Raw genomic sequence first — 56,636 nt, 5'->3', positions numbered from 1 at the left:
GGAAGAGCACTGTGACCGACCAGAGACTCCACACCGAGAAGCCGACGTGCTCCGCGAAGATCGAGACCCAGAGGTTGCGTCGGGCGATCGGCGCGCCGGTGGCCTGCCAGAAGTCCGGGTCCTCGGGGCGCCAGTCGTGCAGCGGTTGCCGGCGACCGGTGACGGCAGGCGGCTCGGCGGTGACTACGGTGCTGGTGAGCGTGCTCACGGCGGCTCCTCCTCGTCGATGTGACGAGGGGAAACGCTAGGAACGCCCGGTTACCTGGCAGTGCCCGTCGCGGGTCGGGCCGGAAACGGCTATCGCACCACGGGCCGGCGGCGATGGTGAGCACGCCACCAGAGCGCTGCTTCCGTGGTCGGTCGCTGCTTCCGGTCAGAGCTGTTGGAGTATGCGCAGCGCGCGGCCGACCCGGAGCATGGTGTCGGTGTCGGCGACGTCCACGCACGAGGTGAACCACTTCTTCATGGGCGAGGAGATCCGGTCGGGCATGACCACGTACCGGCCCATCGACACGGCGAGCGGCGAGTCCCGCAGGAGCGACTCCTCGACCACCTCGACCACGATCACGATGGGCACGTCGGTGGAGTTGTAGACGTCCGAGCTGATCACGAGGCCGAGGCGTTCCCGGGCGCCCTCGATGCGCCAGATCTCACCCCTACGCAGCACGCGGCCGTCCGCCGGAGAACAGGTCGTTGACCATGCCCACCTCGCGGGCGTCGGCGAGCGCGGCGGACTCGAGATCAAGGCTGGCGCGGCCCACGGCGGCGGCGTGCGCGGTGAAGACCTCGCGCAGCGCCTTCTCCCGGGCGGCCTGGTCCATCCACGCGGAGAGCGACAGCCCCTCGCGCTTGGCGAACCTCCGCGCCTCCTCGATCGTCTCGTCCGTGAACGAGAGAGTCACCTTGGCAGTCATGCCGAGCAGATTACCCAGCGGTGTGACCAACAGTCATCCCCGCGCTCACCGGCTCGCCCCCGGGCGGCGAAACGTACATTCCGTCGGGCTCATCCGACCCGGCCGCCGAACACCGCGAAGCGCCACTCCTTGAAGTAGCAGTCGACGTCGACCAGGCCCGCCTCGGCGAGCCACCGGCACTGGTCGGCCACCGTGGCCGGGCGGTCGTGGCGCATCCGCTCCTGGGAAGCCGCGATCTCGTCGGGGGACGCACCCAGCTCGGTGATCCGCTCCAGCCACACCTCGTCGTAGCGCCGGTCCAGCTCCGGGGTCGGGCCGGCGACCTGCTCGGCGTTGACGAACACCCCGCCCGGTCCCAGCACGGCGGCGGCCCGCCGGTAGAGCGCGCGCTTGCCGGCGTCGTCCAGGTGGTGGATCGCCAGCGCGCTGACCACCGCGTCGTACCGGCCCCGCGGCAGCTCGTCAGCCAGGTCGGCGTGGATCGTCCGGTGCGGCACGGACCGCGCGTCCAACTGGTCGGTGGCGCGGGCGAGCATCGCCGGCGCTCCGTCCACCAGGGTCAGCCGGACTCCGGGCACCGCTGCGGACAGCAGCAGGGAGAGCAGGCCGGTGCCGGCGCCCAGATCCAACACCTCCGGGGTACGCCCGGCGGCGAGCGCGGCCCGCAACGGCGGCGCGGCCACCTGGACGGCGGTGCCGTAGAAGGCGTCGAAGCACGGAATCAACCGCCTGCGCGCCTCGTCGTACGTGCCGGCCACCGCGTCGAAGACGTCCGTCACGCTCATCGCGGACTCCCATACACTGAGACAGATTTCCCACATTATAAGCACCGCCGGACGCTGATGTCGTCAGCGATTCAGCTCCAAAGGCTTCGGTCAACACCACCCGTCGCACGCGAAGTCACCGCGGAGTCACCGCTCGGCGCACGGCCGCCCACGGATCATCGACGTCACCCCTGGGCGACTCAAGGGCACGCTCGACGAGGGGTAAGTGACCACCAAGCCCTCGCCGATCTTGCACTTTCGGTCGCCGTTTTGTCGTACTCATCCTTTATGCCGCCTCAGAAACTGCAAGATCGCCGCAGAGAGAGGGCGGCGCGCGGGGAGGCGCGGGGGCGGGGTGGGTTCGATGGGATGTTGTCCGGGCGCTGATCCGCCGCGCCAAAGCCAGCCCCGCGCCGCCGGTCCGCGCGCGCGAAGAGGCGTACGAACTGCGCCGCGCCGACGAACAGTGACCGCCGATCAGCCGGTGGCGGCGGTCCCCGTCTCGCGCCGGATTCCTGACCCCGACATGCGAAGGCCCCCGGCGCTCTAGGAGCCGGGGGCTGTCGTGCTGCGTTGGTCAGCCGACGGGGCCGATCGCCTTCGCCAGGTCGACGAAGCCGGCCCACGCCGCCGGCCCGAAGGTCAGCGTCCCGCCGTCGCGATCTTTGGTGTCGCGGACGAGGACGACGCCGGGGAGGTTGTCGGCAACCTCGACACACGAGCCCCCGTTGTTTCCGCTCTTGGTGCTCTTGCGCCACTGCGCGCCGGTCAAGTCCATGATCCCGCTGCTTTCCTGATCAGGTCGAGGGACTGTTGACGGGAAAAAGCTTCACTTCTGATGCGTTCCCACCTGCGATTAAGCGTAGCAACGTCCGCAGCTCCATTTAGGATCTGCGCCCGCACCTGGCTGTCGATATGGGCGACCTGCCCGCCGTCGGGTAGCTCGGCCACGATGAAGCCGCCGCCAAGGCCCGGATACATCCCGACTTCTTGCGGCACTACGAGCACCTGCACAGCGGGTAGTGCCGCGCACTGCGCAAGATGGGCGACCTGCTCACGCATCAATGATCTGTCGAACGTCCCTCCCGAGGAGCGCGGCCAGCTTTGCGCGCCGACGGGGCTGCGGCACGCGTCCCGGGCTTATCCACCGCGCTGCCGTTTTCGGATCTACCCCCGTTTGAGCTGCCAGGCTCTCGGCTGTCTCGCCAGCTTCGGCCATGGCCGTTTGAAGTGCGTGATTCATCCTGCCTCCAAGATGAACGTCCCGAACGTCCCGGGGAATAGAGCTACGTCGTGTACTGATCCCATCGCTCTCGGCAATGTAACCGGCAGACGGCGCGGCCGGTAGGGACCCGAGACCCGGCGGACGCGTTCGTGCTGGGGCCGCCCCTGACCTGCCGCAGATCTTGGACAGTTTCCGTTACGCGAGAACGGAAACTGTCCAAGATCTCCACTGGTGAGCAGCACGGGGCGGCCCCTTCCCAAAGTGACGACCAAGGGAGAGCACCGTGCCCGACGAGCCGACCGATCGGACACCCAAGCCCGAGCCCACACCGCGGAGGCCGCACACGGGTGAGGTCTTACACCTGACCCGCACCGCGAGTGTGCAGTTCATGCGCCCGATCTTCGTTCGCGTGATTCGCGTTCTCGACTGGCCGACGTACGACGGGTGGCTGTGGATTGACGGTTACGAGCTGGCCACGAATGGCGATGCGATCGCGCGCCGGTCCCTGTTCGTGATGCCCGCAGGCCTGATCTGGCCGAACCCGCCCGCCCCGGCGGCCCGTCGCCCAACCACCCGCACGCCCGTCAGACGCGGTCCGGTGAGGGTCGGATGACCCGCCGCCCTCGCCCGCACCTTCCGATGCGCCCGGCGTGGCTCTGCCGTAACTGCGCTGCTCCCTGGCCGTGTGCGCCGGCTCAGCTTCACCTCGCGACCGAGTTCTACGGTCATTCGATCGCTCTGGCCTTCTATCTGGCGGCGAACATGCAAGACGCCGTTGACGACCTGTACGCCCTGGGCGTTCGCCCTGACCCGCGGGCACTCCACGCCCGGTTCCTGGGCTGGTTGTCCCTCACCCGCCGACCACACCGCGCCGACCTGCGCTGACCGCCCCCGCGAGGTGAAGTGCGCTGCCGCTTCGGAGCTGATGTCACAAACGAATCAACCGCCGATGTCGTCAGCGATTCAGCTCCACAGGCTCCGACTCGCACCCTCCAACACGCTCGCTGCCCCGGTGCGGTGTGAGCCCCACTTGACAGGACCGAAACAGAAGGGACCCGGACCGGAAACCGCCCGGCGGCACGCTTTCCCGACATGACAGACGGTGCACGGTCGGCGACTCCACTGGGGCTGACGCCCCGGGAAGTGGCGACGCACTGCCCGTACTGCGCCCTGCAGTGCGGGATGACGCTGCGCGCGGACGACGCCGGTGTGACGGTCCACCCGCGCGAGTTCCCCACCAACCGGGGCGGACTCTGCCAGAAGGGTTGGACCGCCGCCGAACTGCTCGACCACCCGGACCGGCTGACCACTCCGCTGGTGCGCGACGCGGCCACCGGCGAACTGCACCCAGCTAGCTGGGACGCCGCGCTCGACCGCGTGGTCGCCGGCATCCGCGCCGTCCAGGACGACGCCGGCCGGGACGCGGTCGCCGTCTTCGGCGGTGGTGGCCTGACCAACGAGAAGGCGTACGCGTTGGGGAAGTTCGCCCGGATCGGTCTGCGCACCAGGCACATCGACTACAACGGACGGTTCTGCATGTCCTCGGCGGCAGCCGCCGGGATGCGCGCCTTCGGCATCGACCGCGGGCTGCCGTTCCCCCTCGCCGACCTGGGCCGGGCCGACACCCTGCTGCTGGTCGGAGCGAACCCGGCGGAGACCATGCCGCCGCTGGTGCGCTGGCTCACCGAGCAGCGCCGCAACGGCGGAAAACTGATCGTCATCGACCCACGGGTCACCGCCACCGCCCGCCAGGCCGACCTGCACCTGCAACCGCTTCCCGGCACCGACCTGGCGGTGGCCAACGCGCTGCTGCACATCGCCCTCACCGAGGGTTGGGTCGACCGGGCCTACGTGGCCGACCGCACCACCGGGTTCGACGCGGTCCGCCGAGGCGTCGCCGCCTGGTGGCCGGCCCGCGCGGAACAGCTCTCCGGGGTGCCGGTGGCCGACCTGGAGGCGACCGCCCGAGCGCTGGGCACCGGCGGTCGCGTGATCATCCTGACCGCGCGCGGCGCCGAGCAGCACGCCAAGGGGGTGGACACCGTCACCGCGTACGTCAATCTCGCCCTCGCCCTCGGTCTGCCCGGCCGCGACGGTTCGGGGTACGGCTGCCTCACCGGCCAGGGCAACGGCCAGGGCGGCCGGGAGCACGGGCAGAAGGCCGACCAGCTCCCCGGCTACCGGAAGATCGACGACCCGGCGGCCCGGGAGCACGTGGCCGGGGTGTGGGGCGTACCGGCCGACGAACTGCCCGGCCCGGGAGTGCCCGCCTACCAACTGCTCGACTCGCTCGGCGCCCCGGGTGGCCCGCGCGCGTTGCTGGTGTTCGGGTCGAACCCGGTGGTCTCGGCGCCCCGGGCGGCCCGGATCGAGGGCCGGCTGCGCGACCTCGACCTGCTGGTCGTCGCGGACCTCCTGCTCTCCGAGACGGCCGCGCTGGCGGACGTGGTGCTACCCACCGCGCAGTGGGCCGAGGAGGACGGCACCATGACCAACCTGGAAGGTCGGGTGCTGCGTCGGCGCGCACTACGGCCGCCCCCGCCGGGCGTCCGGACCGACCTCGCCATCATCTCCGACCTGGCGGCACGGCTGGCCGAGGCCGACTCGGCGGACGTCGACCCGGCCGACGCCAACCCGGCCAGCGTGCGACCGGCCGCCGTCGCGGCGGCTCGGTTCCCGGCCGACCCGGCTGTCGTCTTCGCCGAGCTGCGCCGCGCCTCCGCCGGTGGTGCCGCCGACTACGCCGGCATCAGCTGGGACCGGATCGACGCCGACGACGGGGTCTACTGGCCCTGCCCGACCGAGGACGGGCCGGACACGCCCCGACTCTTCGCCGACCGGTTCGCCACCCCGGACGGCCGGGCGCGCTTCCACCCCGTCGACCATCGCCCGGCCGCGGAGGAGATCTGCGCCACGTACCCGCTGCACTTCACCACCGGTCGGGTGCTGGCGCAGTACCAGTCGGGCACCCAGACCCGACGGGTGGCCGCGCTGCGCCGCGCCGCCCCGGAGGCGTTCGTCGAACTGCACCCCGACCTGGCCACCCGGTTGGGCATCGACGACGGCGACCCGGTGCGGGTCACCTCCCGCCGAGGTGAGTTCCGCGCTCCGGCCCGGCTCAGCGCCGGGATCCGACCCGACACGGTGTTCGCCCCGTTCCACTACGCGGGGGCGGGACGCGCCAACTCGGTGACCAACGACGCGGTGGACCCGATCTCCGGGATGCCCGAATTCAAGATCTGCGCGGTCCGGGTGGAGAAGGCATGACCGCCCGGGTGGTCATCGTCGGCAACGGGATGGCGGGCGCGCGCCTCGCCGGTGAGCTGCACGCCCGGGAGGGAGACCGGAAGGTCACTGTGCTCGGGGCCGAGCCGCACCGCGCGTACAACCGGATCCTGCTCTCCACCCTGCTGGCCGGCCGGATCGACGAACCGGACGTGGAGCTGACCGAAGCCGCCGGGCACGGCGTCGACCTGCGCAGCGGCGTACCGGTGACCGCCGTCGACCGGGCCGCCCGGGAGGTCCGCACCGACGACGGCGAACGGATCGGATACGACCACCTGGTGCTCGCCACCGGCGCCCGCGCGGTGGTGCCGCCACTGCCCGGCCTCGACCCGGCGAACCTGCCGGAGCGGGTGGTCCCCTTCCGGACCCTCGACGACTGCCGGCGGATCCTCGCGGCGGCGGACGGCGCCCGCAGCGCGCTGGTGCTCGGCGGCGGGTTGCTCGGCCTGGAGGCCGCCCGAGGGCTGGCCACCCGGGGGCTGGCCACCACTGTGGTGCACCCGAGAGAGCACCTGATGGAACGTCAACTGGACCCGACTGCCGGCGCGGTGCTCGCGGGCACGCTCGCCGGTTTCGGCGTCACCGTCCAACTGGGGGTTTCGGCGACCGGCGTGGCAGCGGACGCCAACGGTGTCCGCCTCGACCTGGCCGACGGCCGGTCGCTCCGCGCCGACCTGCTGGTGCTCTCCTGTGGCGTACGCCCGGACACCGCCCTCGCGCAGGCCGCCGGCCTGACCGTGCGGCGCGGCGTGGTGGTGGACGACCGGCTGCGCACCAGCGACCGGTCCATCTCGGCGATCGGCGACTGCGCCGAGCACGACGGCGTGCTCACCGGGCTGGTCGCGCCCGCCTGGGCCCAGGCTCAGGTGCTCGCGGACGTGCTGACCGGGACGGACCCCCTGGCCCGGTACCGGCCCCGGCCGGTGGTGACCCGGCTGAAGGCCGCCGGGATCGACCTGGCCTCGATGGGTGACGCGGCCAGTGGCGGGCCGGGCGAGGAGTTGACCTTCGCCGACCCGACCCGGGGCACCTACGCCCGGTTGCGGATCCAGGACGAGCGGCTGATCGGAGCGATCCTGCTCGGCGACAACCCGGCGGTCGGCACTGTGATCCAACTCTTCGACCGTGGTCAGCCGGTGCCGAGTGACCGACGGGCGCTGCTGCTCGGCAGGGCACTCGGCGCGGTAGGCGCGACCCCGGCCGCCTCACCGGCACTGATGCCGGACGCGGCCACGGTCTGTCAGTGCAACACGGTGAGCAAGGGCGCACTGGTCAGAAGCTGGCGCTCCGGCGCCCGGACTGTCGATGCGGTGGTGGCCGCGACCCGGGCCGGCACCGGATGCGGCGGATGCCGGGACGCGGTGAGCGGCATCGTCGACTGGCTGAGCCAGGCGGAATCGGTGGAGGTGACGCGATGAACGGCGGCGAACTGGTCGTCATCGGCAACGGCATGGTCGGGCAGCGCTTCGTGGACGCGCTGCACGCCCGTGACCCCCAGGGCACCTGGCGGGTGACAGTGCTGGCCGAGGAGGGGCGCCCGGCGTACGACCGGGTGCGGCTCTCGGCGTACTTCGACGGGGTCAGTGAGAGCGAACTCAACCTGCACACCCCCCACGACGGGGTGCGGCTGCGACTCGGCGAGCCGGCCACCGCAGTCGACCGGGACCGCCAGGTGGTGACCACCGCCGTCGGCGAATACCGCTACGACGCGCTGGTGCTCGCCACCGGGTCGTACGCGTTCGTGCCACCGGTGGCCGGCACGGAACTGCCCGGGGTCTTCGTCTACCGGACCCTTGACGACCTGGCGGCGATCCGGGCGTACGCGCGGGGCCGGCGGGTCGGCGCGGTGATCGGTGGAGGGCTGCTCGGTCTGGAGGCCGCCAATGCCCTGCGACTGCTCGGCCTGAGCACCGACGTGGTCGAGTTCGCGCCCCGGCTGATGCCGGTGCAGGTGGACCAGGCCGGCGGCGCGATGCTCCGCCGCTACGTCGACGAGCTGGGCGTACGGACCCATCTCGGGGTGGCGACCACAGCGATCCGTCAGGGCCCGGACGGCGGCGTCGCGGCCCTGGAACTGTCCGACGGCACCGCCCTCGACGCCGAGCTGGTGGTGGTGGCCGCCGGCATCCGGCCCCGCGACCAGTTGGCCCGGGACGCCGGTCTGCCGCTGGGCCCGCGCGGCGGGGTGCTTGTCGACGCGACCTGTCGCACCGCCGACGAGCGGATCTGGGCCGTCGGAGAATGCGCGGCGGTCGACGGCACCTGCCACGGTCTGGTCGCGCCGGGGTACGCGACGGCCGAGGTGGTGGCCGATCGGCTGGTCGGCGGCGCGGCGACCTTCCCGGGCGCGGACACCGCCACCAAACTCAAGCTGCTCGGCGTCGACGTGGCCTCGTTCGGCGACGCCCACGGCACGACCGAGGGCTGCCTGGACGTCACGTTCACCGACCCGGCCACCCGGGTCTACGCGAAGCTGGTCCTCTCCGACGACGCGCACACACTGCTCGGCGGGGTGCTGGTGGGTGACGCCAGCGCGTACCCGACGTTGCGGGCCAGTGTGGGCGGCCCGCTGCCGGCCGCGCCGCTGGCGCTGCTCGCCCCCGACGGCGGCGGCGCGGACGCCGGTGCGCTGCCCGCCGCCGCGCAGGTCTGCTCCTGCAACGCGGTGACCCGGGGCGACGTGGACGCCGCCATCGCCGACGGTTGCGCGGACGTGCCGGCGTTGAAGGCGTGCACCCGGGCCGGCACGAGCTGCGGCTCCTGCGTGCCGATGCTGAAGCAGCTCCTGGACGCGGCCGGGGTGGCACAGTCCAGCGCGCTCTGCGAGCACTTCGACGTCAGCCGGCGGGAGCTGTTCGAGATCGTCCGCGTCCGCGGCATCCGCACCTTCTCCCGGCTGGTCGCCGAACACGGTCGGGGCCGCGGCTGCGACATCTGCAAGCCGGTGGTGGCGTCCATTCTCGCCTCGCTGGGCAGCGGGCACGTGCTCGACGGCGAACAGGCGTCGTTGCAGGACACCAACGACCACTTCCTGGCCAACCTGCAACGCGACGGCAGCTACTCGGTGGTGCCCCGGATCCCGGGCGGCGAGATCACCCCGGAGAAGCTGATCGTGATCGGCGAGGTCGCCCGGGACTTCCAGCTCTACACGAAAATCACCGGTGGGCAGCGGATCGACCTGTTCGGGGCGCGGGTGGAGCAGTTGCCGCAGATCTGGCGGCGGCTGGTCGACGCCGGCTTCGAGTCCGGGCACGCGTACGGCAAGGCGCTGCGCACTGTGAAGTCGTGCGTGGGCGAGACCTGGTGCCGGTACGGGGTGCAGGACTCGGTGGGACTGGCCGTGGCGCTGGAGCTGCGCTATCGCGGGCTGCGCGCGCCGCACAAGCTCAAGTCGGCGGTTTCCGGCTGCGCCCGGGAGTGCGCGGAGGCACGCAGCAAGGACTTCGGCATCATCGCCACCGAGACAGGTTGGAACCTCTACGTCGGCGGCAACGGCGGCTTCCGCCCCCGGCACGCCGACCTGTTCGCCACCGATCTGTCCACTGACGCGCTGATCAGGCTGATCGACAGGTTCCTCATCTACTACATCCGTACCGCCGACCGGCTGCAACGCACCGCCGGCTGGATCGAGGCGATGGACGGCGGCCTGGACCACCTGCGCTCGGTGATCGTGGACGACTCGCTCGGGCTCTGCGCCGACCTCGACGCGGCGATGGCCCGGCACGTGTCGTCGTACTCCGACGAGTGGCGCGACGTCCTGGACGACCCGGATCGGCTGCGCCGCTACACGTCCTTCGTCAACGCCCCCGACGTACCGGACCCGTCGATCACCTTCACCCGGGAACGCGGCCAGCCGGTCCCCGTACGCGACCAGTCCCCGACCGGATCCGAGCCGACGAACGGTCACCGTCGGCAACCGGTCACCCTCGGCCTACCGGAGGTACGGCGATGACACAGACCCTCACGCTGACCTGGACCACCGTCTGCCTGCTCGACCGGTTGGAGCCCGACCGGGGCGTCGCCGCCCTGGTCGACGGGGTGCAGATCGCGCTCTTCCGGACCGCCGACGAGCTGTTCGCGATCGACAACCGCGACCCGGTCTCCGGGGCGTACGTGCTGTCCCGGGGCATCGTCGGCAGCCGCAGCGGAGTGCCGACGGTCGCCTCACCGCTGCACAAGCAGGTGTACGACCTGCGCAGCGGGCACTGCCTCGACCTGCCCGGGGTGGCCGTGGCCCGACACGACGCACGTTGCCGCAACGGGCTGGTCGAGGTGCGGCTGCGACAGGAGGGTTGATGCGGGAAGAACTGGCGGGTTTCACCATCGGGGTGACCGCCGACCGGCGGCGCGACGAGTTGGCCGCGCTGCTCGAACGACGGGGCGCCCGGGTGGTGCTCGCCCCGGCGCTGCGGATCGTGCCGCTGTCCGACGACACCGAGCTGCGCGAGGCGACCCGCGCCTGCCTCGACCAGCCGCCGGACATCCTGATGGCCAACACCGGCATCGGGATGCGCGGCTGGTTGGAGGCGGCCGAGGGCTGGGGGCTGGCCGAGCCGCTGCGCTCCGTGCTGGCCAGCTCGTACGTGGTGGCGCGCGGCCCGAAGGCACGCGGCGCGATCCGGGCGGCCGGGCTGCACGACCAGTGGTCGCCCGCCTCGGAAAGCTGCGACGAGGTGGTCGACCATCTACGGAGGCGCGGCGTAGCCGGGCAGGTCATCGCCATGCAGCTGCACGGCGAGCGACAACCCGAGTGCACGCTCGCGCTGGAGGCGGCGGGCGCGACCGTCATCGAGGTGCCGGTCTACCGCTGGGCGCCGCCGACCGATCCGGCGCCGCTGCACCGGTTGATCGACCTGATCGCCGGCCGGCTGGTGGACGCGGTGACGTTCACCTCGGCCCCGGCGGTCGAGGCGTTGCTGCGGGCCGCCGGTGACCGCACCGACGCGGTGCTGTCCGCGTTACGCAGCGATGTGCTGGCCAGCTGTGTCGGCGCGGTGACCGCCGAGCCGTTGCTGCGGCGCGGGGTGCCGGTGAGCGCGCCGGGGCGGGCCCGGTTGGGCGCGCTGGTGCGGACCATCGTCGACGAGCTGCCCCGCCGGACCGTGACGTTCAAGGCCGCCGGGCACCTGCTCACGTTGCGCGGGCACGCCGCGGTGATCGACGGCGAGCTGCGGCCACTCGCGCCCGCGCCGATGGCCGTGCTGCGGGCGCTGGCCCAGTCCCCGGGTCGGGTGCTGTCGCGCACGGCGTTGCTGCGGACGCTGCCCCGGGGCGCGGACGAGCACGCCGTAGAGATGGCCGTCGCCCGGCTACGGGCCGGCCTGCGCGCGCCCCGCGTGGTGCAGACAGTGGTGAAGCGCGGCTACCGGCTCCGGGTCGACTGAGGGCGTCACGGCCGGCCGTCGCGAGCCGGCCGTGACGCGACAGTTCAGCCGACCGGCGTCGGGAAGCCCCGTCCGTGCTCGGACTGGAGCCGGAGCATGGCGTGCTCGACCACGGTCACCAGCACCTGCTTGACCGAGTCCCGCTGCCGGGCGTCGGTCATCACCAGCGGCACCTGCGGCGAGATGGCCAGCGCTTCGCGGACCTCCTCGGCCTCGTACTGCGGCGCGCCGTCGAACTTGTTCAGCGCCACCACGTACGGCAGGTTGCGGTTCTCGAAGTAGTCCAGCGGGGCGAAGGCGTCGGTGATCCGGCGAGTGTCCACCAGCACGGCGGCACCCACCGCCCCACGGATGATCTCGTCCCACATGAACCAGAACCGAGTCTGACCCGGTGTACCGAAGAGGTACAGGATCAGGTCCTGAGCCATGGTGATCCGGCCGAAGTCCATGGCGACCGTTGTGGTCTCCTTGCCCGGCACCTTTGACGGATCGTCGATGCCGACACCCGCCGCGGTCATCAACGCCTCTGTGGTCAGCGGTGTGATCTCGGAGATCGCCCCGACCAGTGTCGTCTTACCGACGCCGAAGCCGCCCGCGACGACGATCTTCGCGGATACGATTCCCCGGCCCGGCCGCCCCCCTGCGGGGTCATAGCCTGCGAAGTCCACTTAGCACCCTTCCAAGCAGTTCCATCCGCTCCTCGAACCCCTCGGCGGGAGCAGCAGTGTGTAACGTCAGCAGGCTCTCGGCCACCATGTCGGCGACCAACACCCGGGCGACGCCCAGCGGCATCCGGGTATACGCGGCGATCTCCGCCAGCGACTGTGCTCGGCCCTCACAGACCGTGGCGATGCGGTGCTTGTCGTGCCCGGCGAAGCGGGACTCGGCGACCTGGGTGGGAGAGGCGGTGAGGACGGCCTCGAGGGCGATGTCCTGCCGGGGCTCGGTACGACCACGGGTGACCGCGTACGGACGCACCAGCGCGCCACGCGGGTCAGCGCGTCGTTGGTCCATTCCCGATCACCTCCTCGTCCCCTGCGGAGCCGGACTGTGCCGCCTCTCATCCCTGGTCCGGCGCTCGGAACGAGCGCCGCCTTCCGGTGCTAAGAGCGCACCGCGTCGCGCGGCAGCGGCACCAGCGCCGCACCCACCCGCTCGACCAGCAGCGCCATCTCGTAGCCCACCTGGCCCACGTCGCAGCTCCGCGCGGCCAGCACGGCCATCGAGGAGCCGTCGCTGATCGACATCAGGAAGAGATACCCGCTGTCCATCTCGATGACTGTCTGCAACACCCCGCCCGCGCTGAACATCCGGGCCGCGCCCTCGGTCAGGCTCACCACCCCGGAGGTGATCGCGGCGAGCTGGTCCGCCCGGTCCCCCGGCAGATCCCGGGAGGACGCGAGCAGCAGCCCGTCTGCGGACACCGCCACCACGTGGGCGATGCCCGCCACGCTGTCGGCGAAGTTGGTGAGCAGCCAACCCATGTCCTGCATGGCAGCTGGCCTGTTCATCGGCTCTCCTTGGTCGAGGTGCTGTTCAGGTCCGTTCCGGCCGTCCGACCGCGCTGCACACCGCGGTGGTAGGCCGACAGCAGACCACGTACTTCATCCGGGGTCCGCCGGCTGCGGTCCCGGCCGCTCTTCGGTTCGATGCCACCCGGCACGAGCTGTTGCTGCGGCACCCGCTTGGGCAACCCGGAGCGGGTGGTCCCGGCGGGAGCCGGCTCGGCAGCCCGGCTGGCCCGGGACCAGCCTTCGTCCGCCGCCGTACGCCATGCACCCGGATCGGAGGCGGAGGCGGAGGCGGGCGCGGGCGCGGCCGGAGCCGGCCGGGCGGCCGGGGGCGGGGCGTACGTCGGCGGCGCCGACGGCCGTGCCCCGAACCCGTCCATTGTGGCGCCGAGCCCGTCGGCGCCCGGGGTGGCCGTGCCGTCGGTGCCGGAGCTGCCCGGTGTACGGGTCGGCAGTTTCGGTCGGGCCGGCGACGCGGCCGGCACCGCCCCGGCGCTCGGCTGGCCGCCGTTGCCGGTGCGCAGGCCGGCGTCAGCCGCCGCGGTGGTGGCGGGTGCTGGCGGCTCGTCGAAGTTGGGCCGGGTGAAGATCGCTGTGGCGTCGTCGCCGTGCGACCGGAACCAGACGGCTTCCATCTCCCGGAAGATCGGAGCCTCGGCCGGGAAGTCGGGCCGGGCGCTGACCGGTGCGGCGGGCACCGACGGAACGGCCGGTGGTGCCACAGCGCCCGGCCCGGCGACCGGCCCGACCGGGAGGCCCTGGGCGCCGCGCCTGTCAGCGGTGTCCGGGGCGTCCGGGGTGGAGCCGCGTCGGGGCAGCGGGTCGACGGTCGGGTACGCCACTGTCGGGCTGCCCAGCGAGGCGCCCGCGCCGTTGCTGTACGCAGGCCGGGCCGGCGGAAGCGGGGCGGCGGGTGCCGGCGCGGGGGCGGCGGGTGCCGGTGGCATCGTCGAGCGCGGACCGGTGTAGCCACCCGCCTGGACGGCCGGGGTGGTGTCGCGGGAGTCCAGCGGCGACTGCCACTGGGCGGGTGCCGGCGGGCTGGTCCGCCACTGGTCGGGCAGCGTCGCCGCCGTCGTCGCGGCACCGGCGAACTGCTCGGCGTGGCCGGCGGTGGTGAGCGGCGTCTGCTCCACGGCCATCGGCTGACGCGGCCGGGTGAGCACCTGCTCGCGGCCCCGGTTGCTGGGCAGCACCACTGTGGCGGCGGGCAACGTCACCTGGGCGACGGTGCCGCCCTCGACGTTGCGGCGCAACTCCACCCGGATGCCGTAGCGGGAGGCCAGTCGGCTCACCACGGCCAGACCCATCAGTCGGAACGCGGCGACGTCCACGCTCGGCGGGGCGGCCAGCCGCCGGTTGAGCGAGTCGAGCTGGTCGTCGGTGAGGCCGAGCCCGCGGTCCTCGATCTGGATCAGCACGTAGTCGCGGATCCGGCGGCCGTCGGCGACCACAGTGGTGTTCGGCGGCGAGAACCGGGTGGCGTTGTCGAGCAGCTCGGCGACGAGACGTACCACGTCGTTTACCGCGTGCGCGGCCACCTCGATGTCGGTGTCGACAGTGCCGAACTCGATGCGGTTGTAGAGCTCAACCTCGGACTGGGCGGCGCGCAGCACGTCCACCACCAGCGCGTTGTCGTGACGCGGTGCGGCGGAGTCGGCGCCGGCCAGGACCAGCAGGTTCTCGTCGTTGCGGCGCATTCGAGTGGCCAGGTGGTCCAGTTCGAAGAGCTGCGCGAGCCGCTTCGGGTCCTCCTCGGCGCGCTCGATCGCGTCCAGCTCGCCGATCATCCGGTCGACCAGGGTCTGACTACGGCGGGCCAGGTTGAGGAACATCGCCGAGACGCTGGTACGCAGAGCCGCCTGCTCGGCGGCGACCCGCACCGCCTCCCGGTGGACGACGTTGAAGGCCAACGCCACCTGACCGACCTCGTCGCGGGTGTTGAGCTGGATCGGGTCCCGGACCTGGCGGACGATCTCGTCCACCCCGCCGTCACCCACGCTGCCCATGTTCTGGAGCCGCTGCACGGCGTCGGGCAGGTCGTGGTTGGCCACCGAGAGGGCGCCCTCACGCAGTCGGCGCAGCGAGTGGTTGAGCGAGCGGGCCAGCACCACGGCCAGCGACACGGCGATGATCAGGGTCAACAGCACCAGGATCGACTCGACCACTGCCTGCCGGATGACGTCCGAGCGGGCCTGGTCGGCCTGCTGGAGCAGTCGGTCCTGCAGTTGGATCTCCGCCCAGCGCATCAGGTCGTTCACGGCGCCGATCGCCGCGGTGGCGTCCTGCGCGGTGACCAGCGGGCGTTGCCCGACCGAGCGGGTGATGTCGGTGGCCACCCGGTCGGCCAGGCCGACCGCGTCGCCGGAGACGGTGCTGTCGACCAGGGCGCGCTGCACCGGGTCGGCGGCCAGCGAGAAGGCGACCAGGGCCTCCTGCTGACCGGTCAACGTTGCCACGAAGGAGGAGAACTGCTCCGAGTCGAGCTGGCCGGCCGTCAGCGCGGTGAAGGCGACGGCCTCTTCCTCCGCGACGGAGGCCTTGGCGCGGGCGAAGGCGGCGACCGCGCGGCGGCTGTCCGCCAGGCTCTCGTCGCCGGGCAGCTGGGCCAGGCCGTCACCGTAGGAGACCAGGTCGGTGAGGATGACTCCGTAGCGGAGCACCGCCTCGGCGACAGCCATCTGCCGGCGGTCCAGCACCTCCTGGCGGGTGCCGTCCAGGGTGGCCAGGTGGTCGTCGATGGCGGCCAACCGGTCCCGCAGGGCGGCCGGCACGTCGCCGATCCGGCCCCGCTCGGCGCGGTACTCGTCCACCCGCTGCTGCGTCTGGCGGACCCGCAGGTTGTACGCGTCGGCCGGCTGCTGCGGAGCGGCCAGGTAGGCGGCCGCTGCCATTCGTTCGGACTGGAGGTCCTGGGTGAGGGCGCTGACGTCGACGGAGAGGGCCGTCAGTGACCGGGCCCGCGTGGCGTCGAACGCGCCCTCGCCGACGGAGATCAGGCGGACCGTGGCCAGCGCGATCACCGCCGCCACCGGGACGACCAGAATCAACGCCAACTTGGACCGGATCCGGGCGTCACGCAGTCTCGGCATCCGGCGGCGCGCAGGCCGACCGCTGTCGCCGAGCGCGGGCAGGGTCGTCGGTCCGGTGCTCACGACATCGCCTCCGTCGTTTCTTCCCCGCCTGAGCCGCCGAGCCATGCCGTAAGCGGAGGGGACCACGCGCGGCACGGCCGCGATTTCATCAGAGATGATCGTGTTTGGGAAGCCGCAGTGAGGTAGGAAACGGTCGGACGGAGCGCATCCCGTGATCCGGGCAACTGATACCTTCATTTCCGCAAGCCCCTGAACAGGGCATGTAACTCCAGAGTGGTCACGCGTGTATGCAAAGTGAGCTTTTGCAAACATTGCGTTACCCCAGCATGTGGGATGGCCGTCCCGAAAATGCTGCCGGGGTCCGCGCTTGACCACAGCGCCGGCCATTGGCAAGGTTTTGCAGGCTTCGCGCACACCGTACGGCAGAGGAGATCCCGTCCTCCACTGAGGACGGATTAGCGGCGGTGACCGGGCAGCGCCCGCGCCCGCACCTGGAGGACTGAGTTGAGCCCCATCCGCTCCGCGACCATCGCGGCGCTCGCATCGGCCGTAGTGGCCACCACGCTCACCGGCTGCCAGTTTGGCGAGGCGGAACAGGACACGAGTCCGATCGTGATCGCTGCCGATCTCGAACTCTCCGGCGCCGCAGCCACTGTTGGCCGGACATACCAGCGCGCCCTCGAACTCAAGGTCGATCAGTTGAACGCCTCCGGTGCACTGAACGGCCGGAAGATCGACCTGAAGGTGAAGGACAACCGTTCCGACTCGGCCGAGTCACTTCGCAACATCGTCGACTTCAGCAGCGATTCGAAGGTCAGCGCCATCATCATGGGCGGCTGCAACGAATGCGCGGTCGGAGCGGTCGGGACCATCAACGAGAAGCGGATTCCCACCATTGCGCTAGCCGCTTCCGGCGCGATCGCCGCGCCGGCCGCTGAACGGCGCTACGTGTTCAAGCTGGGCCCCAACGCCCCGGACAGCGCCGCCGCACTCACCGCCGAACTGCGCCGCAACAACATCCGCAAGGTGGGGATGCTGGTCAGCGACGACGACTACGGCCAGGAGGGCGCGACCGCGCTCAAGAGGGAGCTGGACAAGGCCAGGATCACGCTCCGACAGCAGCGGATCAAGACCACCGACACCGACGTCAGCCAGCAGGTCCAGCAGCTCGCATCGGGCAAGCCCGACGCGATGGTCTTCTGGACCCCGCCGGAGCAGGCGACGCTGGCCGCCACCAGCGTGCAGCAGACCATCTTCCGTGGGTCGATCTACTTCGACGCGGCAGCGGCCGGGGACCTCTTCCTCGGGGCGGCGGCCAAGGCGACCGAGAAGGCCACGCTGATCTTCACGCAGACCATGGTGATCGACGACGTGATCGCGACCACGCCTGCCAAGGCGGCACGCCGGCAATGGTTCCAGGACTACACGGCCCGCTTCGGTGGCTACAACGGGTCCTCGTCGTTCGCGGCGGACGCCGTCCAGCTGATCGCCGACGCCGAACTGCGCGCCGGCGGTGAGATCGGGAAGGTGGACCGCAACGGCATCCGGGACGTGCTGGAGACGTCCCAGATGGACGGCCTCTCCGGCCCGATCCGCATGACGCCGGACAACCACAGCGGCCTGATGCCGCAGGCGCTCACCACGCTGGTCGCCCGCAATGGTCGCTGGCGGTTGGCGGGGTAACGCTTCTGGGCCTCGTGTAGCCCGGCGGGTTCGTCGGGGTGCCGGGTGGGGGGTGTGGCCGACCGTGCCCGGCTCCGGGCGGTCAGGCTTGATCCCTCCGCCGGGCACGGTCGGCCACACCCTTCTCGCCTGCGGCTTTGACGGAACGGGCCGGCCTCCAAGTGGAGGCCGGCCCTTCGCGTTTCTTGGGTGTTGATCTTGGTGTTGATCTTGATGTGTGTCTTGGTGCTGGTCGTTGATCTCTTTTGTTCGGTTAGCGGCTGCTGGTGGTTTCTCTCACCCAGGGGAGGGCGATCCGCTCGATCAGCAGGAGCGCCGAGTAGAGCAGGATGCTCACCAGCGCCACCAGCATGATCGCCGCCCAGGCGGTGGCGGCGTCGCCGATGCCGGCGTACTGCGTGATGACGTAGCCGAGGCCGCTCTCGCCGGCCTGGAACTCACCGATCACCGCGCCGATCGCGGCCAGTGGCATGGCCACCTTGAGCCCGACGAAGATCTGCGGCAGCGCGGCCGGGAAGCGCACCTTACGGAACGCCTGCCAGCGGGAGGCGTTCCAGGAACGCACCAGTTCGGCCAGGTCGGCCGGCGTGGTGGTCAGCCCGGTCGCCGTGGAGAGCACGATCGGGAAGAAGCAGAGCAGGAACACCATGGTCAGGATCGGCTTCTGGCCCCAGCCGAGCGCCACCACCAGCAGCGGGCCCAGCGTGATCTTCGGCACCGCGTTCACAGCGACCAGCAGCGGCGTGAACATCCGCTCCACGGTGCGGGAACTGGCCAGGGAGAGCCCGATCAGCACACCGGCGGCCACCGAGAGGGCGAACCCGGTCAGGATCTCCAGCGTGGTGTCCCAGGTGTGCTCCAGCATCTGGGCGGGCTTGTCGACGAACGCGCTGAACACGTCGCCGGGCGGCGGCAGGGCGAAAGGGTGGACCAGTTCCAGTCGGGCGATCAGCCACCACGCCGCCAGCGCGACAAGGATGCCGACCGCGGGCAGCACCGCGTCGGCCCCGGCCCGGAGACCGGCACCTCGACCCGTGCGTCCCGCCTCGGGGCCGGCACCCGGGGGCGGGAGTTCCGCCACCGCCGGGTCCGCTGACCGGACGTCGGTCATCTCTGTCCTCCTCGAAATCCCACGGCCCGCCGGGGGCCGACGAGCGACGGGGGTACGTCCCACCGGGATCGGCGGGACGTACCCCCTGATGACGACCGGACGATCAGGCCTTCGGCGCGAGGCTGAAGTCGATGATCTGCTCGGGGGTGATGTTCTGCTTCAGCGCGCCCGCGCCCTGCAGGATGGCGATGCTCTTGGCTACCCGACCGCTGTCCAGGGTGCCGATCGCGGTGCCGGTGTTGCCGGAACGGACGTACGCGGCCATCAGCTCCAGCTCGGCGGCGGCGGAGACCGGGTTGGTGGCGTCGACGTTCTTCTTCAGGATGTCGGCGGCCTCCTTGGAGTTCGCCAGGCTGTACTCCAGGCCCTTGAGCAGCGCCGCGGTGAACTTCTTCACCATCTCGGGCTTCTCCTTGGCGGTCTTCGAGGAGGTGATCAGCACGTTGCCGTAGAGGTCCTGCATCACGTTGCTGTACGGCAGCATGACGGCCTTCTTCTTGGCCACCGCCTCGATGGTCGGCTGACCGACGACGAACTGACCGATGCCGTCCACCGAGCCGGAGGCCAGCGTGCCGATCAGGTTCTGCGCCTCACCGTTGACCCAGGTCACCTTGGTCGCGTCCACACCGGCGAGCCGGGCGTACGTCGGGAAGAGGTTGCGGACCACGGAGCCGGGGGTGTCGGCGAGCTTCTTGCCCTCCAGGTCCTTCGGCGAGCTGATGTTCTTGCCCTCGACGGTGGCGATACCCGCCATGGTGCGCTGCTGGATCGCGGCCACCGCGGTGAAGTCCTTGGCCTGGCCGTTGCCGAGCTGGAGCAGACCGCCGGTGAGGTCGATCGGGCCGAAGTCGGCCTGGCCGCCGACGACGGTCTGGATCACGCCACCGGTGCCCTGACCCGCCTTGATCTCGACGTCGAAGCCGGCTTCCTTGAAGAAGCCCTTGTCCTTCGCCACCCAGGCGTAGGAGTCACGGCCGAAGTTACCGAACGAGGTGAGGTAGGTCACCTTCTGCAGCGTCTTGCCGTCGCCGCCCTTGGCATCGTCGGCCGAATCCGACCCGCTGCTGCAGGCGGAGACAAGGGCGAGGGCGGTGGCCAGCGCGGCCGTAGCGACCGTACGGGTCAGCCTTCTCATCAGTGCACCATGTCCTTTCCGACCGGGGCCGACAGGCCACCGGAGGGGGTTGTCGTGACGGGCCGGCGGGAGGGGTGGAAGCCGGGCGCCGCCGTCGTGGGGGGACTCTTCGCGGGCACAGCGTACGAGAAACCCACAGTTGCGACGCCAGGCGTATCGGGTTGCGGAACGGATACAACCTGACGACCACCCCAGCCGGTGTCATACCTCGACAGGGCAGTTAGCCTTTGTCGGATTCCTGACCGTCCACTCAGCGGAGGTACGCCGGAGATGATCCGACTGTCCGGGGTGTCCCGTACCTTCGAGGGCCGATCCGGCCGGGTGGAGGCGCTGCGCGGCATCGACCTCGACGTCGCCGAGGGCGAGTTCGTCGCCGTGCTCGGCCGCTCCGGCTGCGGCAAGTCCACACTGCTGCGTCTGATCGCCGGGCTGCTCCCACTGAGCGCCGGTGAGATCACCGTCGCCGGTACGCCGATCACCCGCCCCCGCCAGGACATCGCCATGCTGTTCCAGAAGCCGGCGCTGTTGCCCTGGCGCACAGTGCTGGACAACGTCCTGCTGCCGGTGGAGATCTTCGGCTGGAGCCGCGCCAAGCACCGGGAGCGGGCCCAGCAACTGCTCGACGTCGCCGGGTTGGCCGGTTTCGAGAAGCGGCTGCCGCACGAACTCTCCGGCGGCATGCAGCAACGGGTGTCGCTGTGCCGGTCGTTGATCGGTGAGCCCCGGGTGATGCTGATGGACGAGCCGTTCTCCGCATTGGACGCGCTCACCCGCGAGGAACTCTCCGGCGAACTCCAGCGGGTGCACATGGAGAACAAGCCGACCATCGTCTTCGTCACCCACTCGATCGACGAGGCGGTGCTGCTCGCCGACCGGGTGGTCGTGCTGAGCCCCCGCCCCGGCCGGATCCGCAAGGTCGTCGACGTGGCCATCCCCCGGCCCCGCACCCTGGGCCGCAACGCCCACCTGGCCGACGTCGCCCAGGTCAGCGCCGACCTGCACGAACTGCTGATGGAACGCGAACAGCCGGCCACCGCCGGCGCGGAAGGACACTGACCATGCGGGTGTCGGTCTTCACCGAGCCGAACCGTGGCGCCAGCTACGACACCCAGCTCCGGTTCGCCCGGCTGGTCGAGGCCTGCGGCTACGAGGGCTTCCTCCGCGCCGACCACTACCAGTCGATGGGCGCCGACCCGGGCCTGCCCGGCCCCACTGACGCCTGGCTGACCCTCGCCGCGCTGGCCCGGGAAACCGAGCGGATCCGACTCGGCACCCTGGTGACGTCGGCCACGTTCCGCCTGCCCGGCCCCCTCGCGGTGATGGTCGCCCAGGTCGACCAGATGAGCGGTGGCCGGGTCGACCTCGGCATCGGCGCCGGCTGGTACGAGCGCGAGCACACCTCGTACGGAATCCCGTTCCCGGCGGTCGGCGAGCGCTTCGACAGGCTGGCCGAGCAGCTCGAGGTGATCACCGGGTTGTGGGCCACCCCGCCCGGCGAGACGTACAGCTTCACCGGCGACCACTACCGACTGGTGGACGCTCCCGCCCTGCCCAAGCCGGTGCAGGTGCCCGGCCCGCCGATCATCGTGGGCGGGCGTGGCCCCAAGCGCACACCCGAACTGGCCGCCCGGTACGCCGACGAGTTCAACATGCCGTTCAAGTCCGTGCCCGCCACCGCCGAGGCGTACGACCGGGTGCGCGAGACGTGTGAGCGCACCGGACGGACGGAGTCCGGGCGCGCCCCGTTGGTGCTGTCCGCCGGGATCGTCGTCGCCATCGGCCGGACCGACGCGGAGGCCCAGCGTCGGGCCGCGCCCCTGCACGAGAAGAGCGCGCTGCCACCGGAGGACCCGGTGGTCGGCTCCCCCGCGCAGCTCGTGCAGCGACTCGGTGAGTTCGCCGCGATCGGCACCACCCGGGTCCACCTGCGCCTGATCGACTTCGATGATCTCGACCACCTCGAGCTGATCGCCGCCGAGGTGCTGCCCCAACTGGACGGAGCACGATGACCGACGTGATCGACGGAACCGAACTCGGACCGGTGGGTCAGGAGATCGTGTACGAGAACGACCGGGTCCGGGTCTGGCACATCCGCCTCGAGCCGGGCGAGCGGCAACCGCTGCACCGGCACGACCACCCCTACCTGGTGGTGGCGATCGAGGGCGCCAAGAACGTCGTACAGACCATCGACGGCACCCTGATCGACGCCGACGAGCCCACCGGCGGAGTGGTCTACCGGGACCCGGGCGCGGTGCACATGTTGACCAATGTCGGGGATACGACTTACCTGGCCCGGCTGGTCGAACTCAAGTAGACCCGCCGATGGCCACCGGCGTGCCGCGCGGCGCGCCGGTGGCGATCGGGTGTACCAGGTGCGTAACGTGCCGGACATGGCCTTTCGGACCTGGGGCAGACTGCTGCTCACGGCGCTCGGGGTGAGCGTGCTGGCCGGAGCCGGCCAGCTCGGCGTCGCGTACGGTTTCGGCATCGTCCGCCTGACCGGCGCATTCACCGGCACGACAGTCAACCAGTGGCCGGCCCAGCTCGTCTGGGTGGGCTGGTTCGCCGCGAACGCAGCCGTCGCCGGTGCCGTCCTGACCGGACGCCTCGCTCACCGCGACGCCCCGGCGGCCAGCACCGGCCGGCAGTTGGCGGTCGGCGGCGCGGCAGCGCTCGGCGCCACGGTCATCGCCCCGCTCTGCATGCAGCCCGCCCGCGCCGCGGAGCTGATCTCCGTCGACCCGGTCTGGGCGGTGGGCATCTGCGCCATGGTCGGTGCGGTGATCGGGGCGGGCGCGGCGATCGCCGTCCTGTTCCGGCCCGAGCTGGGGTGGAACATGGCGGTCGTGGCCGGCGTGGTCTGGCTGCTCGCGCTGATCTCCGTCCTACCGTCGCTCGGCACGGCCGGCCCACTGCCGACCGTCCGGCTCGGCGTACTGGAGCCGAGCTGGCTCGACGACGCCGCCGCACAGCGGCTGGCGCTGCTCCTGCTGCCCATCGTGGCGCTGCTGGCCGGCGCGGCGACCGCCGGGCTGGCTCGCTCGCGGGGCCAGGCTCCACTGGTCAGCGGGGCCACCGGGGTGGCCGGTCCGGTGCTGGTGGCGTTCGCCTACCTGACCGCCGGTCCGGGCGACGCGGTGGACCGCTACCAGACCGCCCCCTACTACGGCTCGTTGATCGCGATCCTCGCCGGAGCGCTCGGCGCGGCCGCCGCCGCGCTGCTGCGCTGGCCGACGGGCACCCGTACCGCCGATCCGCAGGCGATCGAGCCCACCGCCATCCTGCGCCCGCTGCCCGCCGGCCCGGCACTGCCCGGCGCGGCGAACGACCGGGACAGCGCGGCGAACGACCGGGACGGTGCCGAGCGCACCGACACGGAGACGACAAACGCCGAGCTGGCCACCGGCACGAAGCCCGCCGGCGTCGTTGCCGGTCCGTGGGCGACGGGCGACCCCGATGCCGTACGCACCGTCCCGGCCCACTGGGACTGGCCGGAGACGACCGCGAGCGGACAACACGGTCCGGCTCCCACGACTGCGACTCCCGCCGCCCCGAACCCCGCCGCCCCGACACAGCCCGCAGCCTGGCTGACCGCGCCGACAGGTGAGTTCACCGCCGCAGGGCAGACGCCCCCGCGTCAGGATGATGTCCTGACCACTACCGAGCCCTCGACCGGCACCAACGTCAGCAACGCCAGCGACGCCACCGCGACCGGCACCACGGCCGGACGCGCCGACGCCGCGACCCCGACGGGCGGCCGAGCAGTCGACGAGCCGACAGGCAGCACCGCGACGGACACGAGCGGCAGCATGGCGACCAGTGGCAGGCCGACCGGTGGGCGCACCACCCGCAAGTCCGCCGCCACTCCGAGCGGCACGGGTGCACCCGGTTCCGGCACGACCAGCGCGGCCGCAACCAGCGCGGACGCAACCAGCGCGCCGACCACCTCGGACGCGACCGGCAGCACGGCCCGGAGCAGCGCCGCCGCGACCAGCGCCGCCGCGACCAGCGCGACTCCGACCAGCGCGGCTCCGACCAGCACGGGCAATGGCACCGAGGCGGCCAGCGCAGCCCCGACCGGCTCGGACGCTCCCAGTCCCGCCGCCACGGCCTCGACGGGTACGGGGTCAGGCACGGGCACGGAGGCGAGCAGCGCGGGCAATGCCGACCACGGCACGCCCGAGGCGCCGCTGACGATCAAGCCGCGACGCGGCCGTAAGTCGAAAGCCAACCCGGACGCCACCGCCTCCGACGTGGCTGACGACACGTCCCCTACCGGTTCGGCAACCATCAGCGAGACGACCGCCAGCGCAACGACCACTCGCGCAACGACCACCCGCGAGACGGCCACCGAAGCAACGACCACCAGCGGGACGACCACTGGCCGAGCCACGAAGGGCACCCGGCCGGGCAGGTCCGCCGCCAGCACCGCCTCCGACGCGGCCACCGACACTCCGGCGCCCAGCCCGGGAAGCCTGAGTGAGCTGTCGAGTTCGACCGCCGAGGTCGCCTCGGCTGCTGCCTCCGACACGGCAGCAACCCGGATCACCGCTACCGGCGCCAAGCGAGCACCTGCCACCCCCGCCACCGGCTCGAAGCGAGCACCGGCTGCCTCGACGACCGCCGGAAACGGCACGTCGCAGGTGCCGGCCAACCCGGAGCCTGCGACCACGGCAACCGACGCCACACCGATCCCGAGCACCGGGACCGGGACCGGGACGACACCAGCAGCAACCACCGTGGGTGGGTCGGCACCAGCACCGGCCACCGAAACCGGCGCGACGCGAGCAGCGGCGGCGCCGAGCACCGCGGCCGGCCAGGGTGGCGCGGAAGCCATCCCGCTCGCCCCGAAGGCCGGCACGGGCAGCAAGGCAGCACGGGCCGACACGACCTCCCCGACCAGCGATTCCGCAATAGCCGGGGCTCGTGACACCGACAGCGCGCGGCCCGCCGCCGGGGACGTTCCCGCCGCCGGGTTGTTCGGGGCCACCGCCGCCAATGACCCGGACGCGGACCGGTGGACACCCGCGCCGTCGGCCTGGCCGGTCACCTCGACGTGGACGGTGCCACCGCAGGCCTCCGAGCCGGAGGCAACGGCGTCGGAGGGGTCGAGCAGGCCCGACGCGCCGACCGGGCCGACGCCCAGACCCCGGCATCGGGCACCGTTGCCGGACCTGAGCCGGGCCGGCACCTGGAACGCGTTCGACACCTCACGGCGCCGCGGGTCGGCGGAACCGCAGGACGGTTCGACGGCACGGACAGCGCCGACCGAAGCCGGCGAGACGACAGCTCCGGTCGCACACCCGGCTGCGGGAGAGTTCCCGGGCACGCTGGGCGCGCCCTCCGGTGCCGCCGCCACCAGTGCCACCACCGACAGCGGCACCGGCACCGGCACCGGCGATGTGGCGCCTACCGACACCACGTCGGCAAAACCGACGCACCCGAAGGTGGCGGAACAGCCCTCCCGGCGAGGGCGGCTCGGTGGGCTGTTCCGCCGCAACCGGTCCCGCGCCGACGAGGAGAGCCCGAAGACATCGGATGAAGCCGAGCCGCTGGCGTCCCAGGACGAGGAATTCGTCGACTGGGTCGCCGGTCTGAGCAAGCCGGTGTCGGACAACGAGCCTGAGCAGGAGAACGGCCGCCGGTCGTTGCGCTCCACCGGTCGACACCACCGCGACTGACCCACCGCGACCGACCCACCGCGACCGACTCCACCACGCAGCGCACAGGCACACCGACCGGTCGCTTGATCGACTCGGGTTCACGGATACCGGGCTTTCCCACACCGCCGGACACCCCGACATCAATGAACCCGAGTCGATCAATCACCCCGCGAGGGGTCAGGCGAGCGGTAGGTAGACCCGGCTCCCGCCGGAGACGAACTCCTCCGACTTGTCCTTCATGCCGCGCGCCGCGTACTCCTTGAGCTCTTGGGTGATCTTCATGGAGCAGAACTTCGGGCCACACATCGAGCAGAAGTGCGCGGTCTTCGCCGGCTCGGCCGGCAGGGTCGCGTCGTGGTACGAGCGCGCCGTCTCCGGGTCCAGCGAGAGGTTGAACTGATCCTCCCAGCGGAACTCGAACCGCGCCTTCGACAGGGCGTCGTCCCAGGCCTGCGCGCCGGGGTGCCCCTTGGCCAGGTCCGCCGCGTGTGCCGCGATCTTGTACGCGATCACGCCCGCCTTCACGTCGTCCCGGTCCGGCAGGCCGAGGTGCTCCTTCGGTGTGACGTAGCAGAGCATCGCGGTGCCGAACATGCCGATCATCGCGGCGCCGATCGCCGAGGTGATGTGGTCGTACGCGGGCGCGATGTCGGTGGTCAGCGGACCTAGCGTGTAGAAGGGTGCCTCGTGGCACCACTCCTGCTGGAGGTCCACGTTCTCCTTGATCTTGTGCATCGGTACGTGACCGGGGCCCTCGATCATCACCTGGACGTCGTACGCCCAGGCGATCTTCGTCAGCTCACCGAGAGTGCGCAGCTCGGCGAACTGCGCCTCGTCGTTGGCGTCGGCGATCGACCCGGGGCGCAGCCCGTCGCCGAGGGAGAACGTCACGTCGTAGCGCGCGAGCAGCGCGCACAATTCCTCGAAGTTCGTGTAGAGGAAGTTCTCCTCGTGATGCGCCAGGCACCACGCCGCCATGATCGAACCGCCGCGGGACACGATCCCGGTCACCCGGTCCACTGCCAGCGGCACGTACGGCAGGAGCACCCCGGCGTGCACTGTCATGTAGTCCACGCCCTGCTCGGCCTGCTCGATCACTGTCTCCCGGAACACCTCCCAGCTCAACTTCACCGGGTCGCCGCCGACCTTCTCCAACGCCTGGTAGATCGGCACCGTCCCGATCGGCACCGGCGAGTTCCGCACGATCGCCTCACGGGTCTCGTGGATCCGCTTACCAGTGGACAGGTCCATCACGGTGTCCGCGCCCCAGCGGGTGGCCCAGGTCAGCTTCTCCACCTCCTCCGCGACCGACGAGCTGACCGCCGAGGTGCCGATGTTGGCATTCACCTTGACCAGGAACGCCTTACCGATGATCGCCGGCTCGCACTCCGGGTGGTTGACGTTGAGCGGAAGCACCGCCCGACCGGCGGCGATCTCGGCCCGCACGAGTTCCGGGTCGACGTTCTCCCGGATCGCCACGAACTCCATCTCCGGCGTCACCACACCGGCCCGCGCGTACGCGAGCTGGGTGGGCCGACGACCGTCCACCCCGGCGAGTGGGGTGCCCGCACCCCGCACCGGGGCCACGTCGCCCCGCTCGGCGATCCACGGCCCGCGCAGCGGCGGCAGCCCCACCTCCGGGTCCGAACCAGGGCCGGACGTGTCGTAGAGCCGCACCGGCGGCAGGTCCCCGGTCAGCCCCACCTCCGCGAACGGCACCCGGACATCCGGCCGCGAACCCTCGACGTACACCTTGCCTCGTGCGTGCATGACAGCCTCCCTGGTGATCAAGCGGACCAGCCGAAGTGGTTCAGCGGCCCACGCCCCGCGCCCAGCTCCCAGCCCCGCGCGCCGGTCAGCGCACGGAGCACGTACTCCTTGGCGGCCCCCACGGCGGCCGGCACCGGATCGCCCAGACCGAGCCGCACCGCGATCGCCGCCGAGAACGAACACCCGGTGCCGTGGGTGTGCCGGGTGGTCACCCGGGGTGCGCGCAACACCGTGGTGACGCCGCCGCCGTGCAGCACGTCGACCGCCTCGCCCCCGTCTAGGTCACCGCCCGTGACCACCACGTACTCCGGGCCGCCGGCCACCAGGGCCTCGGCGGCCACGACCATCGCGGCCACGTCGTCCACCGGGCGTCCGGTGATCGCCGCGGCCTCCGCACAGTTCGGGGTCGCCACAGTGGCGTACGGCAGCAGCCGCTCCACAGCGCCCACCACGCCGAGCCGGTGACCGCTCGTGGCGACGAGCACCGGGTCGACGACGAGGTGAGGCAGCCGGCCGTCCCGGGCGGCCTCGGCCACCACGTCCGCGATCGCCGGGGTGCCGAGCATCCCCGTCTTCACGGCGCAGACGGTGAAATCGGTGAGCACGCTGTCCAACTGCTCGGTGACGGTGCGCGGGGGCAGCGGCAGCACCGCGTCGACACCCCTGGTGTTCTGCGCGGTGACCGCCGTGAGGACGCTGGTGCCGTACGCGCCCAGCGCGGCGAAGACCTTGAGGTCGGCCTGGATGCCTGCGCCGCCACCGGAGTCCGAGCCGGCGATTGTCAGCAGTGTTCGCGGGGTCATTTTCCCTGGCCTTTGGTTGCGGTTGGGGGCTGCGGCCGACCGTGTCCACTCCGGGCGGTCAGGCTTGATCCCTGCGTGGGCACGGTCGGCCGCAGCCCTGACGTGGAGACCTGGGTGACCCCGCGCCGGGTTTGGGTCAGCACAGGGGAGACCTGGGTGACACCGCGCCGGGTTTGGGTCAGCTCAGGGGTGACCGCCTCGACATAGGCGCTGGTCAGGGTGGCGGCTGTTTCGGTGGGGTCTTTGGCTCGCATGAGTGCGCCGAGCACTGCCACCCCGGCGGCTCCCGCCTCGACGCAGGCGGTTACGTGGTCTGGCGTTTCCACTCCGCCGAGGGCCAGCAGCGGCACGGGGCTGGTCTCGACAAGCTTTCGCAGGCCGTCCGGTCCCAGGGGTGGGCCGTAACCCGGTTTTGTCTTCGTGGGCCAGATCGGGGAGATGGTGGCGTAGTGCTCGGTGGTCAGGCGGTCCAGCTCGGGTTGGTGGTGGCAGGAACGGCCGACCAGGCCGTGGGTTGGCGGCGGGTACGGGCCGGCGGCGGGCAGGTGCACGGCGTCGCCGCCGAGCGGGTCGGGGCCGGCCACGATGAGGGTTCCGCCAACGTCGGCGAGGATCGCGCGCAGGTCGGCGGCGAGGGCGGCGCGTTCGGCGCGCGGCAGGTCCTTCTCCCGCAGCACCACCCAGCGCACTCCCCCGGCCACGGCTCCCGCCACCACTCGGTCGAGCCCGCACCGCGCGACGAGCCGGTCGGTCAACACGACAACCCCGGACGGCGGGGTCACAGCTCGGGTCTTCCCTCGTCGGGGGTGGAGGCGAGCGCGTGGAAGCGGCGCTCGATCCGGCCGGCCTGGGCCGCCAGTCGGCCCGCCTCGACCGCGTACCGCATCGCGGTGGCCATCGCCACCGGGTCGGCCGCCCGGGTGACAGCACTCGCCAGCAGCACCCCGTCACAGCCCAGCTCCATGGCCAGCGCCGCGTCGGACGCGGTGCCGATGCCGGCGTCGAGGATCACCGGCACGTCCACACCCTGCCGGATGAGTCGAATGTGGTGCGGGTTGCCGATGCCGAGCCCCGAACCGATCGGGGAGCCGGCCGGCATCACCGCGGCGCAGCCCACGTCGGCGAGGCGACGGGCGAGCACCGGGTCGTCGCTGGTGTACGGCAGCACAGTGAAGCCGTCGGCGACCAACTCCTCGGCGGCGCGGAGCAGCTCCACCCCGTCGGGCAGCAGCGTCCGCTCGTCGCCGATCACCTCCAGCTTCACCCAGTCGGTGTCGAACGCGTCCCGGGCCAACCGGGCCACCTTCACCGCCTCGGTGGCGGTGTGGCAGCCGGCGGTGTTCGGCAGCAGGCGTACGCCGCACCGGTCCAGCAGCTCCAGCAGCCCACCGGTGGAGCCCGGCGCCGTGCCCACGCGGCGCAGCGCCAGCGTGACCAGCTCGGTGCCGGACGCCCGGATCGCCTGCTCCAGGACGTGCAGGTTCGAGGCGCCGCCGGTGCCGAGGATCAGCCGTGAGGTGAAGGTCTCCCCACCCAGTTCGAAGGTCACGCCGCTCACCCGCCCTGCGCCGCGGTGAGCACCTCGACCCGGTCACCGTCGCGCAGTGCCCGGGCCGGCCAGCCGGTCCGGGGCACCACCTCGCCGTTGACAGCGACAGCCACCCCGCGCGGGTGCGCCACGATGTCGCGGACCAGGTCCGCCACTGACGCGCCGGCGGCGACGCTGCGCCCGGCCCCGTTCACAGTCAACTCCACAGGTCCCCCTCCAACGTCGGTTCAGGTCCGCCCGACACGGCCACCGCGGCACCGCCGAAGCGGTCGGCCCGGAAGGGCGCGAGCAGCGGGTCGGGTACGCAGCCGAGCACCAGGTCGGCGATCAGGTCGGCGGTGATCGGGGTGAGCACGATGCCGTGCCGGTGGTGCCCGGTGGCGGCCAGGACGTCCGGTCGGTCGGGCAACGGCCCGAGGATCGGCGCGTTGTCAGGGGTGCCCGGACGCAGCCCGGCGACCGCCTCGACCAGGTCGTACTCGGCCAGTTCGGGCAGCAGGTCCACCCCGGCGCGCAGCAGCCGTTGCACGGCGCCGGCGGTGACAGTGGTGTCCGAGCGCTCCTCGACAGTCGCGCCGAGCACCACCTCACCGTCGGCGCGGGGCACCAGGTAGACGTGCTCGCCGTCGGCGTACCCCCGGATCACGTGCCGGAAGCCCGGCGCGACGCCGTCGGGCGCGCGGAGCCGGAGGATCTGACCCTTCACCGGCCGCACGGGCAGGCCGGTGAGCGCTGCGGCCCCGCAGCCGGCGGCGACCACTGTGACCGACGCGTCCACATCGGACAACGACCGGACCGGCTGCGGCACGAGCACCGCTCCGGCCCGCTGCGCGGCCGTGCGCAGCGCCGGCACCAGCAGCCGCGGGTCGACCTGATGGTCGGTGGGCGCGAGCGCGCCGCCGCGCACCCGTGGGGCGAGCGCCGGTTCGCTGTCGCGCAGCTCGCTGGGGCGCAGCGGCGTCACGGGCAGACCCAACCCCTGCTGGTACGCCCACAGCCGGCGCGCCTCGGCCAGGTCGTCGCCGGTGAGCCCGACCATCAGTGTGCCCTCGGTCCGGTAGCCGATCTCGACTCCGGTCGTCTCGGTCAGCTCGGCGGCGAACGCCGGCCAGCGGGCCGCGGACGCCAGCAGCAACCCGGTCAGTTGCCGCTCACCGAAGTACGCCTCGGCGACCGGGGAGAGCATGCCGGCGGCCACCGCCGACGCCCCCGACCCGGGCGCCGGATCGTGCACCGCCACCCGCAGTCCGCGCGCGGCGCAACGCCAGGCGATCGCCAGCCCGATCGGCCCCGCCCCCACCACTGCCACGTCCGGCCGGACCCGGTCGCTCGACGGCGGTGACGGGGACCGGCCGGTCAGCACGTCAGGGCCTCGATCAGCTCGGCGGTCGCCCGTGCCGGGTCGGCTGCGGCGGAGACGGCACCGACCACCGCCACCCCGTACGCTCCGGCGGCCCGCAGCGCCGGCACCCGGGCGGCGGTCACTCCGCCGATTGCGATGACCGGGACGTCGACGGCGTCGACGACGGCGCGTACCCCGGCGGGCCCGATGGGGTCCGGCAGGCCGGTCTTGGTGCTGGTGGTGTGACAGGGCCCGACGCCGAGGTAGCTGGCGCCCGCCGCGACGGCCTCGCTCGCCGTAAGCGGGGCGCGGGCGGTGGCGCCCAACACGCCGGTGGGGCCGAGCACCCGGCGGGCGGCGGCGACCGGCAGGTCGTCGGCGCCGACGTGCCCACCGGCGGCGCCCACCGCCAGCGCCACGTGCAGCCGGTCGTTGACCAGGCAGGTCGCCCCGTACGACGCGCAGAGCGCGAGCACCCGCCGGGTCAGGTCGTACGCCTCGCGGTCGGTGGCGGAATCCTCGACCCGGACCTGCACCACCAGCTCGGCGTGGGCCACTGTGAGGGCGGCGCGAACCACGGCGAGTGGGTCGCGACCTTCTCGGGTGTCGGTGATGAGATGCAATCGCCCCAGGGACGGCACGGCAACGCTCCTCCCTGCGCCGGCATTACCCGGATCAGGTTCAACGGTCGGGGGCTGTCAGCCCCCCTCTCAGCCCGGTACACCGGGCTCCCGTGGGTTACTTGCGTGTCACCGTACGACAGATCGGCCGGCCTGCCAAGGCGCGGGGTCGGCGGCGACCGGCGACCGGGCCACGCCAAAACGACCGAGATCCAATGGGGCACTTCATACGGTCCTGTTCGGAATGTCGCCCCCCGTTGCAGAACCGTTACCCGTCCGCATCTTGCCCGACATCGAGCCAGCCGAATTAATTTGTTCAGCGATTCGACAAAATGTCGGTGGAGGCACCTTGGCAGGGTGTGACCACCGGCTCCATCAGGGACGGCCTTCGGCGAGCCGACTCCCGCGATCTCTGTCACTACGACACAGGAGGCGGCGTGTCCCGTTCTCGTCGTGCCCGTTTACCCATCACCGCAACCCTGATCTCCCTGGCCATGGCCTCGACCACCCTGTTCGGCGCGCCCGCCCAGGCGGCCGCCCAGGTCCCCCCACGGGATGCGAAAGCCGCAGCCCCGGTCAGCCAGGTGGCGCCGAAGGCGCCAAAGGCCGCAGCCGATCCCTTCTCCGTCCTCGTCTTCTCCAAGACCGCCGGCTTCCGGCACGACTCCATCCCCACCGGCATCGCCGCCATCCAGCAGCTCGGCGTGGCCAACGGATTCACCGTTGACAACTCCGAGGACGGCGCCGCATTCAACGACGCCAACCTGGCGAAGTACAAGGCGGTGATCTGGCTCTCCACCACCGGTGACGTGCTCAACGCCGACCAGCAGGCGGCGTTCGAGCGCTACGTGAAGGCCGGCGGCGGTTACGTCGGCATCCACGCCGCGTCGGACACCGAGTACAGCTGGGCCTGGTACGGCGACCTGGTCGGCGCGTACTTCGCCAACCACCCGCAGAACCAGCAGGCCACCGTCAAGGTGGAGGACCACGCCCACCCGTCCACTGCCGGTCTGCCGGACCGCTGGTCCCGGTTCGACGAGTGGTACAACTACCAGACCAACCCCCGACCGGACGTCCACGTGCTGGCCAGCCTGGACGAGAAGAGCTACACCCCCGGCGCCGGTGCGATGGGCGCGGACCACCCGGTCGCCTGGTGTCAGGACTACGACGGTGGCCGCTCCTGGTACACGGGCCTGGGGCACACCCGGGAGTCGTACGCCGAGCCCGAGTTCCTCTCCCACCTGCTCGGCGGCATCCGCACCGCGGCAGGTGTCGAGAACGCCGACTGCGGCGCCTCGAAGACCTCGAACTTCGAGAAGGTCACGCTGGACAGCAACACCAGCAACCCGATGGAGTTGGACATCGCCCCCGACGGGCGGGTGTTCTACATCGAGCGCGACGGTCGCGTGCAGATCGTGAAGCCGGACACCGGCAACACCGTCACCGCCGTCGACCTGGACGTCTTCACCGGCAACGAGGACGGTCTCATCGGCATCCGGCTCGACCCGGACTTCGCCACAAACAACTGGGTGTACCTGTACTACGCCCCGAACGACGGGGTCACCCGCAACCTGCTGTCCCGTTTCACGGTCACCGGCGACACCATCAACCTCGCCAGCGAGAAGCAGGTGCTGCGGGTCGACACCCAACGCAACACCTGCTGCCACGCCGGCGGCAGCATGACCTTCGACGGCGACGGCAACCTCTACCTGGCCACCGGTGACAACACCAACCCGTTCGAGTCGAACTCGTACTCGCCGCTCGACGAGCGGGCGGGCCGCCAGGACTACGACGCGCAGCGCACCTCCGCGAACACGAACGACCTGCGCGGCAAGGTGATCCGGATCCACCCGGAGGACGACGGGACGTACACCGTTCCGTCGGGCAACCTCTTCGCTCCGGGCACCGAGAAGACCCGTCCCGAGATCTACGCGATGGGCTTCCGTAACCCGTTCCGGATCGGCACCGACCCGAAGACCAACACGCTGTACGTCGGCGACTACGGGCCGGACGCCAACACGGACAACCCGAACCGGGGCCCCCGCGGCCTGGTCGAGTGGAACATCGTCACGCCGGGCAACTACGGCTGGCCGTACTGCACGGGCACGAACGAGGCGTACAACGACTACACGTTCCCGTCCGGCCCGAGCGGCGCGAAGTTCGACTGCGCGGCGCCGGTGAACAACTCGCCCAACAACACCGGCCTGACCAACCTCCCGCCGGTGGTCCCGGCGACAGTCGACTACGGGTACGCCGGTGACGCGCGTTACCCGGAGATCGGTGGCGGCGGCGCCCCGATGGGCGGCCCGGTCTACCGCTACGACGCCGACCTCAACTCGAACCGCAAGTGGCCGGCGTACTACGACGGCAAGGCTCTGCTCGGCGAGTGGAACCAGAACAAGATGTACACCCTGCAGGTGACCGCCGACGGCAAGTCGTTGGTGGACATCAACCAGCTGCTCACCGGCATGAGCATGATCCGGCCGATGGACTTCGAGTTCGGCCCGGACGGGGCGCTGTACCTGATCGAGTGGGGCAGCGGCTTCGGCGGCAACAACGACAACTCGGGCGTCTACCGGATCGACTACACCGCCGGTGACCGCGCCCCGATCGCGGCGGCGTCCGCCAACCCGACCTCGGGTCCGGCGCCGTTGACTGTCACCTTCTCCAGCGCCGGCTCCCGGGACCCGGACGGTGGCACGCTCACCTACGCCTGGACGTTCGGCGACGGGCAGACCTCGACCGAGGCCAACCCGACCCACACGTACGCGACGGCGGGCAACTTCACCGCCCAGCTCACCGTCACCAACCCCAAGGGTCGTACGGCGGTGGCCAACGTGCCGGTCACCGTGGGCAACACCGCCCCGACGGTCGCCATCGAGTTCCCGCCGGACGGCGGGTTCTTCAACTGGGGCGACCAGGTCCGGTACACCATCAAGGTGACCGACCCCGAGGACGGGGAGATCGACTGCGACCGGGTGGGGCTGCAGGTGCTGCTCGGTCACGACGAGCACGCCCACCCGCTGGAGCAGCACACCGGCTGCACCGGCACCGTCCAGACGTCGCTCGCCTCCGGGCACGGCGCCGAGGCGAACGTCTTCGCGGTCTTCGAGGCCACCTACACCGACGAGGGCGGTGCCGGCGGTGCCGGCGCCCTGACCGGCCGGCAGATCGAGGTCCTTCAGCCGAAGCAGAAGCAGGCCGAGTACTTCACCGCCACCGGGCGTGCCCCGGTGAGCACCGGCGGCGGAGACGCCGGCGTGCAGCGGGAGGCCGGCGCCGACACCGCCGGTGGCGGCCAGAGCATCGCGTTCATCGAGGACGGTGACTGGTGGTCGGTCGCCCCGGCGAACCTGACCAACATCACCGAGATCCGGTTCCGGGCCGCCTCCGCCGCCGCTGGCGGTCGGATCGAGGTCCACGCCGGTGCGGTTGACGGACCGGTGGTCGCCACGGCCGTCGTACCGTCGACCGGCGCGTGGCAGACGTACACGGACGTGAGCGCACCGGTCACCGGTGCCGCGAGCGGCTCGCTGTACTTCGTGGCGCGCGATCCGAACGGCGGAACGGGTTCGCTGTTCAACGTCAACTGGATGGACTTCGTCGGCCGCGGTGTCACCGAGAACGGGCCGCCAGCAGTCAGTGCCACTGCCACCCCGGCCACCGGCACCGCACCGGTCACCGTCGCCTTCGACGGCACGGCCACCGACGCCGAGGGCGACACCCCGTTGACGTACGCCTGGGACTTCGGTGACGGAGGCTCGGCGACCACACTGGACGCCAGCCACACCTACACCAGCCCGGGCACCTTCACGGCCACCCTCACGGTGACCGACAGCAAGGGCGCCAAGTCGTACGCCACGGTGCCGGTGCGGGTCGACGCGCCGGACACGTCCTGCTTCGGGGCGCGTTCGGACGACTTCAACGGCAACAGCCTCGACAAGGAGCGCTGGACCAGCGTCGTCCGGGAGAACCAGCTCTACTCGCAGAGTGGCGGTGCGCTGCGGCTGCCCACCGGCGTGGGTGACCTCTACGGCGCTCGCAACGACGCCACCAACCTGGTGCTCCAGGCGGCCCCGACCGGCGCATGGGAGATGACCACCAAGGTCACCCTGCCGGTGACTGCCAACTACCAGCAGGCCGGCCTGCTGGTGTACGGCGACGACGACAACTACGCCAAGGTGGACCTGCTGTACAACGGCAGCCGTCGGGTGGAGTTCATCAGGGAGACGGCGGCCACGCCTCGCAACGAGGCCGCCGACGCCACCAACGCACCGGCGGGTGACACCGTGTACCTGCGGATCACCAGCGACGGGACGAACCTGACCGCGTCCGCCTCGGGCGACGGGCAGACCTTCACCCCGGTCGGCCGTTCGGCAGCGCTCGCCGGCATCACCAACCCGCGGATCGGGGTCTTCGCGCTCAACGGAGGCACCGAGGCGCCGGTTGTCGACGCCGCGTTCGACTCGTTCCAGGTCACGCCGGACGCTCCGGCCGGCCCGGTCGACCCGTCGGACGAGTTCACCGGCAGCACGCTCGACAAGTGCCGGTGGGACGCCGTGACGCGGGAGGACCCGAGCGGTTACCGGGTCACCGATGGTGCGCTGCGGATCGACGTGCCCAACGGTGACATCTACGGCACCGACAACACCGGGCCGAAGAACTTCATCCTCCAGACCGCGCCGTCCGGCGACTGGACCCTGGAGACGAAGGTCGACGGCAGCCTGCTGAACGAGCAGTACCAGCAGGCCGGTCTGCTGGTGCAGGCGGACGACGACAACTACCTGAAGCTCGACTTCATCGCGGACAACCAGGCCGGCCAGGCGGTGACGCGGCGGATCGAGTTCCGCAGCGAGATCGCCGGGGTGGTCCAGAACCCGCAGCCCGAGGCGGGCAACCTGACCTCGGCGGTGTGGCACCTGCGGCTGGCCCGCACGGGCGACACGTTCACCGCGTCGTACTCGGCCGACGGAACGACCTGGACCGCGTTGACGGCGCTGACCAACAGCGCGGTCGGGGCAACCCCGAAGGTCGGGCTGTTCACCCTCGGCGCCAACCAGACGGCGTCGAAGACTGCCTCGTTCGACTACTTCCGGCTCAGCACGAAGGTGGCCGACGAGACGGCGCCGGTGACCACTTCGGCGGTTTCCGGCACCCCGACCGACGGGTGGCACACCGGGCCGGTGACGATCACGCTCACCGGTGCCGACGAGGCCGGCGGTAGCGGACTCGCCGGTACGGAGTACCAGCTGGACGGGGCCACCACCTGGACGGCGTACACCGCTCCGGTGGCGGTCAGCGGGGACGGCGAGCACGAGCTCCGGTTCCGCTCGACGGACAAGGCCGGCAACGTGGAGGCGACCAAGACCGTCTCGGTCAAGATCGACGCCACCGCGCCGGTGACCTCGGCGACGTTCGCTCCGGCGAACGACGCCGGTTGGCACAACGGGACGATCCCGGTCGTGCTGGCCGCCACCGACGCCGGTTCCGGCGTCAAGACGGTGGAGTGGTCGCTGGACGGTGGCGCGTGGGCGCCGTACTCGACGCCGATCGAGGTCACCGGTGACGGGCAGCACGAGCTGCTGTTCCGCTCGGCGGACAAGGCGGGCAACGTCGAGACGCTGAAGTCGGCGGTGCTGCGCATCGACGGCACCAAGCCGACGCTGCTGGTGTCCGGGCTGGCCGACGGCCAGCTCTACGGCGACAGCCAGGACGTCCGGGTGGCCTGGCAGGCCGTTGACCCGACCTCGGGCATCGCGAGCGTGGTCGGTCAGCTCGACGGCCAGGCGTACACCAGTGGCACTCTGCAGGCCATGTACGACCTGTCGCTCGGCCTGCACGAGCTGACCGTGACCGCTACCGACAAGGCGGGCAACAAGACCACCTCGACGGTCCGGTTCTTCGTCACCACCTCGTTCCGGGACATGCAGAGTCTGCTGGACCGGTTCAAGGCGACGGGGCGGCTCTCGACCAAGGCGCACAAGCAGCTGTCGAACAAGCTCGACGCTGTTCGCGCGTCCGAGGCGGCCGGCGACGACAAGGCTGCCGTCCGGCAGCTGACCGCGTTCCGGACGCTCGCCAGCGACGCCACGCTGGTGCCCGAGGCGGAGGTCCGGGACGTCCTGATCCGGGACGCCGACGCCATGATCGTTCGGCTCGGCGGCGCGGCCAGCAAGGCCGGGGTCAAGGCGAACGACGGCGACTCGGTAAAGGGCACCGGGCGGCTCGGTGGCGATGCCACCCGGCTGGCACCCGGTCGTCAGCTCTGATCCGACGAGGCCCCTCCCCGGCGCTGCGGCGTCGGGGAGGGGCCTCCCTCATCGGTAGGGAGGAGATGTCCGTGACGGGTATCCGCAAGGTGCTGGCCGCCGTGTTCGTCGGACTGGCAGTGACCCTGTCCGCCGCCGCCCCGGCGGCGGCGCAGGCCGCTCAGGCCGCCCCGGCGGCGCGGGCTGCTCAGGCCGCCCCGGCGGCACAGGCCGACAAGCTCAAACTCACCGTGGCCGGCGACGGGGCTCAGGGCGTCACCATCCAGGCCACCTACGCCGATGGTCGCCGGCTGGAGCAGGTGGTGCGGTTGGTCCTCACCGCCACCGGCCCGGACGGGCAGCGGGTCGGGCCGGTGCAGCTCGAACCGCAGCCCGAGGGGCAGGGTTTCTACAGCAGCGGCCCGGTGCTCTCCACCGGCACGTGGAAGGTGTCGGTGAGCTCCCCCGCTCCACTTCAGAGCAAGGCCACCGCCACGGTGCAGGCGAAGGCGGCGCAGTCGCCGCCGGCGCCCAAGCCGGTCGCGGTGACCGAGCCGGCGGACGGCGGCGGAGCGGACTGGTGGCCGTTCGCGGCGGCCGGTCTCGTGCTCGTGGCCGCCGCCATGGGCGTGGCCATGCTGTTCGGCCGCCGCCGCACCAGCTAGACCGACCGACGCACCAGCTGATAGACCGGCGCTCCGGCGCCCATGCACAGGACCGGGCCGGGCCGCGACGAGCGGCCCGGCCCGGTGTCGTTCGATCGGCTGGTGATCGACTCGGCATCCTTGAAGTCGGGGCTTCCCGGACCGCAGGTCACCCCGACTTCAAGGAACGCGAGTGGATCATGGTGGCGCACGACGCAGCGCGCGCCCCGCGCGCGCCCCGCGCACGCCTCGGCGCGCTCAGAGGACGGCGCGCAGCGCCGCCAGATCGTCGTCGCTGGGCTCCCAGACGCCGGCGGCAGCGTTGGCCCGCACCTGTTCGGGCGTGGTGGCACCGGCGATCACCGAGGTCACCGCCGACTGGGCGGCCAGCCCGCCGATCGCCACCTGGAGCATCGTCAGACCCCGCTCGGCCGCGTACGCCTCGATCGCCTCGATGGTGTCCCAGTCGGCTGCGGCGAGCCGCTCCGCGTACCGGCCACCGCCGGAGAGCCGGCTGCCGGCCGGCGGCTGAGCCTCGCGCTTGTACTTGCCGGTGAGCAGACCGTTGGCGAGCGGGAAGAACGGCAGCATGCCGAGGCCGAACCGCTCACACGCCGGGATCACCTCGGCCTCCACCGAGCGCTCCACCAGGCTGTAGTGGTTCTGCGCGCTGATGAAGCGGGACCGACCGTTGGACGAGGCGACCCAGTCCGCGTCGGCGATCTGCCAGCCGGCGAAGTTCGAGTTGCCCAGGTAGCGGACCTTGCCGTCGCGGACCAGGTCGTCCAGCGCGGCGAGGGTCTCGTCGATCGGGGTGCCCGGGTCGGGCTCGTGCATCTGGTACAGGTCGATGTGGTCGGTGCCGAGCCGGCGCAGCGACGCCTCCACAGCGCGGGCGATGTAGCGCCGCGCACCACGCGCGCCGTAGTCCGGCCCGTTGAGGCCGTTCATGTCCATGCCGAACTTGGTGGCCACCACCACGTCGTCCCGGCGGCCCTTGAGCGCCTGGCCGAGCAGCTCCTCGGAGCTGCCCTGCGGCTCGCCGTAGATGTCGGCGGTGTCGAACAGGGTGATCCCGGCGTCCAGCGCGGCGTCCACCACCGCCCGGGTGCCGTCGAGGTCGAGCTTGCGGCCGAAGTTGTTGCAGCCGATGCCGACCACGGACACCACGAGCCCGGAGTCGCCCAGCCGGCGATAGGTCATGTCAGTCACGAGATCCACCCTATGCCCGCTCGGTGCGGGCCACCTCGGCGGCGGCTCAGCCGACCACCTCGGTGACCAGCTCACGGGCGGCGTTGAGGGTCGCGGCCAACTCGGCCGGGCTGCGGCCGACGCCACCGAGCAGTGCCTGCGCCCGCTGCGCGAAGTCCGGCGGGGAACCGGGCAGCCGCCCTGCGGCGGCGATCATCCCCTTCTCGTTGACCAACCACCGGCCCGCCCGGGCGTGCAACACCTGGGCGAGCACCCCGATCGTCCGGAACAGGCAGCCGGCGACGTACCCGCTGTCTCCGCCGACGGCGGCCTTGGCCGCGCCGGTGAGCAGAAAACCGGCCTCCCAGCCGCCGGCCACCAGCGCGTCGGCCAGCGCGGGCGGATAGTCCCGGGTCTGCTCCTTCAGCCGGGTCAGCTGGCCGGTCGGATCCGCCAGCACCTGGCACAGCGCCACTTCGCCGACGTAGGCGGACGAGTAGAAACCGAGTGGGTGCCCGGCCTGCACGCCGACCTCGTACCGGCCGACCTGGCAGTCCGCCCAGGCGCGGTGCACCCGGTCGAGATCCCGGTAGATCCAGTCCACGGCGACCCCGCCGATTCGCAGCCAACCACCACCGTCGACCCAGGGCCCCCAACCACCCGGGGCGGTGAGCACCACTTCGGGGTCATCGGCGACCGTCGCGGCTACCGCCCGCAACGCCGGCAGGTCCAGCCCACCCTTGTAGTACAGGCCCAGGTCCCAGTCGGAGTCGGGGCGGTGCTCGCCGCGAGCCCGGCTGCCACCGAGCGCCACGGCGACCACCCCCTCGACGGCGCACAGGCGGTCGGGCAGGTCGGTGGGGATCACCCGACGTCCCAGACCGGTTCCGGGGTCTCCACCACCTCGCTGTCGCCTCGGAACAGCACGAACCGGTCGAACGAGCGGGTGAACCAACGGTCGTGGGTGACCGCGATCACCGTCCCCTCGAAAGCGTTCAGGCCCGCTTCGAGCGCTTCGGCGCTGGCCAGGTCGAGGTTGTCGGTGGGCTCGTCGAGCAGCAGCAGGGTCGCCCCGGACAGCTCCAACAGCAGCACCAGGAACCGGGCCTGCTGCCCGCCGGAGAGCGTGCCGAAGCGCTGGTCGCCCTGCGCGGCCAGCTCGTAGCGACTGAGCACACCCATTGCCGCGTGCCGGTCCATCCCGGTGCGGTGCTCGTCGCCCCGCCAGAGGATCTCGACAAGCGTCTTCGACATCAGCTCCGGCCGGTCGTGGGTCTGGGAGAAGTGCCCGGGACGGACCCGGGCACCGAGGCGGGCCGTACCCTCGTGCGTCACCGGAGCGAGCGCGCCAGCGCCGTCGACCGGCCCGTTCGCCGGGTCCGGGTCGGTGCCGCCGCGGGCCAACAGCCGCAGGAAGTGCGACTTGCCGGTGCCGTTGGCACCGAGCACCGCCACCCGGTCGCCGTACCAGATCTCCAGGTCGAAGGGGAATGTCAGGCCGTCGAGCTCGAGCTGCTCGCAGACGACGGCTCGCTTGCCGGTCCGCCCGCCGCTGAGCCGCATCCGGATGTCCTGGTCCTTCGGCGGTACGGGCGGCGGCCCGGCCTCCTCGAACTTGCGCAACCGGGTCTGCGCGGCCTGGTAACGCGAGGCCAACCCGTCGTTGTACGCGGCCTTCTGCTTGTACATCAGCATCAGCTCGCGCAGCTTCTGGTGCTCCTCGTCCCAGCGCCGACGCAGCTCGTCGAGGCGGGCGTGTCGAGCCACCCGAGCCTCGTGCCAGCTGGCGAAGCCGCCCGGGTGCACCCAGGCACTACCACCCTCGACGGCGACCACCCGGTCGGCGCTCTGGGCCAGCAGCTCGCGGTCGTGCGAGACGTAGAGCACCGACTTCGCCGACTCGCGCAGTCGCGCCTCCAGCCAGCGCTTGCCGGGCACGTCGAGGAAGTTGTCCGGTTCGTCGAGCAGCAGCACCTCGTCCGGGCCGCGCAGCAGCAACTCCAGGGCGAAGCGCTTCTGCTGGCCGCCGGAGAGGGTACGCACCGGACGGTCCCGTACGGCGTCCCACGGCTTGCCGAGCACGATGGTCGCGACGGTGTCGAAGAGCACCTCGGCGTCGTACCCGCCGGCCTCGCCCCAGGCGCCGAGCGCATCGGCGTACGCCAGTTGGGCCTTGCCCGCTGCGTTGCTGAACTTGCCGTGGGCCTCGGCCGCCCGCATGGCCGCCTCGGTCTCGCCGAGCCGCCGGCCGGCGTCGCGAAGCGCCGGCGGAGCCAGCGACAACGCCAGGTCGGCGAGGGTCGACTCGTCACCGATCATGCCGATGAACTGGCGCATCACACCCAGCCCGCCGGCCTTTGCGACGACGCCGCTGCGTACCGGCAGGTCGCCGGCGACCATCCTCAGCAGCGTCGTCTTTCCCGCGCCGTTCGGCCCGACCAGGGCGACCTTGCTGCCCTCACCGACCCGGAACGACACGTCGGCGAAGAGTTCCCGACCGTCGGGCAGGATGTGCCCGACCGCTGCCACGTCCACGTATCCCACGCCGGGATCCTGCCCCAACGAGGGTCGGGGGGTACATCCAATTACCGGGTGACGCGCAGCACCCGGAAGCCCTTTTGGCTGGCGTACCGCTCGACCTGCCAGCCCTGCTCGGTGAGCCAGCGTTGCAGCGAGTCGCCGCCGAGGTGGCGGGCGACGACCAACCAGCCGACGCCGTCCGGGGCGAGTCGGGGCAGCCAGCGCAGCAACAGGTCGTGCAGCCCGTCCTTGCCGATCCGGATGGGCGGGTTCGACCAGATCTGGGCGAAGTGGACGCCGTCCGGAACGTCGTCCGGCGCGCTGACCCGGACCCGGTCGGCGGCGCCGACCCGAGCCGCGTTGGCGGCGGTCAGCTCGCGGGCCCGGGCGTTGACGTCGACGGCCCAGATGGTGCTGGTGGGCGCGAGGTCGGCCAGCACGCAGCTGATCGGCCCGAACCCGCAGCCGAGGTCGAGCAGGTCGCCGGTGGTGTCGGCGGCGGGCAGCTCGGCCTTGCGCAGCAGTACCGCGGTGCCCGGGTCGAGCCGGCTGGCGGAGAAGACCCCGCCGGCCGAGGTGAGCCGGTAGTCGCGGTCGGCGACGGAGAACTCGACCTCGCGCGCCGGGGCGTCGCTGGTGGGCTGAGCGGTGAAGTAGTGGTCGCCGGTCACCCGGCAATTCTCGCACCGGTCCGGGGCGGACCTGACACGGCCCACACGCACATTTCCCCGATATTACCCCCTAAAGGGACAATGGCTCCTACTCTGGGCGACATGGTGTATCGGTACCAGTCCGATGAGGACGCTTTCGAGGAGTACCCGGAGCCCGGGTCCGACCTGTCGGTGCTCGGCGCCGGTCCGCCCCCGGCGGCCGGGCCCTCTCCGTCGCGCTTCCCCACGCCGTCGCTGCCCCGGCCGAACCAGCTCTCGCTGCCCTCGTCGCAACCGGCGCCGGCTCGTGCCGATGTGCCGCAGCCCGGGCCGGGCGCCCGCGCCGATGCGTCGCAGCCGCTGCCGACACGTGCCGACATCCCACCCGCCCCGCCACGCAGCCAGATCTACACCTCGGCGACGTCGGCGGAGCCGCCCGCCCGACGCGGCGGCGGCCGACTGTGGCAGGTACTGATCGGCGGCGCAGCCGTCCTGGTGCTGCTCGCCCTCTGCGGCCTCGGCGCCGCCGCGCTGCTCATCGACCGCGGCGAGCAGCCGCAGAGCAACCCGACGTACCAGCCGAACGCCGCCCCGACATCGGCGCCGGCGGAACGGCTGGCCCTCGACTCCCGGGACACCGACCAGGCGCCGCTCACCGCCAAGGAGCTCTTCCCCGGCAAGGAGCTGACGCTCACCGCCGGCCAGCCGAGCTACCAGGTACTCAAGACACAGTCCAGCGGCAGTTGCGCGGTCGCCGCCACCGACGAGGTCGCCGACCTGCTGGTCCGGCTCGGCTGCAACCAGGTCGTCCGGGCCACGCTGAGTACGCCCGACAACAGCCACCTGGTCACCGCCGGCCTGTTCAACCTCACCGACAAGGTCAGCGCGGAACGAGCCCGAGACCGGCTCCGGCAACTGCTCGACGACCGGCAGGGCCGTTTCCGTGGCCTCACCGCCGACGACGGCGACGGCACCGATGTCCTGGCCAACGCGCCGGCACGCGTCGGCTGGCAGGTCCGTGGCCACTACCTGGCGTACGCGCTGGTGGTCCGCAAGGACGGTGCGGCGGTCAAGGCGGGTGACGCGAAGGTCCGCGAGATCCTGTTCGACATGATCGAGCTGCACCTCAGCCGGGGCGTGCTGCAGAGCCGGGCCGACGGTGGCACCGCCGCGCAACCGACCGCGGCACCCACCGGCAGCAGCGCCAACCAGGGCGATCTGCCGGGCGAGTGACAGTACGGACGGTCAACCCTCGATCGGAACCCGCAACCGGCGGGTGAGGGTGGCGCGGTGGGCGTACTCGGCCGGATCTGCCGGGTAGCCGACGGCGACCAGGGTCAGCCCGCGTGCGGGGGCCACCGTCACCTCGCTGGACCGCTCCCGCTGGCTGAGCAGGGTTCCCGGCCACTCGACCGGGCGACGGCCGTCCCCGGCCACCAGCATGGCGCCCACCAGGCTTCGCACCATCGCCTGGCAGAACGCGTCGGCCTGCACCGTGGCGACCAGGATGCCGTCCGGGTCGCGACGCCAGTCCAGCCGCGTCACCTCGCGCAGCGTGGTCGCGTGCTCCTTGCGCCGGCAGTACGCGGCGAAGTCGTGCTCCCCCACCAGCCCGGTCGCGGCGGCGTTCAGCGCGGCCAGGTCCAACGGCTTCGGCCAGGCCAGCACCTCGTGGCGGCGCAACGGCTCGGCGCCGAAGGGCGCATCGGTGACCCGGTACTCGTAGCGCCGGAAGGTGGCCGAGAACCGGGCGTCGAAGTCGGCCGGCACCTCGGTCATCGCCCGTACCCGCACGTCGGTGGGGAGCAGCCGGGCCAGGCGACGCAGCAACCGTCCCTCGTGCTGCCGCCACACGTCCACGGGCAGGTCCACGTGGCACACCTGCCCGGTGGCGTGCACTCCCGCGTCGGTCCGCCCGGCCACCGTCAGCCCGGTGGCCGTACCGACGCCGAGGACCAGGTCCAGGGTCTCGACGAGCACCCCCGCGACGGTGCGCCTGGTCGGCTGGGCCGCCCAGCCGGAGAAGTCGGTGCCGTCGTACGAGACGTCCAGCCGCAGCCGGATCCGCTCGTCCACCTCGTACCTCCTGTTACGGGGCGGGCCCGACACCCCGATGGGGTGCCGGGCCCGACAATGCCCTTGATCAGGCCTTGTTCTCGGTGGCCTCGTCGCTGTCCTCGCGGGCGGCGTCGGTGTCACCGGACGCCGACACCGGCGCCTCGGAGTCCTGGTCGGCCGGAGCCGACTTCGGGGCCTCGTCGGCCGGGGCGAGCGCCTCGACCTTGTCCTGCTGCGCGGCCTTGCGGGCGGCGGTCTTCTTGTTCACCTTCGGCTCGGCGACCTGAAGCTCCTCCACCAGCTCGATGATGGCCATCGGCGCGTTGTCACCCTTGCGCGGACCGGTCTTCACGATCCGGGTGTAACCGCCGGGGCGGTTGGAGTACCGGGGCGCGATCTGGTCGAACAGGGCGTAGACCACGTCCTTGTCCTTGACGACACCCAGCACCCGACGCCGCGAGGCGAGGTCACCGCGCTTGGCCTTGGTGATGAGCTGCTCGGCCAGCGGGCGCAGCCGCCGGGCCTTCGTCTCGGTGGTCTGGATCTTCCCGTGCTGGAACAGCGCGGTCGCCAGGTTGGCCAGCATCAGCCGCTCGTGCGAGGGGCTGCCGCCGAGGCGGGGGCCCTTGGTGGGCGTGGGCATTTTTGGTGCTCCTCAGTTGTGGCGGCAGCGCGGACTAGAGCTGCTCGGTCTCGCGGTAGTCGTCGGTGTCGTAGTCGGCCTCGCCGAAGGTGTCCACGACGTGCGCCGGGTCGAAGTTCGGAGCCGAGTCCTTCAGCCCGAGACCCATCCCGGCGAGCTTCATCTTGACCTCGTCGATCGACTTCTGACCGAAGTTGCGAATGTCGAGGAGGTCGGCCTCGGTACGCCCGATGAGCTCACCAACGGAGTTGATGCCCTCGCGCTTGAGGCAGTTGTAGGAGCGGACGGTGAGGTCCAGCTCCTCGATCGGCAGAGCGAGGTCCGCCGCCAGCTGGGCGTCCTGCGGGGACGGCCCGATGTCGATGCCCTCGGCGGTCTCGTCCAGCTCCCGGGCGAGCCCGAACAGCTCCACCAGCGTCGAACCGGCGGAGGCCAGCGCGGTACGCGGACCCATCGACGGCTTGGTCTCGACGTCGATGATCAGCCGGTCGAAGTCGGTGCGCTGCTCGACACGGGTCGCCTCGACGCGGTAGGTCACCTTCAGCACCGGCGAGTAGATCGAGTCGACCGGGATCCGGCCGATCTCGGCGCCGGACTGCTTGTTCTGCGCCGCCGTCACGTAGCCCCGGCCCCGCTCGACGGTCAGCTCCATGTCGAGCCGGCCCTTGCCGTTCAGGGTGGCGAGCTTGAGGTCCGGGTTGTGCACCGAGACGCCGGCCGGGGGCTGGATGTCGCCCGCGGTCACGTCGCCCGGGCCCTGCTTGCGCAGGTACATGCTGACCGGCTCGTCGTGCTCGGAGCTGACGCACAGCTCCTTGATGTTCATGACGAGCTCGACCACGTCCTCCTTGACACCGGGGATCGTGGTGAACTCGTGCAGCACACCGTCGATCTTGATCGAGGTGACGGCCGCGCCCGGGATCGACGACAGCAGCGTACGCCGAAGCGAGTTACCCAGGGTGTAGCCGAAGCCCGGCTCCAGCGGCTCGATGGCGAACCGGGACCGGGTCTCGTTGATCGACTCCTCGGAGAGGGAGGGTCGCTGGCTGATGAGCATCTTTTCTCTTCTCTTCCGGGGCGCCCGCTATTTGACGCCCACGACACAAACTGTTCCGGTGGCCCGCCCCGAAGGGCGGGCCACCGAACGAGCTCGGACTACTTGGAGTAGAGCTCGACGATCAACTGTTCCTGGACCTGCGTGTCGATGACCTGCCGGGCCGGGAGGGAGTGCACGAGCACCTTCATCTGGCTCGGGATGGCCTCGAGCCACGCCGGAACCGTCTTCGAGCCGGCCTGAGCCTGCGCGACGATGAACGGGGTGAGCTCCTTGCTCTTGCCCCGAACCTCGATGATGTCGTGCTCCTTGACGCGGTACGACGGGATGTCGACCTTCTTGCCGTTCACCGTGAAGTGACCGTGCTTGACCAGCTGGCGGGCCATGTCCCGCGAGTGGGCGTAGCCGGCCCGGTAAACGACGTTGTCCAGCCGCGACTCGAGGATCTGCAGGAGGACCTCACCGGTCTTGGCCTGCTTGCCAACGGCTTCCTCGTAGTAACCGCGGAACTGCTTCTCCAGCACGCCGTAAACCCGACGGGCCTTCTGCTTCTCACGGAGCTGGAGCAGGTACTCCGTCTCCTTGGTGCGGCCGCGGCCGTGCTGCCCGGGCGGGAACGGCCGGGACTCGAACGGGCACTTCGGACCATCGCACTTGCTGCCCTTGAGGAACAGCTTCATCTTCTCCCGCCGGCAACGGCGGCAGTCTGCACCGGTGTAACGAGCCATCTCTCTCTACCTCTCAGACCCGGCGACGCTTCGGCGGACGGCATCCGTTGTGCGGCTGCGGGGTGACGTCGGCGATCTGCCCGACCTCGAGGCCCACGGCCTGCAGCGAACGGATGGCGGTTTCCCGGCCGGAGCCGGGGCCCTTGACGAACACGTCGACCTTGCGCATGCCGTGCTCCATGGCGCGACGCGCGGCAGCCTCGGCGGCCAGCTGCGCAGCGAACGGAGTCGACTTGCGGGAGCCCTTGAAGCCGACCTGGCCGGCGGAGGCCCAGGAGATGACCGCACCGGTCGGGTCCGTGATGGACACGATGGTGTTGTTGAACGTGCTCTTGATGTGCGCCTGCCCGTGGGCGACGTTCTTGCGTTCCTTGCGCCGGACCTTCTTTACAGCGGCTCCGGCACGAGCCTTCGGTGGCATAAGTCTGTGCGCTCCTAGTTGACTTTCCGGATTGGGTTGCGGCCTGACCCACCTCGGTGGCGGCCGGCCCCGTCATCCGGTCAAGAACTACTTCTTGCCGGGCTTCTTCTTGCCGGCGACGGTCCGCTTCGGGCCCTTGCGGGTCCGGGCGTTGGTCTTGGTCCGCTGGCCACGCACGGGCAGGCCCCGGCGGTGCCGGATGCCGGCGTAGCAGCCGATCTCAACCTTGCGGCGGATGTCAGCGGCGACCTCGCGGCGCAGGTCGCCTTCAACCTTGTAGTTGCCCTCGATGTGGTCGCGGAGCTGCACGAGCTCCTCGTCCGTGAGGTCCCGAGCGCGCTTGTCCGGCGAGATGCCGGTGGCGGCGAGTGTCTCCAGGGCGCGGGTGCGACCGACCCCGAAGATGTAGGTGAGCGCGATCTCCAACCGCTTTTCGCGGGGGAGATCCACGCCGACTAGACGTGCCATGTGCGGGCGTACTCCTCGTGATGTGTGGCGGAGGTGTGGACCCGTCCCACCCCGCTACCGGCCGTCCCGTCTTTCCGACGCGTTCAGCGCCGGCGACCGGGATCGGTCGCTGCCCAAGCGGGCCCCGGCCTCCGACCGGGGGTCAGCCACGCAGAGGTACGTCTGGCGTACCGCTCGCGGCTGGGACGAGCATGTGTGATGTGTGTGTCGCTGGGGATCCACCTGGACCAACGCCACCCGGCCGTACTCCGGCCGGACGGGCTGAGTCAGCCCTGGCGCTGCTTGTGGCGCGGGTCGCTGCAGATGACCATGACCCGGCCGTGCCGGCGGATAACCCGGCACTTCTGGCAGATCCTCTTGACGCTCGGCTTGACCTTCACGGTTGCCTTACTTCCCATCTGGCCCGGGGACGCGCTCTACGCGACATCGGACGTCGAAGACGGACACGGGACTTCCCGGCCGTCGTCAGGACTACTTGTAGCGGTAGACGATGCGCCCGCGGGTCAGGTCGTACGGCGAAAGTTCGACGACGACCCGGTCCTCCGGAAGGATGCGGATGTAGTGCTGCCGCATCTTGCCGCTGATGTGAGCCAACACCTTGTGGCCGTTCGCGAGCTCCACCCGGAACATGGCGTTCGGCAGGGGCTCGATGACCCGACCCTCGATCTCAATGGCTCCGTCTTTTTTCGGCATGTCCTCCGCTGTCCTGACGTCGATTGCTCCGGGCGGCCCACAACGTCTTACACGGAAATCTGATCAGAATCAGAAGCCCGCGCCAGCCGCGGCTCCAGCTCCCACCGAAGCGCAGGGTGGGCATGCCGGAGTGGACGCTGTGCGCCGATCTGAAAGTGTACGCCGGCCTGCAGTCCCCCGCCAAACCGACCACCCACCAACCCGCGCGTCGCCCCCACCGACCCCACCCCCAGCCCCGTTGATCATGAAGTTGTTGTCAGGACACGCCGGAGAAGGTGGCGATAACTTCATGATCATCGGGCGAGGTGGTGGGCCGGCCCGGGGACGTGGCGTGGTTCAGGAGATCGGGGGTTGGTCGCCCGGTTTGAGGGCGCGCTTTGCCTGCTTGCGCTCTCGGCGACGTTGGCGCTTGACCGCCTGACGCTGGGGCTCCTTCGCGGCCAGCCCGCTGACCGTGCGGACCACCAGCACCGCACCCCACGGCCCCGCCACCCAGGCCGGCCAGAAATAGAGCAGGTCCTGGCTGAGCGCCGACGTCACCGCCCAGATGGTCACCACGATGGCGATCACCCGCAGGTACGGGAACCACACCTCGGCCAACCAGCGGGCCGTGGGCGCCCCTGCTGGCGGCCGGATCGAGCTGGTCACCCAGCAGGCTCACCGTCGGCCCGGCAACCGGCGCCAGGCCCGACCGCTGCGCCGGCGTCACCGGCGGCAGGTCGGTGAGCAGGATCTCAAGGTCGGCGTACGTGCGTGCCGCGTAGGCCCGCTGCAACCGCTCGTCGTACTCGTGCAGATCCAGTCGGCCCTCGTCGAGGGCGACCCGCAACCGGTCGGCCACCGCCGTACGGTCCGAGTCCGCGGCTCGCATCCCGTCGCGCCCGTCCATGCCGGCAAGCATGCCACCGTCGCGCCAGTCCCGCCCTACCCCGAACATCTGTCGATCATGAAGTTGTTGCCAGCCTCACCGGCGTGTCAGCGCAACAACTTCATGATCAACCGGGTCGAGGTGGGCCGGGGCGGGGCTAGGGGGTCTTGCTGGCTGCGGGTTGGCGTGCCGTTACCAGGTCGCCCAGGCGGGCCCGGCCACCGTCGAACGCGGTGAGCACCCACACGCCGTCCGGCAGCAGCGCCATCGAGTGCTCGACGTGCGCGGCCACCGAGCCGTCCCGGGTGACGACCGTCCACCCGTCGGCCAACTCGGCGGTACGCGGGGACACCATGGTGATCATCGGCTCGATGGCCAGGGCCATCCCGGGGACCAGCCGCGGACCCTTGCCCGGCCGACCGTGGTTGAGCACGTGGGGGTCCTGGTGCATCTCGGTGCCGATGCCGTGCCCGCCGTAGCCGTCGACGATGCCGTACCGGCCGCCCTTGCGGACAGCGGTCTCCACGGCGTGCGAGATGTCCGTGAGGCGGCCCTTGCCGCTGGCCGCACCACGCGCTGCGGCGGCGATGCCGGCCCACATGGCGTCCTCGGCGACCTCGGCCATCTTCAGCAGCGCCGGGTCGACGTCACCGACCCCGACAGTGATCGCGGAGTCGCCGTGCCACCCGTCCAGCACCGCGCCGCAGTCGATGGAGATCAGGTCACCGGCCTGGAGCACCTGCTTCGGTGACGGGATGGCGTGCACGACCTGCTCGTTGACCGAGGAGCAGATCGACGCCGGAAAACCGTGGTAGCCCTTGAACGACGGAACGCCGCCCGCCTCGCGGATGGTCGCCTCGGCGATGGCGTCCAGATCGGCGGTGCTCACACCGGGGGCGACAGCCTCCCGCATCCGGCGCAGCGCCTCGGCCACCACCAGCCCGGCGGCCCGCATCTTCTCGATCTGGTCAGGGGTCTTCAGCTGGATGTCCAGCTGGGGACGACGCATGGAGCGGTTACCTTTCGTTGCCGAACAGCGGGGCACATAACGCGTACCCCGCTGTTCGCACTCTATCCGCCGTGGCCCGGCCGGACCTCAGCCGCCGTACGACCGCAACGCGTCGATGGCCCGGGTGGTGACGTCCTCCACCGGCCCGGTGGCGTCGATCCCGACCAGCTTGCCCTGAGCGCCGTAGTAGTCGACCAGGGGTGCGGTCTTCTCGCTGTACTCACGAAGCCGCGTGGCGATCGTCTCCGGCTTGTCGTCGTCGCGCTGGAACAGCTCGGCGCCGCATCGGTCACAAATGCCGGGCCGGGTGGTGGCGTCGAACTCGACGTGCCAGATCTTGCCGCAGCCCCGGCAGGTACGCCTGCCGGAGAGCCGCCGGATCACCTCGTCGTCGTCCACGACCAGCTCCAGGACCAGATCCAGGGCGGTGCCCAGATCGGCCAGGAGCTTGTCCAGAGCGGCCGCCTGCGGAGTCGTCCGCGGGAAGCCGTCGAGCAGGAAACCCTCGCTGGCATCGGGCTCGGCCAGCCGGTCCCGGACCATGTTGATGGTGACCTCGTCCGGAACCAGCTCGCCCGCATCCATGTAGCGCTTCGCCTCGACACCGAGCGGCGTGCCCTGGGTGACGTTCGACCGGAAGATGTCTCCGGTCGAAATCTTCGGCACCGAAAGGTGCGCGGCGATGAACTCGGCCTGCGTGCCCTTGCCCGCGCCCGGCGGGCCAACCAGAACGAGTCTCATCTACCGCAGGAACCCTTCGTAGTTCCGCTGCATGAGTTGGCTCTCGATCTGCTTCACGGTCTCCAGACCGACGCCGACCATGATGAGCACAGCGGTGCCGCCGAACGGGAAGTTCTGGTACTGCTGGTTGTCCAGCCAGATGAAGAAGAAGTTCGGCAGGATCGAGATGACGCCGAGGTAGAGCGCGCCCGGCAGGGTGATCCGGCTGAGGATGAAGTCCAGGTAGTCGGCGGTCGGCTTGCCCGGGCGGATACCCGGCACGAACCCGCCGTACTTCTTCATGTTGTCCGCGACCTCGGTCGGGTTGAACGTGATCGAGACGTAGAAGTACGTGAAGAAGATGATCAGCAGGAAGTAGACCGCGATGTAGATCGGGCTGCTCGGGTTGACCAGGTTGTTCTGGATCCACGACTGGGTCTTGCCCGGGTCGGTCTGGTCGAAGAACTGCAGCGCCAACTGCGGCAGGTAGAGCAGCGACGAGCCGAAGATGACCGGGATCACACCGGCCTGGTTGACCTTGAGCGGGATGTAGGTCGAGGTGCCGCCGTACATCCGTCGGCCGATCATCCGCTTGGCGTACTGCACCGGGATCCGGCGCTGCGCCTGCTCGATGAAGGTGACTGCCGTGATGACCACCAGGACCAGCGCGATGACCAGGGCGAACATGTCCCAGCCCTTGCTGGTCTTGATCTGCCAGCCCTCGCTGGGCAGCCGCGCCGCGATCGAGGTGAAGATCAGGACGGACATGCCGTTGCCGACGCCGCGGTCGGTGATCAGCTCACCGAGCCACATGACCATGCCGGTGCCGGCGGTCATCGTCATCACCAGGATGGCCAGGGTCAGCCAGTCCGGGATGCCGGTGCCGGTGGGGATGATCGGGAACTGGTCGCAGCGGTTCTGGAACAGCTGGCCCGAGCGGGCCAGGGCCACGAACGCCGAGGCCTGCAGCACACCGAGACCGAGCGTCAGGTAGCGGGTGTACTGGGTGATCTTCGCCTGACCGGCCTGGCCCTCCTTGCGGAGCTGCTCCAGGCGGGGGATCACGACGGTCAGCAGCTGCAGGATGATCGACGCGGTGATGTAGGGCATGATGCCCAGCGCGAAGACCGAGAGCTGTAGCAGCGCTCCGCCGGAGAAGAGGTTGAGAAGGTTCACCACCCCGGTGGTGTCACCCTGGATGGTGTCGAGGCACTTCTGCACGTTGCCGTACGAGACGCCCGGGCTGGGGAGCGTTGCACCCAGCCGGTAGACCGCGATGATGCCTACTGTGAACAGCAGCTTCTTGCGCAGGTCAGGCGTACGGAACGCACTGAGAAAGGCGGACAGCAACTTCTTCCTCCTGCGCGAGGCGGGCCGCCGGTGATCCCTGGCGGGTCGGGGTGGATCACGGGCGAGTGCCCGCAATCCATGGCTGGGATGGGACTCTAACAGCCTCACCCCGGTCCGGGCAGATGCGCCCGACTACATAAATCGGTTCCGATGTTACCGGGCGCTCACGCCCCAGGCAGACCGTGGCGCCCGCCAGTTGCTCTCAACTGGACGGGCGCCATGGTCGTACGCCTTACAGCTCGGTGACGGAGCCACCGGCGGCAGCGATCTTCTCCTTGGCCGACGCACTGAACGCGTGCGCGGACACCTGGAGCGCCACACCGCCGAGGTCCCCGGTGCCGAGGACCTTGACCGGGTGACCCTTGCGGACCGCGCCGGACTCGACGAGCTCCAGCGGGCCGACCTGACCACCATTCGGGAACAGCTCAGCGAGTCGGTCCAGGTTGACCACCTGGAAGACCACCTTGAACTTGTTCTTGAAGCCCTTCATCTTCGGCAGGCGCATGTGGATGGGCATCTGCCCACCCTCGAACGCCGCCGAGATGTTCTTGCGGGCCTTGGAACCCTTGGTACCGCGACCAGCGGTCTTGCCCTTGGAACCCTCACCGCGACCCACACGGGTCTTCGCGGTCTTGGAACCGGGCGCCGGGCGCAGGTGATGCACCTTGATCGTCATTACTCGACCTCCTCGACCTTCACGAGGTGGCTCACAGTGAAGATCATGCCGCGGATCTCGGGCCGGTCCTCCTTGACCACCACGTCGTTGATCCGCTTGAGACCGAGCGAACGCAGCGACTCACGCTGGTTGTGCTTGGTCCCGATACCGGACCGGAGCTGGGTGACCTTCAGGCGTGCCATCAGTGCGCCACCCCCGCACGCGACGCCAGCATGGCGGCCGGCGCGACGTCCTCCACCGGCAGACCACGACGCGCCGCGACCTGCTCGGGGGACTCAAGCCCCTTCAGGGCCGCCACGGTGGCGTGCACGATGTTGATCGGGTTCGACGAACCGAGGCTCTTGGAGAGCACGTCGTGGATCCCAGCGCACTCCAGCACGGCACGCACCGGTCCACCGGCGATGACACCCGTACCGGCCGAGGCCGGCTTGAGCAGCACCACACCAGCGGCGTCCTCACCCGTCACCGGGTGCGGGATCGACTGACCGATCCGCGGGACCTTGAAGAAGTGCTTCTTGGCCTCCTCGACACCCTTGGCGATGGCCGCGGGCACCTCCTTGGCCTTTCCGTAGCCCACGCCGACCGTGCCGTCGCCGTCGCCAACGATCACCAGGGCGGTGAAGCTGAAGCGACGACCACCCTTCACGACCTTGGCGACGCGGTTGATCGCGACGACCCGCTCAAGGTGCGGGGTCTTCTCGACGGGCGCGTTTCCGCGGCCGCCCTCACGGCGGTTGTCGCGGCGACCACCCTCGTTGCCACCGGACCCGCCGCCACGGCGCTGTTGACCTGGCATCAGCAGCCTTCCTTCTCTCTCGTGACGGGGTTGTTAGAACTCGAGCCCGGCTTCGCGGGCGGCGTCGGCAAGCGCGGCGACTCGCCCCGCGTACCGGTTGCCGCCGCGGTCGAAGACGACCTTGGAGACGCCGGCGGCCTTGGCCCGCTCGGCGAGCAGCGCGCCCACCTTGCCAGCCAGGGCGCTCTTGTCGCCCTCCGCACCGCGCAGCGAGGCGTCCAGGGTCGACGCCGACGCCAGGGTGTGACCCTTGGTGTCGTCGACGACCTGGGCGACCATGTGCCGCAGCGAGCGGGTGACGACCAGGCGCGGACGCTCGGCCGTACCGCTGACGTTCTTGCGGACGCGGAAGTGTCGACGCGCACGCCCAACGGCGCGCTTGGCGGCGACACCGCGGCGGCGCTTGAGCAGCGTGGCGCTCACTTCTTACCTGCCTTTCCAGCCTTGCGGCGGATGACCTCGCCCTGGTACTTGACGCCCTTGCCCTTGTAGGGCTCCGGCGGGCGGATCTTCCGGATGTTGGCGGCGACCTCACCGACCTGCTGCTTGTCGATGCCAGCCACGTGGAACAGGGTCGGCCGCTCCACCGTGAAGGTGATGCCCGCCGGGGCGGGGACGACCACCGGGTGCGAGAACCCGAGCGCGAACTCGAGGTCCGAACCCTTGGCGGTGACCCGGTAACCGGTGCCGGCGATCTCCAGGCTCTTGCGGTAGCCCTCGGTGACCCCGACGATCATGTTGGCAACCAGCGTACGGCTCAGGCCGTGGAGTTCCTTGGCCTTGCGCTCGTCGTTCGGCCGGTTGACGCTCAGCTGCCCATCCTCGGCCCGCTCGACCGTGATCGGCTCGGCGAGGGTGTGCTGGAGCTGGCCCTTGGGGCCCTTGACCTTGACGGTCTGCCCGTCGATCGTGATGTCGACGCCGGCTGGCACCGGGATCGACTTACGTCCAATTCGCGACATTTCTACCTGTCTCCCGTTACCAGACGAAGGCGAGGACTTCCCCGCCAACACTCCGCTTGCGGGCCTGCCGGTCGGTCAGCAGCCCCTGGGACGTCGAAATGATCGCCACGCCCAGCCCACCGAGCACCCGCGGGAGCCCGTCCGACTTGGCGTACACCCGGAGACCGGGCTTGGACACGCGCTTGATGCCGGCCAGGCTCCGCTCGCGGTTCTGGCCGTACTTCAGCTCGACGACCAGTCGCTTGCCGACGGCACCCTCCTCGGGCTCCTCGACCGACCAGGTGGCGATGTAACCCTCGGCCTTCAGGACCTCGGCGATGTTCGCCTTGATCTTGGAGTAGGGCATCTTCACCTGATCGTGGTACGCCTGGTTGGCGTTACGCAGACGCGTGAGCATGTCTGCGATCGGGTCGGTCATCGTCATGGATTTCGTCAGCCTTTCTCGCCGGGGTTCCCGGGGCATCAGCCCCGGGCCTACGGCGAAGAGCAATACCTAATCGGTGCAGGAGTTCCCGGCCGACGGCCGGGACGCGGTCGCCCTTACCAGGAAGCCTTGGACACGCCCGGCAGCTCACCACGGTGAGCCATCTCCCGGATGCAGACCCGGCAGAGCCCGAACTTGCGGTAGACCGCCTTCGGACGCCCGCACCGCTGGCAGCGGGTGTACGCGCGAACCGAGAACTTCGGCTTCGCGGCCGCCTTGATGATCAGCGCCTTCTTGGCCATCTCAGTTCTCCTTGAACGGGAAGCCCAGGAGCTTGAGCAGCGCCCGGCCCTCGTCGTCGGTCGTGGCGGTCGTGACCACCGTGATGTCCATGCCCCGCTGGCGATCGATCCGGTCCTGGTCGATCTCGTGGAACACCGACTGCTCGGTCAGACCGAACGTGTAGTTGCCGTGCCCGTCCAGCTTGCGCCCGTCCAGGCCGCGGAAGTCGCGGATACGCGGCAGCGCGATGGAGAGCAGCCGGTCCATGAACTCCCACATCCGGTCGCCGCGAAGGGTGACCTTCGCGCCGATCGGCATGCCCTCGCGGAGCTTGAACTGCGCGATGGACTTGGTCGCCCGCCGCACCTGCGGCTTCT

General features: G+C 70.9%; 55 protein-coding genes, 2 pseudogenes and 1 riboswitch (2 of these 58 only partly in view). Of the genes and pseudogenes, 14 read left to right on the top strand and 43 right to left on the bottom strand.

Annotation, left to right across the window (positions count from 1 at the left end; translation table 11 throughout):
* From OG598_RS30830 to OG598_RS30805, 6 genes and pseudogenes are all read right to left on the bottom strand, one after another.
* A protein-coding gene (locus OG598_RS30830) for a nitrate/nitrite transporter (RefSeq protein ID WP_328652135.1) crosses the window boundary here: on the bottom strand, positions 1 to 208 show its 5' portion. The gene continues 1,175 nt to the left of window position 1, outside the view; the window shows 208 of its 1,383 coding nt (coding positions 1-208); it begins with the start codon at positions 206 to 208; its stop codon lies off the left edge, out of view.
* A 165-nt stretch (positions 209 to 373) separates the two neighbouring features.
* Positions 374 to 667 (bottom strand): hypothetical protein, encoded by a 294-nt coding sequence (locus OG598_RS30825; protein WP_112626220.1) that lies wholly within the window; start codon positions 665 to 667, stop codon positions 374 to 376.
* Positions 657 to 914: a DUF6364 family protein gene (locus tag OG598_RS30820; RefSeq protein WP_091403518.1), complete on the bottom strand. Its 258-nt coding sequence runs from the start codon at positions 912 to 914 to the stop codon at positions 657 to 659. Before OG598_RS30820 ends, OG598_RS30825 begins: the two co-directional genes overlap by 11 nt.
* Before the next feature lie 89 nt (positions 915 to 1,003).
* Positions 1,004 to 1,699, bottom strand: a complete 696-nt coding sequence (locus OG598_RS30815) for a class I SAM-dependent methyltransferase (protein WP_328652134.1) — start codon at positions 1,697 to 1,699, stop codon at positions 1,004 to 1,006.
* Positions 1,700 to 2,255: 556 nt separating this feature from the next.
* Entirely contained in the window at positions 2,256 to 2,456 is a 201-nt protein-coding gene (locus OG598_RS30810) for a DUF397 domain-containing protein (protein WP_328652133.1), read from the bottom strand.
* A pseudogene (locus OG598_RS30805) lies at positions 2,447 to 2,921 on the bottom strand (Scr1 family TA system antitoxin-like transcriptional regulator). Before OG598_RS30805 ends, OG598_RS30810 begins: the two are co-directional and overlap by 10 nt.
* A gap of 370 nt (positions 2,922 to 3,291) precedes the next feature.
* Between OG598_RS30805 and OG598_RS30800 the strand changes: the two are divergent.
* From OG598_RS30800 to OG598_RS30775, 6 genes are all read left to right on the top strand, one after another.
* On the top strand, positions 3,292 to 3,516 hold the full coding sequence (locus tag OG598_RS30800) for a hypothetical protein (protein WP_328655485.1): 225 nt from the start codon (positions 3,292 to 3,294) through the stop codon (positions 3,514 to 3,516).
* A gap of 479 nt (positions 3,517 to 3,995) precedes the next feature.
* Positions 3,996 to 6,170, top strand: coding sequence for a molybdopterin oxidoreductase family protein (locus OG598_RS30795; RefSeq protein WP_328652132.1), 2,175 nt, complete (start codon positions 3,996 to 3,998; stop codon positions 6,168 to 6,170).
* Positions 6,167 to 7,606, top strand: a complete 1,440-nt coding sequence (locus OG598_RS30790) for an FAD-dependent oxidoreductase (protein ID WP_328652131.1) — start codon at positions 6,167 to 6,169, stop codon at positions 7,604 to 7,606. The genes OG598_RS30795 and OG598_RS30790 overlap by 4 nt, the downstream gene beginning before the upstream one ends.
* Positions 7,603 to 10,140, top strand: coding sequence for a nitrite reductase large subunit NirB (nirB, locus tag OG598_RS30785; RefSeq protein ID WP_328652130.1), 2,538 nt, complete (start codon positions 7,603 to 7,605; stop codon positions 10,138 to 10,140). The genes OG598_RS30790 and nirB overlap by 4 nt, the downstream gene beginning before the upstream one ends.
* The gene (nirD, locus tag OG598_RS30780) at positions 10,137 to 10,484 is read left to right on the top strand and encodes a nitrite reductase small subunit NirD (protein ID WP_328652129.1); all 348 of its coding nucleotides are present in this window, start codon (positions 10,137 to 10,139) and stop codon (positions 10,482 to 10,484) included. The genes nirB and nirD overlap by 4 nt, the downstream gene beginning before the upstream one ends.
* Entirely contained in the window at positions 10,484 to 11,572 is a 1,089-nt protein-coding gene (locus OG598_RS30775) for a uroporphyrinogen-III synthase (protein ID WP_328652128.1), read from the top strand. Before nirD ends, OG598_RS30775 begins: the two co-directional genes overlap by 1 nt.
* A 44-nt stretch (positions 11,573 to 11,616) precedes the next feature.
* Here OG598_RS30775 and OG598_RS30770 read toward each other — a convergent pair whose 3' ends face one another.
* The 4 genes from OG598_RS30770 to OG598_RS30755 form a co-directional block, all read right to left on the bottom strand.
* Entirely contained in the window at positions 11,617 to 12,240 is a 624-nt protein-coding gene (locus OG598_RS30770; protein WP_030329978.1) for a GTP-binding protein, read from the bottom strand.
* Entirely contained in the window at positions 12,221 to 12,586 is a 366-nt protein-coding gene (locus OG598_RS30765; RefSeq protein ID WP_007465174.1) for a DUF742 domain-containing protein, read from the bottom strand. Before OG598_RS30765 ends, OG598_RS30770 begins: the two co-directional genes overlap by 20 nt.
* Before the next feature lie 89 nt (positions 12,587 to 12,675).
* Positions 12,676 to 13,083, bottom strand: a complete 408-nt coding sequence (locus OG598_RS30760) for a roadblock/LC7 domain-containing protein (RefSeq protein ID WP_007465177.1) — start codon at positions 13,081 to 13,083, stop codon at positions 12,676 to 12,678.
* Positions 13,080 to 16,238 carry a sensor histidine kinase gene (locus OG598_RS30755; protein ID WP_328652127.1) on the bottom strand — a complete coding sequence of 1,053 codons (3,159 nt, stop codon included), beginning with the start codon at positions 16,236 to 16,238 and terminating at the stop codon, positions 13,080 to 13,082. The genes OG598_RS30760 and OG598_RS30755 overlap by 4 nt, the downstream gene beginning before the upstream one ends.
* A 444-nt stretch (positions 16,239 to 16,682) precedes the next feature.
* Between OG598_RS30755 and OG598_RS30750 the strand changes: the two genes are divergently transcribed.
* Entirely contained in the window at positions 16,683 to 17,861 is a 1,179-nt protein-coding gene (locus OG598_RS30750; RefSeq protein ID WP_328652126.1) for an ABC transporter substrate-binding protein, read from the top strand.
* A gap of 253 nt (positions 17,862 to 18,114) precedes the next feature.
* Here OG598_RS30750 and OG598_RS30745 read toward each other — a convergent pair whose 3' ends face one another.
* On the bottom strand, positions 18,115 to 18,972 hold the full coding sequence (locus OG598_RS30745; protein ID WP_328652125.1) for an ABC transporter permease: 858 nt from the start codon (positions 18,970 to 18,972) through the stop codon (positions 18,115 to 18,117).
* A gap of 103 nt (positions 18,973 to 19,075) precedes the next feature.
* Positions 19,076 to 20,107, bottom strand: coding sequence for an ABC transporter substrate-binding protein (locus OG598_RS30740; protein WP_266304413.1), 1,032 nt, complete (start codon positions 20,105 to 20,107; stop codon positions 19,076 to 19,078).
* 270 nt (positions 20,108 to 20,377) lie between these two features.
* Between OG598_RS30740 and OG598_RS30735 the strand changes: the two genes are divergently transcribed.
* The 4 genes from OG598_RS30735 (at position 20,378) to OG598_RS30720 (ending at position 25,788) form a co-directional block, all read left to right on the top strand.
* Positions 20,378 to 21,163, top strand: a complete 786-nt coding sequence (locus OG598_RS30735) for an ABC transporter ATP-binding protein (RefSeq protein WP_328652124.1) — start codon at positions 20,378 to 20,380, stop codon at positions 21,161 to 21,163.
* Positions 21,164 to 21,165: 2 nt separating this feature from the next.
* Complete coding sequence (locus OG598_RS30730; protein ID WP_328652123.1) at positions 21,166 to 22,116, top strand: LLM class F420-dependent oxidoreductase; 951 nt, start codon at positions 21,166 to 21,168, stop codon at positions 22,114 to 22,116.
* Positions 22,113 to 22,421, top strand: coding sequence for a cupin (locus tag OG598_RS30725; protein ID WP_328652122.1), 309 nt, complete (start codon positions 22,113 to 22,115; stop codon positions 22,419 to 22,421). The genes OG598_RS30730 and OG598_RS30725 overlap by 4 nt, the downstream gene beginning before the upstream one ends.
* A 76-nt stretch (positions 22,422 to 22,497) precedes the next feature.
* Positions 22,498 to 25,788 (top strand): hypothetical protein, encoded by a 3,291-nt coding sequence (locus OG598_RS30720; RefSeq protein ID WP_328652121.1) that lies wholly within the window; start codon positions 22,498 to 22,500, stop codon positions 25,786 to 25,788.
* Positions 25,789 to 25,947: 159 nt separating this feature from the next.
* Here the strand turns inward: OG598_RS30720 and thiC are convergent, their stop codons facing one another.
* The 7 genes from thiC to thiE all read right to left on the bottom strand — a co-directional run bounded on the left by thiC (position 25,948) and on the right by thiE (position 31,875).
* Complete coding sequence (gene thiC, locus OG598_RS30715; protein WP_145790332.1) at positions 25,948 to 27,540, bottom strand: phosphomethylpyrimidine synthase ThiC; 1,593 nt, start codon at positions 27,538 to 27,540, stop codon at positions 25,948 to 25,950.
* 17 nt (positions 27,541 to 27,557) lie between these two features.
* The gene (thiD, locus tag OG598_RS30710; protein ID WP_328652120.1) at positions 27,558 to 28,343 is read right to left on the bottom strand and encodes a bifunctional hydroxymethylpyrimidine kinase/phosphomethylpyrimidine kinase; all 786 of its coding nucleotides are present in this window, start codon (positions 28,341 to 28,343) and stop codon (positions 27,558 to 27,560) included.
* On the bottom strand, positions 28,340 to 29,125 hold the full coding sequence (locus OG598_RS30705; RefSeq protein ID WP_442931415.1) for a thiamine phosphate synthase: 786 nt from the start codon (positions 29,123 to 29,125) through the stop codon (positions 28,340 to 28,342). The genes thiD and OG598_RS30705 overlap by 4 nt, the downstream gene beginning before the upstream one ends.
* Entirely contained in the window at positions 29,122 to 29,901 is a 780-nt protein-coding gene (locus tag OG598_RS30700; RefSeq protein WP_328652119.1) for a thiazole synthase, read from the bottom strand. Before OG598_RS30700 ends, OG598_RS30705 begins: the two co-directional genes overlap by 4 nt.
* Positions 29,898 to 30,098 carry a sulfur carrier protein ThiS gene (gene thiS / locus OG598_RS30695; RefSeq protein ID WP_238667543.1) on the bottom strand — a complete coding sequence of 67 codons (201 nt, stop codon included), beginning with the start codon at positions 30,096 to 30,098 and terminating at the stop codon, positions 29,898 to 29,900. Before thiS ends, OG598_RS30700 begins: the two co-directional genes overlap by 4 nt.
* Entirely contained in the window at positions 30,089 to 31,255 is a 1,167-nt protein-coding gene (thiO, locus tag OG598_RS30690; RefSeq protein ID WP_442931414.1) for a glycine oxidase ThiO, read from the bottom strand. Before thiO ends, thiS begins: the two co-directional genes overlap by 10 nt.
* Positions 31,249 to 31,875, bottom strand: a complete 627-nt coding sequence (thiE, locus tag OG598_RS30685; RefSeq protein ID WP_328652118.1) for a thiamine phosphate synthase — start codon at positions 31,873 to 31,875, stop codon at positions 31,249 to 31,251. Before thiE ends, thiO begins: the two co-directional genes overlap by 7 nt.
* Positions 31,870 to 31,979, bottom strand: a riboswitch (TPP riboswitch). It overlaps the preceding gene by 6 nt.
* Positions 31,980 to 32,291: 312 nt before the next feature.
* Here thiE and OG598_RS30680 point away from each other — a divergent pair.
* Positions 32,292 to 38,123 (top strand): ThuA domain-containing protein, encoded by a 5,832-nt coding sequence (locus tag OG598_RS30680; RefSeq protein WP_328652117.1) that lies wholly within the window; start codon positions 32,292 to 32,294, stop codon positions 38,121 to 38,123.
* A gap of 65 nt (positions 38,124 to 38,188) precedes the next feature.
* Positions 38,189 to 38,767 carry a hypothetical protein gene (locus tag OG598_RS30675; RefSeq protein WP_328652116.1) on the top strand — a complete coding sequence of 193 codons (579 nt, stop codon included), beginning with the start codon at positions 38,189 to 38,191 and terminating at the stop codon, positions 38,765 to 38,767.
* 237 nt (positions 38,768 to 39,004) lie between these two features.
* Here the strand turns inward: OG598_RS30675 and OG598_RS30670 are convergent, their stop codons facing one another.
* From OG598_RS30670 to OG598_RS30655, 4 genes are read right to left on the bottom strand one after another with little or no spacing between them, the layout of a single operon-like run.
* Positions 39,005 to 39,967, bottom strand: a complete 963-nt coding sequence (locus tag OG598_RS30670) for an aldo/keto reductase (RefSeq protein ID WP_328652115.1) — start codon at positions 39,965 to 39,967, stop codon at positions 39,005 to 39,007.
* 37 nt (positions 39,968 to 40,004) lie between these two features.
* The gene (locus OG598_RS30665) at positions 40,005 to 40,805 is read right to left on the bottom strand and encodes a nucleotidyltransferase domain-containing protein (protein ID WP_328652114.1); all 801 of its coding nucleotides are present in this window, start codon (positions 40,803 to 40,805) and stop codon (positions 40,005 to 40,007) included.
* The gene (locus tag OG598_RS30660) at positions 40,802 to 42,481 is read right to left on the bottom strand and encodes an ABC-F family ATP-binding cassette domain-containing protein (RefSeq protein WP_328652113.1); all 1,680 of its coding nucleotides are present in this window, start codon (positions 42,479 to 42,481) and stop codon (positions 40,802 to 40,804) included. Before OG598_RS30660 ends, OG598_RS30665 begins: the two co-directional genes overlap by 4 nt.
* 41 nt (positions 42,482 to 42,522) lie before the next feature.
* On the bottom strand, positions 42,523 to 43,128 hold the full coding sequence (locus OG598_RS30655) for a class I SAM-dependent methyltransferase (RefSeq protein ID WP_328652112.1): 606 nt from the start codon (positions 43,126 to 43,128) through the stop codon (positions 42,523 to 42,525).
* A 102-nt stretch (positions 43,129 to 43,230) separates the two neighbouring features.
* On the opposite strand from OG598_RS30655, the gene OG598_RS30650 reads away from it, so the two are divergent.
* Positions 43,231 to 44,340 (top strand): hypothetical protein, encoded by a 1,110-nt coding sequence (locus OG598_RS30650; RefSeq protein WP_328652111.1) that lies wholly within the window; start codon positions 43,231 to 43,233, stop codon positions 44,338 to 44,340.
* Positions 44,341 to 44,352: 12 nt separating this feature from the next.
* Here the strand turns inward: OG598_RS30650 and truA are convergent, their stop codons facing one another.
* The 20 genes and pseudogenes from truA to rplE form a co-directional block, all read right to left on the bottom strand.
* A complete protein-coding gene (gene truA / locus OG598_RS30645; protein ID WP_328652110.1) occupies positions 44,353 to 45,183 on the bottom strand; it encodes a tRNA pseudouridine(38-40) synthase TruA in 831 nt (276 codons plus the stop codon).
* 67 nt (positions 45,184 to 45,250) lie between these two features.
* On the bottom strand, positions 45,251 to 45,808 hold the full coding sequence (gene rplQ / locus OG598_RS30640) for a 50S ribosomal protein L17 (RefSeq protein ID WP_053653920.1): 558 nt from the start codon (positions 45,806 to 45,808) through the stop codon (positions 45,251 to 45,253).
* A gap of 34 nt (positions 45,809 to 45,842) precedes the next feature.
* Positions 45,843 to 46,865, bottom strand: coding sequence for a DNA-directed RNA polymerase subunit alpha (locus OG598_RS30635; protein ID WP_007465227.1), 1,023 nt, complete (start codon positions 46,863 to 46,865; stop codon positions 45,843 to 45,845).
* A gap of 98 nt (positions 46,866 to 46,963) precedes the next feature.
* The gene (gene rpsD, locus OG598_RS30630; protein WP_030489600.1) at positions 46,964 to 47,590 is read right to left on the bottom strand and encodes a 30S ribosomal protein S4; all 627 of its coding nucleotides are present in this window, start codon (positions 47,588 to 47,590) and stop codon (positions 46,964 to 46,966) included.
* Positions 47,591 to 47,603: 13 nt separating this feature from the next.
* Positions 47,604 to 48,011, bottom strand: a complete 408-nt coding sequence (gene rpsK / locus OG598_RS30625) for a 30S ribosomal protein S11 (protein WP_030329919.1) — start codon at positions 48,009 to 48,011, stop codon at positions 47,604 to 47,606.
* An 87-nt stretch (positions 48,012 to 48,098) separates the two neighbouring features.
* Positions 48,099 to 48,479, bottom strand: a complete 381-nt coding sequence (gene rpsM / locus OG598_RS30620) for a 30S ribosomal protein S13 (RefSeq protein WP_030329917.1) — start codon at positions 48,477 to 48,479, stop codon at positions 48,099 to 48,101.
* A gap of 266 nt (positions 48,480 to 48,745) precedes the next feature.
* The gene (rpmJ, locus tag OG598_RS30615) at positions 48,746 to 48,859 is read right to left on the bottom strand and encodes a 50S ribosomal protein L36 (protein WP_088952025.1); all 114 of its coding nucleotides are present in this window, start codon (positions 48,857 to 48,859) and stop codon (positions 48,746 to 48,748) included.
* A gap of 91 nt (positions 48,860 to 48,950) precedes the next feature.
* Complete coding sequence (gene infA / locus OG598_RS30610; RefSeq protein ID WP_007073013.1) at positions 48,951 to 49,172, bottom strand: translation initiation factor IF-1; 222 nt, start codon at positions 49,170 to 49,172, stop codon at positions 48,951 to 48,953.
* Between the two features lie 293 nt (positions 49,173 to 49,465).
* Positions 49,466 to 50,043 (bottom strand): annotated as a pseudogene (locus tag OG598_RS33595) (DUF1707 SHOCT-like domain-containing protein).
* Positions 50,044 to 50,197: 154 nt separating this feature from the next.
* The gene (gene map / locus OG598_RS30595; protein WP_328652109.1) at positions 50,198 to 51,049 is read right to left on the bottom strand and encodes a type I methionyl aminopeptidase; all 852 of its coding nucleotides are present in this window, start codon (positions 51,047 to 51,049) and stop codon (positions 50,198 to 50,200) included.
* 87 nt (positions 51,050 to 51,136) lie between these two features.
* Positions 51,137 to 51,790 (bottom strand): adenylate kinase, encoded by a 654-nt coding sequence (locus OG598_RS30590; RefSeq protein WP_088950228.1) that lies wholly within the window; start codon positions 51,788 to 51,790, stop codon positions 51,137 to 51,139.
* On the bottom strand, positions 51,791 to 53,119 hold the full coding sequence (gene secY / locus OG598_RS30585; RefSeq protein ID WP_210820364.1) for a preprotein translocase subunit SecY: 1,329 nt from the start codon (positions 53,117 to 53,119) through the stop codon (positions 51,791 to 51,793).
* A 232-nt stretch (positions 53,120 to 53,351) separates the two neighbouring features.
* Positions 53,352 to 53,795 (bottom strand): 50S ribosomal protein L15, encoded by a 444-nt coding sequence (gene rplO, locus OG598_RS30580; protein ID WP_030329906.1) that lies wholly within the window; start codon positions 53,793 to 53,795, stop codon positions 53,352 to 53,354.
* Positions 53,795 to 53,977 (bottom strand): 50S ribosomal protein L30, encoded by a 183-nt coding sequence (rpmD, locus tag OG598_RS30575; protein WP_007465262.1) that lies wholly within the window; start codon positions 53,975 to 53,977, stop codon positions 53,795 to 53,797. Before rpmD ends, rplO begins: the two co-directional genes overlap by 1 nt.
* Positions 53,977 to 54,591 (bottom strand): 30S ribosomal protein S5, encoded by a 615-nt coding sequence (gene rpsE / locus OG598_RS30570; protein WP_074314587.1) that lies wholly within the window; start codon positions 54,589 to 54,591, stop codon positions 53,977 to 53,979. The genes rpmD and rpsE overlap by 1 nt, the downstream gene beginning before the upstream one ends.
* A 33-nt stretch (positions 54,592 to 54,624) precedes the next feature.
* Positions 54,625 to 55,014 (bottom strand): 50S ribosomal protein L18, encoded by a 390-nt coding sequence (gene rplR / locus OG598_RS30565; protein WP_091402381.1) that lies wholly within the window; start codon positions 55,012 to 55,014, stop codon positions 54,625 to 54,627.
* Positions 55,011 to 55,553: a 50S ribosomal protein L6 gene (gene rplF, locus OG598_RS30560; protein WP_091402383.1), complete on the bottom strand. Its 543-nt coding sequence runs from the start codon at positions 55,551 to 55,553 to the stop codon at positions 55,011 to 55,013. The genes rplR and rplF overlap by 4 nt, the downstream gene beginning before the upstream one ends.
* 16 nt (positions 55,554 to 55,569) lie before the next feature.
* A complete protein-coding gene (gene rpsH, locus OG598_RS30555; RefSeq protein ID WP_007465270.1) occupies positions 55,570 to 55,977 on the bottom strand; it encodes a 30S ribosomal protein S8 in 408 nt (135 codons plus the stop codon).
* Between the two features lie 116 nt (positions 55,978 to 56,093).
* Positions 56,094 to 56,279, bottom strand: coding sequence for a type Z 30S ribosomal protein S14 (locus OG598_RS30550; protein ID WP_007465272.1), 186 nt, complete (start codon positions 56,277 to 56,279; stop codon positions 56,094 to 56,096).
* Between the two features lies 1 nt (position 56,280).
* On the bottom strand, positions 56,281 to 56,636 hold the 3' portion of the coding sequence (gene rplE / locus OG598_RS30545; protein ID WP_091402385.1) for a 50S ribosomal protein L5. The gene runs 211 nt beyond the window's last position; only the last 356 of its 567 coding nucleotides appear in the window; the start codon falls outside the window, past its right edge; its stop codon occupies positions 56,281 to 56,283.

Source organism: Micromonospora sp. NBC_00330 (genome assembly GCF_036136635.1).
Taxonomy (GTDB): domain Bacteria; phylum Actinomycetota; class Actinomycetes; order Mycobacteriales; family Micromonosporaceae; genus Micromonospora; species Micromonospora salmantinae.
Note: the sequence above shows the minus strand (reverse complement) of the source record. Positions and strands in the feature narration are given on the sequence as shown.

Excerpts from the sequence above, each read along its gene's own strand:
- nirD (WP_328652129.1), top strand. The coding sequence starts at position 10,137 with ATGACACAGACCCTCACGCTGACCTGGACCACCGTCTGCCTGCTCGAC.
- rpsE (WP_074314587.1), bottom strand. The coding sequence starts at position 54,591 with ATGCCAGGTCAACAGCGCCGTGGCGGCGGGTCCGGTGGCAACGAGGGT.
- OG598_RS30675 (WP_328652116.1), top strand. The coding sequence starts at position 38,189 with ATGTCCGTGACGGGTATCCGCAAGGTGCTGGCCGCCGTGTTCGTCGGA.
- rplF (WP_091402383.1), bottom strand. The coding sequence starts at position 55,553 with ATGTCGCGAATTGGACGTAAGTCGATCCCGGTGCCAGCCGGCGTCGAC.
- rpmD (WP_007465262.1), bottom strand. The coding sequence starts at position 53,977 with ATGGCACGCCTGAAGGTCACCCAGCTCCGGTCCGGTATCGGGACCAAG.
- rpsD (WP_030489600.1), bottom strand. The coding sequence starts at position 47,590 with ATGGCTCGTTACACCGGTGCAGACTGCCGCCGTTGCCGGCGGGAGAAG.
- OG598_RS30760 (WP_007465177.1), bottom strand. The coding sequence starts at position 13,083 with ATGAACAGGCCAGCTGCCATGCAGGACATGGGTTGGCTGCTCACCAAC.
- OG598_RS30720 (WP_328652121.1), top strand. The coding sequence starts at position 22,498 with ATGGCCTTTCGGACCTGGGGCAGACTGCTGCTCACGGCGCTCGGGGTG.
- map (WP_328652109.1), bottom strand. The coding sequence starts at position 51,049 with ATGCGTCGTCCCCAGCTGGACATCCAGCTGAAGACCCCTGACCAGATC.
- rplO (WP_030329906.1), bottom strand. The coding sequence starts at position 53,795 with ATGACGATCAAGGTGCATCACCTGCGCCCGGCGCCCGGTTCCAAGACC.
- rpsK (WP_030329919.1), bottom strand. The coding sequence starts at position 48,011 with ATGCCACCGAAGGCTCGTGCCGGAGCCGCTGTAAAGAAGGTCCGGCGC.
- OG598_RS30650 (WP_328652111.1), top strand. The coding sequence starts at position 43,231 with ATGGTGTATCGGTACCAGTCCGATGAGGACGCTTTCGAGGAGTACCCG.
- nirB (WP_328652130.1), top strand. The coding sequence starts at position 7,603 with ATGAACGGCGGCGAACTGGTCGTCATCGGCAACGGCATGGTCGGGCAG.
- rplQ (WP_053653920.1), bottom strand. The coding sequence starts at position 45,808 with ATGCCCACGCCCACCAAGGGCCCCCGCCTCGGCGGCAGCCCCTCGCAC.
- OG598_RS30745 (WP_328652125.1), bottom strand. The coding sequence starts at position 18,972 with ATGACCGACGTCCGGTCAGCGGACCCGGCGGTGGCGGAACTCCCGCCC.
- rpsM (WP_030329917.1), bottom strand. The coding sequence starts at position 48,479 with ATGGCACGTCTAGTCGGCGTGGATCTCCCCCGCGAAAAGCGGTTGGAG.
- OG598_RS30730 (WP_328652123.1), top strand. The coding sequence starts at position 21,166 with ATGCGGGTGTCGGTCTTCACCGAGCCGAACCGTGGCGCCAGCTACGAC.
- OG598_RS30765 (WP_007465174.1), bottom strand. The coding sequence starts at position 12,586 with ATGGACCAACGACGCGCTGACCCGCGTGGCGCGCTGGTGCGTCCGTAC.
- OG598_RS30820 (WP_091403518.1), bottom strand. The coding sequence starts at position 914 with ATGACTGCCAAGGTGACTCTCTCGTTCACGGACGAGACGATCGAGGAG.
- OG598_RS30740 (WP_266304413.1), bottom strand. The coding sequence starts at position 20,107 with ATGAGAAGGCTGACCCGTACGGTCGCTACGGCCGCGCTGGCCACCGCC.
- OG598_RS30810 (WP_328652133.1), bottom strand. The coding sequence starts at position 2,456 with ATGGACTTGACCGGCGCGCAGTGGCGCAAGAGCACCAAGAGCGGAAAC.
- OG598_RS30735 (WP_328652124.1), top strand. The coding sequence starts at position 20,378 with ATGATCCGACTGTCCGGGGTGTCCCGTACCTTCGAGGGCCGATCCGGC.
- thiC (WP_145790332.1), bottom strand. The coding sequence starts at position 27,540 with ATGCACGCACGAGGCAAGGTGTACGTCGAGGGTTCGCGGCCGGATGTC.
- OG598_RS30775 (WP_328652128.1), top strand. The coding sequence starts at position 10,484 with ATGCGGGAAGAACTGGCGGGTTTCACCATCGGGGTGACCGCCGACCGG.
- OG598_RS30635 (WP_007465227.1), bottom strand. The coding sequence starts at position 46,865 with ATGCTCATCAGCCAGCGACCCTCCCTCTCCGAGGAGTCGATCAACGAG.
- OG598_RS30725 (WP_328652122.1), top strand. The coding sequence starts at position 22,113 with ATGACCGACGTGATCGACGGAACCGAACTCGGACCGGTGGGTCAGGAG.
- OG598_RS30590 (WP_088950228.1), bottom strand. The coding sequence starts at position 51,790 with ATGAGACTCGTTCTGGTTGGCCCGCCGGGCGCGGGCAAGGGCACGCAG.
- rpsH (WP_007465270.1), bottom strand. The coding sequence starts at position 55,977 with ATGACGATGACCGACCCGATCGCAGACATGCTCACGCGTCTGCGTAAC.
- OG598_RS30815 (WP_328652134.1), bottom strand. The coding sequence starts at position 1,699 with ATGAGCGTGACGGACGTCTTCGACGCGGTGGCCGGCACGTACGACGAG.
- OG598_RS30795 (WP_328652132.1), top strand. The coding sequence starts at position 3,996 with ATGACAGACGGTGCACGGTCGGCGACTCCACTGGGGCTGACGCCCCGG.
- OG598_RS30800 (WP_328655485.1), top strand. The coding sequence starts at position 3,292 with ATGCGCCCGATCTTCGTTCGCGTGATTCGCGTTCTCGACTGGCCGACG.
- infA (WP_007073013.1), bottom strand. The coding sequence starts at position 49,172 with ATGCCGAAAAAAGACGGAGCCATTGAGATCGAGGGTCGGGTCATCGAG.
- thiD (WP_328652120.1), bottom strand. The coding sequence starts at position 28,343 with ATGACCCCGCGAACACTGCTGACAATCGCCGGCTCGGACTCCGGTGGC.
- OG598_RS30790 (WP_328652131.1), top strand. The coding sequence starts at position 6,167 with ATGACCGCCCGGGTGGTCATCGTCGGCAACGGGATGGCGGGCGCGCGC.
- OG598_RS30550 (WP_007465272.1), bottom strand. The coding sequence starts at position 56,279 with ATGGCCAAGAAGGCGCTGATCATCAAGGCGGCCGCGAAGCCGAAGTTC.